This window comes from Stenotrophomonas sp. WHRI 8082, from assembly GCF_040223995.2.
In the GTDB taxonomy this organism is placed as follows: Bacteria; Pseudomonadota; Gammaproteobacteria; order Xanthomonadales; family Xanthomonadaceae; genus Stenotrophomonas.
This window is the reverse complement of the sequence record NZ_CP167826.1, coordinates 738879-795617: the sequence shown is the minus strand read 5'-3', so window position 1 is coordinate 795617 and position 56739 is coordinate 738879. Positions and strand designations below refer to the sequence as shown.

50 protein-coding genes and 1 riboswitch (2 of these 51 running past the window's edge) are annotated in these 56739 nt (G+C 66.3%); of the genes, 28 read left to right on the top strand and 22 right to left on the bottom strand.

Annotated features, from left to right (window positions below; translation table 11 throughout):
• Positions 1-1794: the 3' portion of a penicillin-binding protein 1C gene (gene pbpC, locus ABRP17_RS03555; protein ID WP_372486878.1), read on the top strand. The gene continues 624 nt to the left of window position 1, outside the view; the window shows 1794 of its 2418 coding nt (coding positions 625-2418); its start codon lies off the left edge, out of view; it ends in the stop codon at positions 1792-1794.
• A gap of 78 nt (positions 1795-1872) precedes the next feature.
• Here pbpC and ABRP17_RS03550 read toward each other — a convergent pair whose 3' ends face one another.
• Together ABRP17_RS03550 and ABRP17_RS03545 are read right to left on the bottom strand one after the other, a co-directional pair.
• Positions 1873-2442, bottom strand: a complete 570-nt coding sequence (locus tag ABRP17_RS03550) for a bacterioferritin (RefSeq protein WP_188324640.1) — start codon at positions 2440-2442, stop codon at positions 1873-1875.
• Positions 2443-2486: 44 nt separating this feature from the next.
• Positions 2487-2969: a peroxiredoxin gene (locus ABRP17_RS03545; protein ID WP_349986228.1), complete on the bottom strand. Its 483-nt coding sequence runs from the start codon at positions 2967-2969 to the stop codon at positions 2487-2489.
• Positions 2970-3164: 195 nt separating this feature from the next.
• On the opposite strand from ABRP17_RS03545, the gene ABRP17_RS03540 reads away from it, so the two are divergent.
• The gene (locus tag ABRP17_RS03540) at positions 3165-4061 is read left to right on the top strand and encodes a DnaJ C-terminal domain-containing protein (protein WP_192080251.1); all 897 of its coding nucleotides are present in this window, start codon (positions 3165-3167) and stop codon (positions 4059-4061) included.
• A gap of 447 nt (positions 4062-4508) precedes the next feature.
• Here the strand turns inward: ABRP17_RS03540 and pilH are convergent, their stop codons facing one another.
• The gene (pilH, locus tag ABRP17_RS03535; protein WP_349986393.1) at positions 4509-4880 is read right to left on the bottom strand and encodes a twitching motility response regulator PilH; all 372 of its coding nucleotides are present in this window, start codon (positions 4878-4880) and stop codon (positions 4509-4511) included.
• An 89-nt stretch (positions 4881-4969) separates the two neighbouring features.
• Entirely contained in the window at positions 4970-5965 is a 996-nt protein-coding gene (locus ABRP17_RS03530) for a YhdH/YhfP family quinone oxidoreductase (protein WP_349986394.1), read from the bottom strand.
• Positions 5966-6108: 143 nt separating this feature from the next.
• Between ABRP17_RS03530 and hflK the strand changes: the two genes are divergently transcribed.
• The 7 genes from hflK to ABRP17_RS03495 all read left to right on the top strand — a co-directional run bounded on the left by hflK (position 6109) and on the right by ABRP17_RS03495 (position 13649).
• The gene (hflK, locus tag ABRP17_RS03525) at positions 6109-7242 is read left to right on the top strand and encodes an FtsH protease activity modulator HflK (protein WP_188324635.1); all 1134 of its coding nucleotides are present in this window, start codon (positions 6109-6111) and stop codon (positions 7240-7242) included.
• Positions 7239-8102: a protease modulator HflC gene (gene hflC, locus ABRP17_RS03520; protein WP_188324634.1), complete on the top strand. Its 864-nt coding sequence runs from the start codon at positions 7239-7241 to the stop codon at positions 8100-8102. The genes hflK and hflC overlap by 4 nt, the downstream gene beginning before the upstream one ends.
• A 68-nt stretch (positions 8103-8170) precedes the next feature.
• A complete protein-coding gene (locus tag ABRP17_RS03515) occupies positions 8171-8356 on the top strand; it encodes a DUF2065 family protein (RefSeq protein WP_349986395.1) in 186 nt (61 codons plus the stop codon).
• A 224-nt stretch (positions 8357-8580) separates the two neighbouring features.
• Entirely contained in the window at positions 8581-10707 is a 2127-nt protein-coding gene (locus ABRP17_RS03510; protein WP_349986396.1) for a M13-type metalloendopeptidase, read from the top strand.
• Between the two features lie 207 nt (positions 10708-10914).
• Positions 10915-12207, top strand: coding sequence for an adenylosuccinate synthase (locus ABRP17_RS03505; protein WP_188324631.1), 1293 nt, complete (start codon positions 10915-10917; stop codon positions 12205-12207).
• A 432-nt stretch (positions 12208-12639) separates the two neighbouring features.
• On the top strand, positions 12640-12999 hold the full coding sequence (locus tag ABRP17_RS03500; RefSeq protein ID WP_349986397.1) for a hypothetical protein: 360 nt from the start codon (positions 12640-12642) through the stop codon (positions 12997-12999).
• Positions 13000-13214: 215 nt separating this feature from the next.
• Positions 13215-13649: a pyridoxamine 5'-phosphate oxidase family protein gene (locus tag ABRP17_RS03495; protein WP_349986398.1), complete on the top strand. Its 435-nt coding sequence runs from the start codon at positions 13215-13217 to the stop codon at positions 13647-13649.
• Between the two features lie 165 nt (positions 13650-13814).
• Here the strand turns inward: ABRP17_RS03495 and ABRP17_RS03490 are convergent, their stop codons facing one another.
• The 3 genes from ABRP17_RS03490 to ABRP17_RS03480 form a co-directional block, all read right to left on the bottom strand.
• Entirely contained in the window at positions 13815-14504 is a 690-nt protein-coding gene (locus tag ABRP17_RS03490) for a peptidoglycan DD-metalloendopeptidase family protein (protein ID WP_349986399.1), read from the bottom strand.
• 4 nt (positions 14505-14508) lie between these two features.
• Positions 14509-15480, bottom strand: a complete 972-nt coding sequence (locus tag ABRP17_RS03485) for a L,D-transpeptidase (RefSeq protein WP_349986418.1) — start codon at positions 15478-15480, stop codon at positions 14509-14511.
• Positions 15481-15710: 230 nt separating this feature from the next.
• Positions 15711-17819 carry a catalase gene (locus tag ABRP17_RS03480; RefSeq protein ID WP_349986400.1) on the bottom strand — a complete coding sequence of 703 codons (2109 nt, stop codon included), beginning with the start codon at positions 17817-17819 and terminating at the stop codon, positions 15711-15713.
• Positions 17820-17939: 120 nt separating this feature from the next.
• On the opposite strand from ABRP17_RS03480, the gene ABRP17_RS03475 reads away from it, so the two are divergent.
• Together ABRP17_RS03475 and ABRP17_RS03470 are read left to right on the top strand one after the other, a co-directional pair.
• Complete coding sequence (locus tag ABRP17_RS03475; RefSeq protein WP_188324625.1) at positions 17940-18650, top strand: AraC family transcriptional regulator; 711 nt, start codon at positions 17940-17942, stop codon at positions 18648-18650.
• A gap of 81 nt (positions 18651-18731) precedes the next feature.
• Entirely contained in the window at positions 18732-20117 is a 1386-nt protein-coding gene (locus ABRP17_RS03470) for an amino acid permease (protein WP_349986402.1), read from the top strand.
• 70 nt (positions 20118-20187) lie between these two features.
• On the opposite strand, the gene ABRP17_RS03465 is transcribed toward ABRP17_RS03470, so the two are convergent.
• The 3 genes from ABRP17_RS03465 to gcvP all read right to left on the bottom strand — a co-directional run bounded on the left by ABRP17_RS03465 (position 20188) and on the right by gcvP (position 24280).
• Positions 20188-20412: a hypothetical protein gene (locus ABRP17_RS03465; protein WP_349986403.1), complete on the bottom strand. Its 225-nt coding sequence runs from the start codon at positions 20410-20412 to the stop codon at positions 20188-20190.
• Between the two features lie 347 nt (positions 20413-20759).
• The gene (locus tag ABRP17_RS03460; protein WP_372486876.1) at positions 20760-21290 is read right to left on the bottom strand and encodes a hypothetical protein; all 531 of its coding nucleotides are present in this window, start codon (positions 21288-21290) and stop codon (positions 20760-20762) included.
• A 122-nt stretch (positions 21291-21412) separates the two neighbouring features.
• Complete coding sequence (gcvP, locus tag ABRP17_RS03455; RefSeq protein ID WP_349986405.1) at positions 21413-24280, bottom strand: aminomethyl-transferring glycine dehydrogenase; 2868 nt, start codon at positions 24278-24280, stop codon at positions 21413-21415.
• A gap of 60 nt (positions 24281-24340) precedes the next feature.
• A riboswitch (glycine riboswitch) is annotated at positions 24341-24443 on the bottom strand.
• 284 nt (positions 24444-24727) lie between these two features.
• Here gcvP and ABRP17_RS03450 point away from each other — a divergent pair.
• On the top strand, positions 24728-25948 hold the full coding sequence (locus ABRP17_RS03450; protein WP_349986406.1) for a multidrug effflux MFS transporter: 1221 nt from the start codon (positions 24728-24730) through the stop codon (positions 25946-25948).
• A 105-nt stretch (positions 25949-26053) separates the two neighbouring features.
• Positions 26054-26446 carry a hypothetical protein gene (locus ABRP17_RS03445; RefSeq protein ID WP_188324619.1) on the top strand — a complete coding sequence of 131 codons (393 nt, stop codon included), beginning with the start codon at positions 26054-26056 and terminating at the stop codon, positions 26444-26446.
• A gap of 93 nt (positions 26447-26539) precedes the next feature.
• Here ABRP17_RS03445 and ABRP17_RS03440 read toward each other — a convergent pair whose 3' ends face one another.
• Complete coding sequence (locus ABRP17_RS03440) at positions 26540-28552, bottom strand: M2 family metallopeptidase (protein WP_349986407.1); 2013 nt, start codon at positions 28550-28552, stop codon at positions 26540-26542.
• Positions 28553-28701: 149 nt separating this feature from the next.
• Here ABRP17_RS03440 and ABRP17_RS03435 point away from each other — a divergent pair, with 149 nt between their 5' ends.
• The 4 genes from ABRP17_RS03435 (at position 28702) to ABRP17_RS03420 (ending at position 32278) form a co-directional block, all read left to right on the top strand.
• Positions 28702-29400 (top strand): response regulator transcription factor, encoded by a 699-nt coding sequence (locus ABRP17_RS03435; RefSeq protein ID WP_349986408.1) that lies wholly within the window; start codon positions 28702-28704, stop codon positions 29398-29400.
• Positions 29390-30679, top strand: a complete 1290-nt coding sequence (locus tag ABRP17_RS03430) for a HAMP domain-containing sensor histidine kinase (protein ID WP_349986410.1) — start codon at positions 29390-29392, stop codon at positions 30677-30679. Before ABRP17_RS03435 ends, ABRP17_RS03430 begins: the two co-directional genes overlap by 11 nt.
• A 136-nt stretch (positions 30680-30815) precedes the next feature.
• On the top strand, positions 30816-32066 hold the full coding sequence (locus ABRP17_RS03425; RefSeq protein WP_188324615.1) for a DUF819 domain-containing protein: 1251 nt from the start codon (positions 30816-30818) through the stop codon (positions 32064-32066).
• Positions 32067-32128: 62 nt separating this feature from the next.
• Positions 32129-32278: a hypothetical protein gene (locus ABRP17_RS03420; RefSeq protein WP_349986411.1), complete on the top strand. Its 150-nt coding sequence runs from the start codon at positions 32129-32131 to the stop codon at positions 32276-32278.
• 137 nt (positions 32279-32415) lie between these two features.
• Here the strand turns inward: ABRP17_RS03420 and ABRP17_RS03415 are convergent, their stop codons facing one another.
• Together ABRP17_RS03415 and ABRP17_RS03410 are read right to left on the bottom strand one after the other, a co-directional pair.
• Positions 32416-32640: a CstA-like transporter-associated (seleno)protein gene (locus tag ABRP17_RS03415; RefSeq protein ID WP_349986413.1), complete on the bottom strand. Its 225-nt coding sequence runs from the start codon at positions 32638-32640 to the stop codon at positions 32416-32418.
• The gene (locus tag ABRP17_RS03410) at positions 32640-34721 is read right to left on the bottom strand and encodes a carbon starvation CstA family protein (RefSeq protein WP_188324611.1); all 2082 of its coding nucleotides are present in this window, start codon (positions 34719-34721) and stop codon (positions 32640-32642) included. The genes ABRP17_RS03415 and ABRP17_RS03410 overlap by 1 nt, the downstream gene beginning before the upstream one ends.
• A 271-nt stretch (positions 34722-34992) precedes the next feature.
• Here ABRP17_RS03410 and ABRP17_RS03405 point away from each other — a divergent pair, with 271 nt between their 5' ends.
• A complete protein-coding gene (locus ABRP17_RS03405) occupies positions 34993-35844 on the top strand; it encodes a pirin family protein (protein WP_188324610.1) in 852 nt (283 codons plus the stop codon).
• A gap of 56 nt (positions 35845-35900) precedes the next feature.
• Here the strand turns inward: ABRP17_RS03405 and ABRP17_RS03400 are convergent, their stop codons facing one another.
• From ABRP17_RS03400 to ABRP17_RS03380, 5 genes are all read right to left on the bottom strand, one after another.
• Positions 35901-36362 (bottom strand): hypothetical protein, encoded by a 462-nt coding sequence (locus ABRP17_RS03400; protein ID WP_249405035.1) that lies wholly within the window; start codon positions 36360-36362, stop codon positions 35901-35903.
• 176 nt (positions 36363-36538) lie between these two features.
• Entirely contained in the window at positions 36539-37399 is an 861-nt protein-coding gene (locus ABRP17_RS03395) for a pirin family protein (protein WP_349986416.1), read from the bottom strand.
• A 711-nt stretch (positions 37400-38110) separates the two neighbouring features.
• Positions 38111-39364, bottom strand: a complete 1254-nt coding sequence (locus ABRP17_RS03390) for an ectonucleotide pyrophosphatase/phosphodiesterase (protein ID WP_349986688.1) — start codon at positions 39362-39364, stop codon at positions 38111-38113.
• A gap of 46 nt (positions 39365-39410) precedes the next feature.
• The gene (locus ABRP17_RS03385; protein WP_349986690.1) at positions 39411-39908 is read right to left on the bottom strand and encodes a methylated-DNA--[protein]-cysteine S-methyltransferase; all 498 of its coding nucleotides are present in this window, start codon (positions 39906-39908) and stop codon (positions 39411-39413) included.
• Positions 39905-41380, bottom strand: a complete 1476-nt coding sequence (locus ABRP17_RS03380) for an AlkA N-terminal domain-containing protein (RefSeq protein WP_349986692.1) — start codon at positions 41378-41380, stop codon at positions 39905-39907. The genes ABRP17_RS03385 and ABRP17_RS03380 overlap by 4 nt, the downstream gene beginning before the upstream one ends.
• A gap of 156 nt (positions 41381-41536) precedes the next feature.
• Here ABRP17_RS03380 and ABRP17_RS03375 point away from each other — a divergent pair, with 156 nt between their 5' ends.
• The 4 genes from ABRP17_RS03375 (at position 41537) to ubiM (ending at position 44994) form a co-directional block, all read left to right on the top strand.
• Positions 41537-42697: a hypothetical protein gene (locus ABRP17_RS03375; RefSeq protein WP_349986694.1), complete on the top strand. Its 1161-nt coding sequence runs from the start codon at positions 41537-41539 to the stop codon at positions 42695-42697.
• 57 nt (positions 42698-42754) lie between these two features.
• On the top strand, positions 42755-43315 hold the full coding sequence (locus ABRP17_RS03370; protein WP_349986696.1) for a DUF4019 domain-containing protein: 561 nt from the start codon (positions 42755-42757) through the stop codon (positions 43313-43315).
• Between the two features lie 9 nt (positions 43316-43324).
• Positions 43325-43714: an MAPEG family protein gene (locus tag ABRP17_RS03365; protein WP_188327328.1), complete on the top strand. Its 390-nt coding sequence runs from the start codon at positions 43325-43327 to the stop codon at positions 43712-43714.
• Positions 43715-43803: 89 nt separating this feature from the next.
• Positions 43804-44994, top strand: coding sequence for a 5-demethoxyubiquinol-8 5-hydroxylase UbiM (gene ubiM / locus ABRP17_RS03360; protein WP_349986698.1), 1191 nt, complete (start codon positions 43804-43806; stop codon positions 44992-44994).
• A 7-nt stretch (positions 44995-45001) separates the two neighbouring features.
• Here the strand turns inward: ubiM and ABRP17_RS03355 are convergent, their stop codons facing one another.
• Complete coding sequence (locus tag ABRP17_RS03355) at positions 45002-45232, bottom strand: RNA-binding S4 domain-containing protein (RefSeq protein WP_188324602.1); 231 nt, start codon at positions 45230-45232, stop codon at positions 45002-45004.
• Positions 45233-45466: 234 nt separating this feature from the next.
• On the opposite strand from ABRP17_RS03355, the gene ABRP17_RS03350 reads away from it, so the two are divergent.
• From ABRP17_RS03350 to ABRP17_RS03330, 5 genes are all read left to right on the top strand, one after another.
• Positions 45467-47362, top strand: coding sequence for a DEAD/DEAH box helicase (locus ABRP17_RS03350; RefSeq protein WP_349986700.1), 1896 nt, complete (start codon positions 45467-45469; stop codon positions 47360-47362).
• Between the two features lie 163 nt (positions 47363-47525).
• The gene (locus tag ABRP17_RS03345; RefSeq protein ID WP_349986706.1) at positions 47526-49943 is read left to right on the top strand and encodes an EAL domain-containing protein; all 2418 of its coding nucleotides are present in this window, start codon (positions 47526-47528) and stop codon (positions 49941-49943) included.
• A 112-nt stretch (positions 49944-50055) separates the two neighbouring features.
• The gene (locus ABRP17_RS03340; protein WP_372486875.1) at positions 50056-51702 is read left to right on the top strand and encodes a GGDEF domain-containing protein; all 1647 of its coding nucleotides are present in this window, start codon (positions 50056-50058) and stop codon (positions 51700-51702) included.
• Positions 51703-51741: 39 nt separating this feature from the next.
• The gene (locus tag ABRP17_RS03335) at positions 51742-52464 is read left to right on the top strand and encodes a pseudouridine synthase (RefSeq protein ID WP_188324600.1); all 723 of its coding nucleotides are present in this window, start codon (positions 51742-51744) and stop codon (positions 52462-52464) included.
• An 87-nt stretch (positions 52465-52551) separates the two neighbouring features.
• Positions 52552-53622, top strand: coding sequence for a sensor domain-containing diguanylate cyclase (locus tag ABRP17_RS03330; RefSeq protein WP_349986704.1), 1071 nt, complete (start codon positions 52552-52554; stop codon positions 53620-53622).
• A gap of 81 nt (positions 53623-53703) precedes the next feature.
• Here the strand turns inward: ABRP17_RS03330 and ABRP17_RS03325 are convergent, their stop codons facing one another.
• The 3 genes from ABRP17_RS03325 to ABRP17_RS03315 are packed head-to-tail and all read right to left on the bottom strand — an operon-like array spanning position 53704 to position 55931.
• Positions 53704-54651, bottom strand: coding sequence for a DMT family transporter (locus ABRP17_RS03325; RefSeq protein ID WP_188324598.1), 948 nt, complete (start codon positions 54649-54651; stop codon positions 53704-53706).
• Between the two features lie 39 nt (positions 54652-54690).
• The gene (locus ABRP17_RS03320; protein WP_349986628.1) at positions 54691-55491 is read right to left on the bottom strand and encodes a DUF72 domain-containing protein; all 801 of its coding nucleotides are present in this window, start codon (positions 55489-55491) and stop codon (positions 54691-54693) included.
• Positions 55488-55931, bottom strand: coding sequence for a VOC family protein (locus ABRP17_RS03315; RefSeq protein WP_349986629.1), 444 nt, complete (start codon positions 55929-55931; stop codon positions 55488-55490). The genes ABRP17_RS03320 and ABRP17_RS03315 overlap by 4 nt, the downstream gene beginning before the upstream one ends.
• Positions 55932-56037: 106 nt before the next feature.
• On the opposite strand from ABRP17_RS03315, the gene ABRP17_RS03310 reads away from it, so the two are divergent.
• Positions 56038-56739, top strand: the 5' end (the start) of a protein-coding gene (locus ABRP17_RS03310; protein ID WP_349986630.1) for a serine hydrolase. The gene runs 858 nt beyond the window's last position; only the first 702 of its 1560 coding nucleotides appear in the window; it begins with the start codon at positions 56038-56040; its stop codon lies beyond the right edge, outside the window.

Here is a 56739-nt window from a genome sequence, read left to right as displayed (position 1 = left end):
CACCTGTCGCACGCCGAAGCGGCCTTGCTGGCCGTTCTGCCACAGGCGCCCAGCCGGCTGCGCCCCGACCGGCATCCGCAGGCAGCGCAGCGGGCACGGGACAAGGTGCTGGCGCGCATGCAATCGCTGCAGCAATGGCCCGCCGACGTGGTGGCCGATGCGCGCATGGAAACCGTGGTCGCCCGTTCCCTGCGGCCGCCCCTGCACGCGGCCCTGCTGGCCCAGCGGCTGCACGCAGCGCAGCCGGACCAGGCGCGCATCCAGAGCAGCATCGACATCGACCTGCAACGTACGCTGGAAGAACGCCTCGCCAGCTATTTTTCCACCCTGCCCGAACGGACTTCGGCAGCGCTGCTGGTCATCGACAACCAGACCCTGCAGGCGCGCGCTTATGTAGGCACCTTGAATTTCGGTGATCGGCAACGGCTGGGCCATGTGGACATGGTGCAGGCCTGGCGTTCGCCAGGCTCCACGCTGAAGCCGTTCCTGTACGCCATGGCGCTGGATGACGGACTCATCCATTCGGAGAGCCTGCTGGTGGATGCGCCGCAGAGCTTCGGCGGCTACCGGCCGGGCAACTTCGATGAGGCCTTCAATGGCCCGGTGAGCGCGGCCACGGCGTTGCGGCTATCGCTGAACGTGCCTGCCGTGGACTTGTTGGATCGTGTGGGGCCTGCGCGCTTTGCCGCACGTCTGTCGCATGCCGGCATCCAGTTGCGGTTTCCGCGCGGCAGTTCACCGAATCTTTCGTTGATCCTGGGCGGCACCGGCGCGCGCCTGGAAGACCTGGTGGGTGCCTTTTCCGCGTTGAACCGGGGCGGAATCGCCGGGCGCGTGCGCTACACCGATGAGGTGCCTCTGCAGGAGCGCAGGCTGGTGTCACCGGGCGCGGCATGGATCACCCGCGAGATGCTGGAGGCCAACCCGCGGCCGGGGCAGGGCACCGATACCTTCGACGTGGGAGGGCGCCCGCGGGTCGCGTGGAAGACCGGAACCAGCTATGGCTACCGCGATGCCTGGGCGATCGGCAGCACGCGCCAGTACACGGTGGGGGTATGGGTCGGACGGCCCGATGGCACACCACTGCCCGGGCAGTACGGCGCCGTCACGGCGCTGCCGCTGATGTTCGAAGTGGTGGACAGCCTGCCGCGCGGTGCAGGCGCGGGCCACGCCGTGCCGGCGCCCGTGGGCGTCAGCCAGGCCGACATCTGCTGGCCCGGTGGCGGGCTGGCGTCCGAGCTGCCGCCCGCTTTGTGCCAGCGACGCCTGAAGGCGTGGCTGCTGGACGGCAACGTGCCGCCGACCTTCGCCGAGCGCGATGCGCGCCGCTGGCAGCCCGGCAGGCAGCGCTACCAGGTAGACGCCGTCACGGGCCTGCGCCTTTCAGCCGACTGCAGCGCGGTGCACGATGAGGAAGAGCGCGAGATCGCGCGCTGGCCCGCGCTATTGTCACCGTGGCTGCCAGAGGCGGCGCGCAAGGCCTCGCAGCTGCCGGCACTGGCACCGGATTGTCGTGATGATGGGCGCCAGTCCAGCATCGCCCTGCACATCGACGGACTGAACGACGGCGCGACCTTGGCGCGTGCGCCCGGCAACACCCAGGGCGTCCGCCTGCAGCTTCGCGCCCTGGGCAGCGAGCACGAGATTGATTGGCTGATGGACGGGCGCTGGTTGGCACGCACCCGCGGTGCGCAGCCCTTCAATCCGGTGCTCGAGCAGACGGGCGCACACACGCTGACCGCGCTTGCCAACGACGGTGCATGGACCCAGGTGCGTTTTACAGTGGCGCGTTGATGCTGGACGGCAGGGCATCGGCCTGCGCAGTGGGTGACGACAGCCGGCCGTCACCCACTGCCCTGCTGCATGGGCGAATTACTTGCCGATCCAGCCATCCAGCAGGTCAGCGAACTCATCCGCGTGTTCCTCTTCCTGCGCGAGGATCTCCTCGAGGATGCGCTTGGTCGTGGTGTCCTTGTCACCGACGAAGTTGATCATCTCGCGATAGCTGTCGATCGCGATGCGTTCGGCAATGAGGTTCTCACGCACCATGTCACGCAGGTCGGTGCCTTCTTTGTATTCGGCATGCGACCGTGCGGTCAGCGTGTCGGGATTGAAATCCGGCTCGCCGCCCAACTGCACGATGCGCTCGGCCAGCTTGCCCGCGTGTGCCTGTTCCTGCTGCGCGTGTTCGAGGAATTCGGCCTTCACCGACTCGGCGAACATCCCCTTGGCGGTGAAGTAGTGGCGGTAGTACCGGAGCACGCACACGTATTCGGTGGCGAGGGCATCGTTGAGCAGTTTGATGACGGCCTTGCGGTCGGCACTGTAGGAATCGGTGATCGCCCCATCTTCCACATTGCGGCGCGCGTTCTCACGCAGTACCTGGCGGTCGCTGATGCCAGCGGGATGGGCGGGATGCGGTTGGTTGGCTGGCTTTGACATGGCTGGCCTTTTCTCCTTTCGGTGGGGGACGCGTGGTCGTCGACCTACGCGGGTAGCTGCTGCAGCACGTGGTCGGCGGAGGACACTTCGAACGCGCCCGGCGCATCGACCCATGCGCCACGGACGGTGCCGTCCTCCACGTAAAGGGCAAACCGGCGGGAGCGGGTACCCATGCCGGATGCACTCGCGTCCAGCTGCAGATCGAGGGCCCGGCTGAAATCGCCGTTGCCGTCGGACAACATCAACAGTCCGTCCGGCACGTTCTGGTCTTTTCCCCAGGCGTTCATCACGAAGGGGTCGTTTACCGCCATGCAGTACACCTCGATGCCACGCTGGCGGAACTCGGCAAAGCGCGTGACGAAGCCGGGCAGGTGCTGTGCCGAGCACGTCGGGGTGAAGGCACCCGGGACGGCAAACAACACGACCTTGCGGCCCTCGAACAGGGCACGGGTATCCAGTGTTTCGATGCCATCGCGGATACGCTTGAGTGTCACTTCCGGAATGCGGTCGCCGACGCGGATGCTCATGGGGTCTCCTTGCAGGCCTGCAGGGTAGGCAAGGCCGTGGAATGGCGGTGTCAACGGATTGAAAAACCGGCGTTGAGGCCCATCTGCCGAACCAGGCGCCGCGGGTGCAGCTGCTGACCGGCCCCGCACGCGGCTGCCGCTAGAATATGCATGGGTCGGCGCCCCCGGTGCCGACGGATCAATCGAGGTAGCACGATGGAATTCAAGGATTACTACGCCACCCTGGGTGTCGAGCCGACCGCAGGCGAGGCCGAGATCAAGACCGCCTACCGGCGGCTGGCACGCAAGTTCCACCCGGACGTCAGCAAGGAGGCCGGGGCGGAAGACACGTTCAAGGGCATCAACGAGGCGTACGAGGCCCTGCGGGATCCGCAGAAGCGCGCCGCCTACGATCAGTTGCGCGCGCAGGGCTACCGGCCTGGCGAAGAATTCAATGTGCCGCCGAACTACGGTGGTGGCGCAGGCTTCAATTTCGAAGAGGTATTCGGCGGTGGCGGCGCGGCCAACGGCGGCTTCAGCGACTTCTTCGAGAGCCTGTTCGCCCGCCAGCGCGGCGCCGGTGGCCGTGGGCCGGGCCCGGGGTTCAGCAGTGCCGGCCAGGCACCGCAGCGTGACACCCGGGCCAAGCTGTCGGTTCCGCTGGAGGCGGCCTACAACGGCGATACGCTGCGCATCACCGTCAACGGGCGGCAGCTGGACGTGCGTGTGCCCAAGGGCATCAAGCCGGGGCAGGTCATCCGGCTGGGCGGGCAGGGCACCGACGGCGGAAATCTCCTGCTCGAAGTGGAATACGCCGCGCACCCGCAGTTCGAGGTCGACGGGCGCAACATCCTGTACACCCTGCAGGTGACGCCCTGGCAGGCGGCGCTGGGCACCAGCATCAGCGTCCCGACGCTGGGCGGCGCGGTAGACCTGAAGATCGCGGCCGATTCCGATGCGGGCCGCAAGCTGCGCCTGCGCGGGCGCGGGCTGCCGGGTAATCCGGACGGCGACCAGATCGTGGAACTGGAGATTGTGGCCCCGGCGGCCACCGACGAGGCCCAGAAGAAAGCCTACCAGAACCTGGCGAAGGCGTTCGGCGAATCGGTGTAAGGGTGCGTGGGGGGCCACGTCATCGCATTCGCGCTGCCGCTCCCACGCTTTGCTGCGCAAACCGTGGGCCCCGCCTCACCATCACCCACACCCCGCCGCTTCGCGGCCGCCCCTGACTCAGGGGCTCCCTCCACCCGACGGATTATCGCTATCTGTAGCGCCGAGCCGTGCTCGGCGGAATGTGCCCGCCAACGGCCCGCTGCGCTCGCCGACCATGGGTCGGCGCTACCGCTTTTCTTTCTTTTCATACGCGGCGGGCGGCCACGGAACCTGTCAGGGGGCCGGGCGGTGGGGCTGGGCGGGGGCGTTGAGCGCCATGGATGGCGCGAAACGAGGCCCGCATGGATGCGGCTCTTGCCGTCCCCCGCCCAGCCCCACCGCCCGGCCCCAGCATGAGATTCGGCTCTTCAGCACACCGCGAGGGGGTCTCACCCGTTCGACCAGCCGTCAGGGCTGCCCGGCGAACACCCGCTCCAGCACCTCGGACAGCTCATCTTCCGAGAACGGCTTGGTGATGTACGCCTTCGCGCCTTGGCGCATGCCCCACATGCGGTCGGTGTCCTGATCCTTGGTCGTGACCAGGATCACCGGGATGTGCCGCGTGGATGCGTCGCGGGCCAGCGTGCGCGTTGCCTGGAACCCGTTGAGGTTGGGCATCACCACATCCATCAGGACCAGATCGGGCAGCGCGGCGCGTGCTGCTTCCACGCCTGCAGCACCGTCGGTGGCGGTCAAGATCTGGTGGCCGAGTTTTTCGACGATGCGCTGTATCCCCAACAGCTGCGACGGCGAATCGTCGACGATAAGGATGCGTGCCATGTTGTTCCCCAAGTGATGCCAGCAGTGTAGTGCGCTGCTCATGGCAGGGTGAAGCAAAGGCCGCACCGTCCGTCGCCCGCCTGCAACGTTCAGTCGATCCGCACGACCGTGCGCCCCGTCGATCCCCCGGCCAGCATTCCAGCGAAGACCTCGGGCAGGTCGGCGAGCACCACTTCCCGTGTGCAGATGGCATCGAGGTGTGCGGGCCGCCAGGCCGTGCCCAGCTGCGCCCAGACCTGTTCGCGGAGCGCGCGGGGTGCATTGGCCGAGGACACGCCAAGCAGTGACACCCCCCGCAGGATGAAGGGCATGACGGTCATCTCCAGCGATGGACCCGCGGCGAGACCGGCGCTGACCACGCTGCCGTAGGGTACTGTCTGGGCCAGCAGGCTGGTCAGCATCGTCCCGCCTGCACTGTCCAGGCCGCCGCCGAAACGCGCCGACTGCAGCGGCCCGGCATCCGCCAAGGCCTCACGCGGCAGCACCTCGGTGGCGCCCAGCGAGCGCAGCCAGTCGGCTTGGCCGGGCTTGCCACTGATCGCATGCACGGCATACCCCGCGCGGCTGAAGATATCCACGGCCAGGCAGCCAACGCCGCCGCTGGCACCGGTCACCGCCAAGGGACCATGAGCGGGGGTGAGCCGGTTGTCCTGCATGCGCAGCAGCGCCAGCGCGGCCGTGAATCCGGCGGTGCCGATGACCATCGCCTCGCGCGGGGACAGCCCGGACGGCTGGGCGATGACCGCGCTGGACTCCAGGCGCACGTACGGGCTGTAGCCCCCGTCGCGGGTCTCACTCAACCCACATCCGGTCGCCAGTACGGCATCGCCCTCACGCCAGGCCGGATCCGTGGAGGCCACTACCGTGCCGGCGACATCGATTCCTCCCACCAGCGGGAAGCGCCGCAGGATACGGCCCTTGCCCGTACCGGCCAGGGCGTCCTTGTAGTTAACCGAGGACCAGTGCGCCCGCACCAGCACCTGCCCGGCGGACAGGTCATCCAGGCCGATCGATTCCAGGCCGCTACGATGGCCGTGGTCGTCCTGGTGGATACGGAAGGCGGTGAAAGACGCGGGGAGGGACATTGCAACGCTCGCTGACGGGGAAATATCACCTTACCCCCTTCCAATCCTCCTGATCCGCCCCATCTTGTAGAATCAGGGAAACCGGTACAAGGCTGGTGTCACGGGAAGGGCCCGTGGCGCGGCCCAATACAGATGGAGCGTGCATGGCCTGGAATACACCCGGCGGCAACAGGGACGGACAACGTCCCGAAGACAACCGGCGGGGGCCTTCCAAGCCCCGCGGCGGCGGATTTGGTGGTGGCTGGGGTGGGTTCCCGGGGCCGTTGAAGGAAATGTTCGATGGAGGCATCGTCCGCTGGATCGCGATCGCGGCGGTCCTGCTGTTGCTGTTCTCCAGCTTCCAGCTGATAGGCGAACAACAGCGGGGCGTGGTCCTGCGATTCGGCCAGTTCTCGCGCATCCTGCAGCCCGGCCCGAACTTCAAGCTGCCGTGGCCGATCGAGTCGGTGACCAAGGTCAATGCCACGGAGATCAAGACGTTCTCGATCTCGGTGCCGGTGCTGACCCGCGACGAGAACATCGTCAACGTCTCGCTCAACGTGCAGTACCGCATCGACGACCCGCGCCTGTTCCTGTTCGGCACATTCGATGCCAACCAAGTACTGGAGCAGTCGTCGCAGAGTGCGGTGCGTGAAGAGGTCGGCCGTGCCGACCTGAACTCGGTGCTCAACAACCGTGGCCCGCTGGCGACGGCGGCCGAAACGCGCCTGCAGACCCTGCTGGCCGCGTACCGCACCGGTGTGACGGTGACCGGTCTGACCCTGCCTGACGCGCGTCCGCCGGAAGAAGTGAAGCCGGCCTTCGACGAGGTCAATGGTGCGCAGCAGGTCAAGGAGCGTCTGATCAACGAGGCGCAGGCCTATGCAGCGAAGGTGGTCCCGGAAGCGCGCGGCCAGTCCGCACGTACCCGCACCACGGCCGAAGGCTACAAGGCGGCGGTGGTCTCGCGTGCAGAGGGTGATGCCCAGCGCTTCACCCTGCTGCAGCAGCAGTACAAGAACTCGCCGGACGTGACCCGCAAGCGCCTGTGGCTGGAAACGGTGGAGCAGGTGCTGGCCGAAAACCGCAAGGTGATCGGTGGCGACAGCCGCCAGGTGCTGTACGTACCGTTCCCGGGTGAAACGCGCCCGACCGGTGCGGCGCAGCTGCCATTGACGAATCCGGATGTCGTGCTGCCTGCCGTGACCGGCAGTGCAACGACCGCTCCGCGTGATCCAGGTCGGCCGGTGGGCCGTCCGACGGGTCGACCGAACGGCCGTGAGGAGGGCAGCCAATGAGGAGTTCACTGTGGATCGGCCTGGTGGTCGTGATCCTGTTCGGCCTGCTGGGTTCGGTGTTCGTGGTCCGTGAGGACCAGACCGGCATGGTGCTGAATCTGGGCCGTGTGGTCCGTGCGGACATCAAGCCGGGCCTGCATTTCAAGGTGCCGCTGGTGGAGAGCGTGCGCGTGTTCGATCGCCGTTTCCAGGTGCTCGACACGGCACCGGCGCGGTATTTCACCGCCGAGCAGAAGGATGTCAGCGTTGACTTCTTCGCCATCGGGTACATCTCCAACGTGGGCGATTATTTCCGCGCCACCGGTGGCGATCCGCGCGTGGCCAATGCCCGCCTGGCACCGATTATCACCGACTCGCTGCGCAACCAGATCAACTCGCGTTCGTTGACCGAGCTGGTATCGGGTGACCGCAGCGAACTGATCGCCGATCAGCTGACCGGCATCAACGAGGCGGTGAAGGGCCTGGGCATGCAGATCATCGACCTGCGCATCAAGCAGATCGACCTGCCGACCGACAGCCAGGTGATCAATGATGTGTACGAGCGCATGCGTGCACAGCGCAAGCAGGAAGCCGCGAAGCTGCGGGCGGAAGGCGAGGAACAGGCGCTGACCATCCGTGCCCAGGCCGATCGTGAGGCCACGGTGCTGGTGGCCGTTGCCGAGCGTGATGCCCAACGGATGCGAGGCGAGGGCGATGCCGATGCCACGCGCATCTACGGGCAGGCGGGTTCGGCCGATCCCTCGTTCTACGCGTTCACGCGCAGCCTTGAGGCATACCGCAACTCGTTGACCGATGGTAATGGCGTGATCGTGCTGGACAAGAATGATCCGTTCCTGCAGTACCTGAAGAGCGACAAGTAAGTTCTGTAGTTGCTTCGTACGGGGCCCGGCATGTCCGGGCCTCGTGCTTTTCGTGGAGTTCAAACCGGATGAAAGACCTGTTCGCCGCGCTGTGCCTGGTGGCAGTGCTGGAAGGTCTGCTGCTGTTCGCCGCGCCGCTGGCGTGGAAGCGCATGGCCGAGCGCCTGCTGGACCTGCCCGGTCCGGCGCTGCGCAGTTTTGGCGGACTGGTGTTGCTGGCGGGCTTGAGCCTGCTGTGGTGGGTGCGGCACTGACACGCACCCTACTGACACGCACCCCACTGCCAGTTCCCGCTCATTGACGCATGCGTCCCTATGACGCCTGACGCACCTTCACTAGGGTTGGAGCTTCCTGGTCAGGAGGTGGAACGATGCCGATTGCAGTGGGGGATGTTCGCGCACGTCAGGGGAACAACGAGGTCGCGAGGGAAGCGCACCGCCAGCCCGTTTCAGGGCGTGCAGGCCGCACGCCGAAACGAGTGCCCGGCCTTGGCTTTGTCGGCAACCGGTCCTGGGATCTGCGCAGCGCGCTGACGCTGGGCACGGTCGTGTTGCTGGCAGGGCAGCAGGCGGCGTCACTGGGGGCGCGGGCCGGCATGCGGCGAGACGATACGGCCCTGCCACCGAGGCCCCCACCGGCGGGGTCATCCCTGCTGGCCGCCGTGCGCCCGCACTCCGTGCGCTGCGTGCCTGCCGCTGCACCGACACCTGCCGCACCACTTCCGCAGGCCTTCCACCCGGATCTGTTCAACCCGTTGGTGCAGCCGCTGGAAATGCTGGCCAATGCCGAAGCGCTCGCGGTGGCCGAAGAGAGCGGCGGCGCCGGCAGTTCACTGCTGTGGCAAGGCATCGCCGCGTGGTTTGCCACCCCCTGCGGCCAGCTCGACAGCTACGTCAACGGCTTCTGGAAACTGCAGCACCCACCGGGCCGTGAGATCCCGACCCGCTTCGCGGAAATGCGTCATCACGCCAGCGAGTCGTTGCTGCCGCTGGCGCAGCAGGCATCCACTGCAGCGGGGGGCGCCGAGGCCGCACTTGCCGCGACCTGGGCCGCCGCCGCCGATCCGGCGGGCCGGGGATGGTCGCATTTCCGGCCACAGCGCGATGCCATTGCCGCGCTCGCCAGCCGAGCCGACATCGAGCACCACATATGCCAGGGCATGCTGCGAGGGCAGGAGTCGGTGCTCGGCCTGCAGCGCTTCTTTCTCAACGGCGTGCTGGCCGCAGGTTTCGCGCTTGGCAGCCCGGATGGTGCGGTGTACGGCCTGCCCCCTGCGCATCCCGATGTGCTGGCGTACCGTGATCGCATTGCCGACCTGCTGCGCACGTCCGGCATGGCGCCCACCGACGCGGCTGCGGCCGCAGACACGGTGCTCGAGATGGAGCGCACGCTTGCCCAAGCCCCTGTGCAGGTGAATTCCTACACGCTTTCCCAAGCCGAGGCGGCGCTGCCGGGTTTTGCCTGGCAGACCGTCTGGCAAACGCTGGGCCTGGATCCGATGACGTCGCTGTACATCACCATGGAGAGTTGCAGGAAGCTTGACGTGATGCTGCAACGGCGCCCGCTTGCCGATTGGCGGGCATTCCTGCAGTACCACCAGGCGCGTCGCGCACAGGGGTATCTGCTGGGGAGTGTCGAACCGCCAGCGCGGCTGAAACAACTGGATGAAAGCCGCGGCGGCAGGTTGCTGCTCAGTGCGTGGTACGGCCAGCGCATGGCACCGGCGCTGACCGCGCCGGCGTTGGCGATGTTCGATGCGATCCGCCAAGTGTTCATCGACGACCTGGCGATGTCCGCGTTGCCCGATGGGGACCGCGCCTCGCTGCACGCCGCGCTCGAAGCCGTCCAGTTGGTATTCGACGACGCAGGCCAGCAGGTGCCCTGGGACGGATTCATCGCCTCGGCCTCGCACCTTGCCAATATGCAGGCGCTGGACGCGCTCGCGACGCGCAACGATCTGGCCATCATTGAAGGCCCCGCCGATTCCCTCATTACAGGACCTGCGCATCATCTCTCGCTCGGGACGAACGTGATCGACGAACGGGTCATGCTCTCGCCGGCGCTGCTGGACAGCCTTGAGCGCCTTGGCTCATCACGGGAGGAGCGCTGGGGCACGCTGGGTTTCATGCTGGGGCATGAGGTCGCGCATCTGTTGGGCGAAGCGCGCGACCTGAGCCCCGAGGCGGAAGCGCTGATGGCACGCGAAGACACTGCCATCCGACAACGTATCGGGGACATGTGGATAGACCAGACGCATCTGAACGCCACGCGCGTGCAGGAAGAAGCCGCGTGTGACCTGCGCGGTATAAGTGCGGCGCGACGCGCCGGGCAGGCCGAGGCCGAGGCGGCAGGGGAGTTGTTCGATTTACAGCGCTTTTTTCTTGCCGCCGCAGGCCTGCACGCCGCCAATCCCACCGAGCGCCAACTGCGGCGGCAAGTTGCCGAAGATGACCACCCGCCGGGCCCGTTCCGCGCGGGGTTGGCCCGATTCGTGCAGGGCTTCGACGGCGCCTTCGGTTGCACGCCGCGCCCCGCCCAGCCCTTCGAGTATCTATTCCCCGTGCGCGACGCCGCCGCCGGTACGACCGACCCCAACCGTGGCTGACCCGGACCCCGGCCGGGGTGGCACCTGCCCCCTGAAACCCGGATAATGCACAAAAGCCGGACGGGCCCTCCCGTTCGGCTTTTTCTGTGTCCGGGACCTTCCTTCGCCGGCGCCTCCCCGTTGGAGCCGCCATCCCGCGCTGGCCTGTCCTGCCACGGTTTACCCGTCAGCGGCCCCGATGGCCGCACACAATTCGAGGAGCCCGTCATGGGTCAGTCTGTCGTAGTGCTTGGTGCCCAGTGGGGCGATGAAGGCAAGGGCAAGATCGTCGATCTGCTCACCGAGGAAATCGGTGCCGTAGTACGTTTCCAGGGCGGCCACAATGCCGGCCACACGCTGGTCATCAACGGCAAGAAGACCGTCCTGCACCTGATCCCGTCGGGCATCCTGCGTCCTGATGCGCTGTGCCTGATCGGCAATGGCGTGGTGATCTCCCCGGCCGCGCTGCAGAAAGAAATCGCCGAGCTGGAAACCTCCGGCGTGGAAGTGCGCTCGCGCCTGAAGATCTCCCCGGCGGCACCGCTGATCATGCCGTACCACATCGCCCTGGACCAGGCGCGCGAACGCGCTGCCGGTGGCAAGGCGATCGGCACCACCGGCCGTGGCATCGGCCCGGCGTACGAAGACAAGGTGGCGCGTCGCGGCATCCGCATCGCCGACCTGCATTACCCGGCGCAGCTGGAAGAGCTGCTGCGGACCGCGCTGGATTACCACAACTTCGTGCTGACCAAGTACCTGGGCACCGATGCCGTCGATTTCCAGCAGACCTTCGATGAAGCGCTGGCCTTCGGCGAATACGTGCAGCCGATGAAGTCCGACGTGGCCGGCATCCTGCATGACCTGCGCAAGCAGGGTAAGCGGGTGCTGTTCGAGGGTGCGCAGGGCGCGCTGCTGGACATCGACCACGGCACCTATCCGTACGTCACCAGCTCCAACACCACCGTCGGTGGTGCACTGGCCGGTGCCGGCGTCGGCGCTGATTCCATCGATTACGTGCTGGGCATCGCCAAGGCCTACGCAACGCGCGTGGGCGGTGGCCCGTTCCCGACCGAACTGGACGACGAAATCGGCCAAGGCATCCGTGACCGCGGCGCGGAGTACGGTGCGTCCACCGGCCGCCCGCGTCGTTGCGGCTGGATGGACATCGTGGCGCTGAAGCGCGCGGTCGCCATCAACGGCATCAGCGGCCTGTGCATCACCAAGCTGGACGTGCTGGATGGCATGGAAAAGCTGAAGATCTGCATCGCTTACGAATACCGTGGCAAGCGTACCGAGTACGCGCCGCTGGACGGGCAGGGCTGGGAAGAGTGCACGCCGGTGTACCTGGAGTTCCCGGGCTGGACCGAGAACACCCACGGCATCACCACCTGGGACGACCTGCCGCCGGCCGCACGCGCCTACCTGCGTTCGCTGGAAGAGCTGGCCGGTTGCCCGATCAGCATCGTGTCCACCGGCCCGGACCGCGACCACACGATGGTGCTGCAGGACCCGTTCGCCTGATCCCAGGCAATGACGCGGTAGCGCCGAGCCCTGCTCGGCGGGCTTCACACGGAGGGCGTGGCGACCAGCGGTCGTCACGCCCTCTGCCGTTTTACACATCCGCCCATATCCCCGTCGGGCCATCGCATCGACGATGCAGAGGCTGGAATCAACAGTTCCAGCCGGGATTGGCATCTCGCTAGCTTTTCATTCAATCAACTCTGTTGCTGCCCCTCGGGGACGGCGGAGAATGCATCGTCCTGCCGTCTTACGGCGGACGGTGCGTGGGGATCTACCCGATCCGCCGGTTTTGATGATTGTGAAAAGCTCCGGTATGCCAACCCGCACCGTCCGCCACCCCGCATCCTGCGGGTGGCCACAGCGAAGGACAGGCATTCCATAGGTGAATTCTCTCCCCCCGGCGCACGGCTCCATGCCCTCATCGGCGATGCCGTGCTCGATATCCCGCGCCACTTGGCCGAGCGTCTGGAAACAACCCTCAAAGCGCAGGGCATGGGCGATCCCACCCCCGCGCTGGTGGCCCATCTCTCCCTGATGCATCACGGCGAAAGTGCGGACGGTACGCTGTGGGAAGAGGACGGCCTGGGGCTGGGACGCTGCGGTGATCTGGCGTTAGCCAGTCGCAGCCTGCAGGGGCTGCACGGCATCCTGCAGATTCTGCACGCTGCCCATCTGACCCGGCAGCACGCCGGGCCGGAGCAGCAGCTTGGCGATCATCTGCAGGGCGCGCTGCTGCAGGCCGGACGGCAGTTGGCCCAGACGGCCTCCGACGCCGTGCATGGGCGGCGTTGAGTGCGCGGGCCCCGCCGAAGAGGTTGTACCCCAGGGTGCTTCGAAATGGTTGCTGTGGTCTTGGCGTCGGTGGCCGTCGTGGCGTCGTTGTTCGGTATCGGGGTGCTTTACGGGGTGATCGGGTGATCCTGCGCACGCCGCCGTCGCTGTTCGTGCACGGGCGGTTTACAGCGAACTGTCCACCCTCGGCCCAACCACCGATGCGAGACCGCCCCATGAGCACGAAGACGCTGCAGGACCTGGCCAAGAAGATGGCCGACATCGATTTCGTCATGCTGCAGACGATCACCGACGGCGGTGAACTGGCGGCCCGCCCGATGAGCAACAACGGCGACGTGGACTACGACGGTGACAGCTGGTTCTTCACCTATGAAAACACGCGCATGGTCGCCGACATCCGGCGCGACCCGAAGGTCGGGTTGTCGTTCACCGGCGCGAAGTCGCTGTTGGGCAAGCCGCCGATCTTCATTGCCCTGCAAGGGCACTGCCATCTGCATACCGACAAGGCCACCTTTGCCGAGCATTGGGTGGACGACCTTGAGCGCTGGTTCGAGCAGGGTATCGATACCCCGGGCATCGTGTTGCTGCACGTCCGCGCCGCTCGCCTCACGTGGTGGGACGGCGAAGAAAACGGCGAAATCACTATCTGACACTGGTAGCGCCGACCCACGGTCGGCGAGCGCAGCGGGCCTTGAGCGGGACCCGTCCGCCGAGCACGGCTCGGCGCCTTCAAATAACGACCTGGTAGCGCCGACCCACGGTCGGCGAGCGCAGCGGGCCTTGAGCGGGACCCGTCCGCCGAGCACGGCTCGGGGTTAACGGGCGGTCAGCAGCGGATACGGATTGATCGACTCGCCCTTCCACCACTGCTTTTCAGGCCCCAACAGGTGGATCTCGAAGTGCAGGTGGGGCGCGTCTTTGTTCGCGTTGCCGGTGCTGCCGACATACCCGATCACCTCGCCCCGCTTGATCTGCTTCTTCTCCGCCAAGCCATCCGCATACCGCTGCAGATGCGCGTAGTAATAGCAATGCACACCGTCGGGGTCGAACTGATACATCGTCAGCCCGCCTTTATCGCTGTCGAACAGCTTTTCGACCTGGCCATCGGCCACCGCCAGCACCGGCGTGCCTTCCGCCGCCATGATGTCGATCGCATCATGCACCCGGCCTTCGCTCCGGGCGTCGGTAAACGTGTCCTGCAACTGCGATGGCTGGATACCTTGGACCGGCAGCAGCAGGCCACTGCCCGACGCCACCGACGCAGGCGGCGGCATGGCAGACGCGCTCGCCACGGGCGGGGCAGTAACCGGCGGTGTGCCTGCCACGGGGACCGCCTCGGGCGCGACCGCGCCCGGTACGCGGGCAGCCGCCGTCTCGGGGTCGGCGATCACGGTCGCCGGATCCACGGGCGCGATGTCCACCGCATCGCCCCGCGTGTCGAACAGCCACCAGCCCACGCCGATGCCTACCACCAGCCCCACTGCAATCAACGGCATCACGCGCATGCGGTCACTCCTGCATCACGACAGTCAACGACGGTCCCACGGCATCGGCAACGCGCATCGCATCCCAGTTCGTCATGCGTACGCAGCCGTGCGATTCCGTTTTGCCGACGTGGCCCGGCTCGGGGGTACCGTGCAGCCCGTAATGCGGCTTGGAGATGTCAATCCAGACCACGCCCACCGGATTGTTCGGGCCCGGCGGCAGCGTCTGCTTGGTATCGCCCTTTTTTGCGTCCCAGAACAGCTTCGGGTTGTAGTGGAAGGTGGGGTCACGCGCTACGCCAAGAATCTTCCATTCACCGATCGGCAGCGGATCGTGCTGGCTGCCGGAAGACACCGGAACCTGCGCCAGTACCTTCCCTTGGTCGTCAAGCAACTGCAGGGTGGAGTCCGATTTGTCGATCAGTACCTTCGCTGCCTTGGGCAGCGCGCCGCTGCCGATATTCGGTACCTGGATCGTGGCGCCCGCCTGGCCGAGGTTGATGCCGGGGTTGAGCGCTTTCAGCAGCGCCGGCGATGCGTGGAAGCGCTCACCCAGTGCCTCTTCCACCGTGCCGAAGCCCAGGGCCTTCAATTCCGCCTGTGCGGCAGGGCCCTTCGGGGTGGGCTGGAACGGCCCGGCCACATCTTCTGCGGTCAGCGTGTAGCGCGTGAGCATGTTGGTGCTGTCGGCCTGCAGGGCCGTCCACGTTTCATCGTCCAGCTCACCGGTGACCTTCAGCCCATGGGCGGCCTGGAAACCCGACGCTGCGCGACGCTGGTTGGATCCGACCTCGCCATCGATCTGACCGGGCGAGAAGTTGGCGCGGTCCAGCAGCACCTGCGCGTGCAGCGGCGAGCGTGGCTCGATGTTCACCGGTTCGCTGGCCGGCGCTTGGGAGGGGGCGGCTCCGGCGGGCGCCTGGGCCATGGCGAACGGCGCGGCGGTCAGGCCCATGCAGGCGGCGAGCAGGCAGGTGAGGCGGAGGCGCTTGGGCATCATGGATGTTTTCCTTCATCGAATACGCCCACCATGCCCGTTATGCATGCGCAGCCGCCGTGAAAACCATGAGGCATCCCTGAGTACACCGATGCGCTTGTCTGCCAGACGCTGAAACGGCGGTGGCATCGCTGCCACCGCCGTCGAGTCAACGCAGGTCTCGAATCCGCAATCGGGTCACGCCGTCATCCGATGAACGGCGGGGCCTGGATCGTGCTGCTCTGAGGGGGTCAGGCCAGCAGCCGCAGCTTGGGCTCGCGCGCCCACTGGCGGGTGGATGCAGCGGCGACGAACGCCTCCGCGTCTGCTGCATTGACGATGCCCGGATCAGTGCCCACGCGGGCCGCCTTCAACAGCGCGGTGCCACCTTCGTCGCTCGCAATTGCTTTCAGGTGGCCCCAGGCATTGCTGACGAAATCGATGGCAGCCGATTCCTTCGACAACGCCCGGCCTGCATCGGCCGTCAGCACGACCGCTACCGCATCGAACACGACCGATGGCGTACCGGCGAGCTGTCCATCGGCCGCTTGGCGCTTGCCATCGCTGAGCACCCCGCCGCCGACTTTCGGCGCTACCAGTTTCACGTCGGCGCCGGCCTTCTGTGCCGCCTTCCGGAGCGCGGCAATGGTGCCCGCATCGGATCCCTGATCGAACAGGATGCCGATGCAGCGGCCCTGCAGGCTCTCCTTGCCGCGACCGATGGTGCGCACTTCCGGTGCCTTCGGCATGTCCTGCGCCGGAATGGCGGTGGGGGCGGCGTCGGGCAGGTCGTCCATGCCCAGCCCATCGGCAACGCGCTTGGCCAGCGACTCATCGATGTTCAGCACGTGGCTGACGACGCGCTCGCGGATGTAGCCGGTCTCCACCTTGGACAGCTCGAAGACCAGCGCGGAGGCGAGATGTGCCTGCTCCGGTTTTTCCAGACTGCGGAAGAACATGCGGGCCTGGCTGTAGTGGTCGGCAAAGCTGTCCGCGCGGGTCCGGCCCTTGCGCCCGTCATCGGGCGTTGCATGGCTACGGAAGCCAGCCGGGGTCTGCCGCGGGCTGTCGCCTTCCAGCGAGCTCGGATCGTAGGCGACGCGGCCTTTGGGAATCTGCATCTGCATGTGGCCATCGCGCTGGTGGTTGGCGAAGGGGCATTTCGGCGCATTGACCGGGATCTGGTGGAAGTTCGGCCCGCCCAGGCGAATCAGCTGGGTATCCAGATACGAGAACAGACGGCCCTGCAGCAGCGGGTCGTTGCTGAAATCGATGCCAGGCGGCACGTTCGCCGGGCAGTAAGCCACCTGCTCGGTTTCGGCGAAGAAGTTGTCCGGCCAGCGATCCAGCACCATGCGCCCGATCACCTGCAACGGCACCAGCGACTCGGGAATGATCTTGGTGGAATCCAGATGGTCGAACGGGAACGCATCGGCCTCTTCTTCAGTGAACAGCTGAACGGCCAGTTCCCATTCTGGGAAGTCGCCACGCTGGATCGCTTCGAACAGATCGCGGCGCTGGAAGTCATTGTCAGCGCCCTGCAGCTTCAGCGCTTCGTCCCATACCGTCGACTGCAGGCCGAGTTTGGGGCGCCAGTGGAACTTCACGAACGTGGAGTTGCCGGCCTCGTCGAGCAGGCGGAAGCTGTGGATGCCGAACCCTTCGATCATCCGCAGCGAACGCGGAATGGTGCGGTCGCTCATCGCCCACATGATCATGTGCATGGATTCGGGCATCAGCGAAACGAAGTCCCAGAACGTGTCGTGGGCGCTGGCCGCCTGCGGAAAGGCACGGTCCGGCTCCATCTTCACCGCGTGGATCAGGTCGGGGAACTTCAGCGCATCCTGGATGAAGAATACCGGGATGTTGTTGCCCACCAGGTCCCAGTTGCCTTCGGTGGTGTAGAACTTGACCGCGAATCCGCGCACGTCACGCGGCGTATCGACCGACCCGGCGCCGCCGGCCACCGTGGAGAAGCGCGTGAACACCGGCGTCTTCACGCCGACTTCGGTCAGGATCTTGGCGCGGGTGAACTTGTCCAAGGAACGGGTCAGCTCGAAGTACCCGTGGGCGGCGCTACCGCGCGCATGGACGATGCGCTCCGGGATGCGCTCATGATCGAAGTGGGTGATCTTCTCGCGCAGCAGGAAATCTTCCAGCAAGGTCGGGCCCCGCGGGCCTTGGCGCAGCGAGTTCTGGTTGTCCGCGATGGGAATGCCCTGGTTGCTGGTCAGCACTGGATGCGAGCCGCCTGCCAGCTGGTGCAGCTCATCACCGGTACCGCGCTCTTCACGGGGGGCGTCTTCGGATGGGGCGGTCGAGGCGGATGCGCGCTTGCCGGATGGCTTGCTGGCGGCCATGGGAGGTCTCCTGGAGGGTGGGCGGGGCTTTTTCCCTTCGACCATGGCCCGACGGGTGTTAATCCACGGTCCCGTGCGGGTGAACGCGCAGGGAAAATGGGGCTCGGTTATGCTGTGCGCATGCGTGTTGAACCCGCCGAAATCGAAGCCCTCTTTGACGCCATTCCCGATGTGCTCTTCTTCATGAAGGACTGCGACGGGCGTTATACGCACATCAACCAGACCATGCTGCGGCGGCTGGGATTGAAGTCGCGCAAGGAGGTCATCGGCCGCACCGCGGCGGAAATCTACCCGACAGGCCTGAGCGCGGACTACGCCGACCAGGACACCCGGGTGCTGGGCGGGGCGGTGATCGAAAACCTGATGGAACTGCATCTGTTCGCCAACCGCGAGCCGGGTTGGTGCCTGACCTGCAAGCGGCCCCTGGTGGTGGACGGGCGCATCCAGGGCCTGATCGGCATTTCCCGCGATCTGGGGCAGAAGCACAGCCTGGGAGCGCAGTACGAGCACCTGCGCCTGGCACTGGCCCATCTCAACGCGCACTACGCTGAAAACGTGCGCATGCAGACGCTTCTGGACATCACCGGGTTCTCGTTGTCCAAGCTGGAGCGCAGCTTCCGCAAGGTCTTCCAGATGACGCCGCAGCAGGTGCTGACCCGGCTGCGGATCCAGATGGCCATGCACCTGCTGCATGGAAATGACAGCATCGCCAGTATCGGCCAAGCCTGTGGCTTCAGTGACCAAAGCGCCTTCACCCGCAAGTTCAAGGCCGAAACGGGTGTCTCGCCGCGTGCCTATCGGGCCCGGATCGCCGAACTGGCCGGCGGCTGAGCAGGCAGGCCATCCGGCCTATCCCGTCCGCGCGCTGGACAGGGTAATGTGACGGCCTTGTTGCCGCACACGTGCCCTTCGATGCCTGACAACCCGACCCCCGCTTCCACAGCCTCGACCACCACGCGCCTTGGCCATGCGCTCAAGCCCCGCCAACTGATCATGATGGGACTGGGCAGCGCCATCGGCGCGGGCCTGTTCCTCGGCTCCGGGGTCGGCGTGCAGCTGGCAGGCCCGGCCGTGCTGTTGTCGTATCTGGTCGCCGGCGCGCTGGTGATCATCGTGATGAACGCGCTGGGCGAGATGGCGGCGAACAAGCCGACCAGCGGCGCGTTTTCGGTGTATGCCACCGATGCGCTGGGTGTGACCGCGGGCGCCACGGTGGGCTGGCTGTGGTGGGTCCAGCTGGTGATCGTGATCGCGGCCGAAGCGGTAGGCGCGGCCGGTCTGCTGGCAACGGTATGGCCCGGTCTCTCCGTACCGATGGCAGCCCTTGCCTTCATGGTGTTCTTCACCGCGATCAACCTGCTGGGCGTGAAGAACTTCGGCGAGTTCGAGTTCTGGTTCGCGATCCTCAAGGTGGCCGCGATCCTCGGCTTCATCGCCATCGGTGCGGCCCTGCTGCTGGGCTGGCTGCCGAACGCGGCCTCGCCGGGCCTGTCCAACTTCACCGCCAATGGCGGGTTCGCGCCTACCGGTCTGGCGGGTGTGGGTGCGGCATTGCTCGTGGTGATCTTCGCCTTCGGCGGGACCGAGATCGTAGCGGTGGCTGCGGCCGAGACCGAAGACCCCGAGCGCAGCATCGCGCGCGCCATCCGTACGGTGGCGTGGCGGATCCTGGTGTTCTACATCGGCTCGCTGAGCGTCATCATCGCGGTGGTGCCGTGGACCAGCGAGGCGTTGAAGTCGCCGTTTGCCGCCGTGTTGGAAGCGGCCAATATTCCGGGCGCCGGTACCGCCATCACCCTGGTCGCGGTGATCGCCCTGCTGTCAGCGCTCAATGCCAATCTGTACGGGGCATCGCGGATGATCTTCTCGCTGGCGCAGCGCCGTGAAGCGCCCGCCGCGCTGGGGCGTGCAGACCGCCGCCAGGTGCCGATACTCGCTGTGCTTGCCAGCGTCCTGTTCGGCTTCGCCGCTACGGTCATGGAGCTGTTGTTCCCGACCAGAGTGCTGCCGGTGCTGTTGAACATCGTCGGATCGACCTGCCTGCTGGTGTGGACGATTTCGCTGGCATCGCAGCTGGTGCTGCGTCGACGTGCGGATCGGGCGGGGCTGTCATTGCCGTTCCGCATGGCGGCCTTCCCGTGGTTGACGGGGCTGGCGTTGGCGATCCTGGCACTGATCTTCGCTTTGCTGTTGTATGGCGAACAGACGCGCCTGCAATTCCTGTCCATGGTGGTGCTGACTGCCTTCATTGCCAGCTGCAGTGCGCTTGCCCGACGCATCCGGGCCGGACGTCGCTGATCTCGACGCAGCAACCATTCTGCAATCCGCGTCGGCGCGATCGGTGCACCGGTCGCGCCTGTGGGGACGCTCAATCCGCCTGCGGTCGGGTCGCGACCGCCCTTGTGTCGGGCGTGTCGATACACCGTTTGTAAGCAACCCCGCAGATCAGCCAGTTGCCCGTGGCTGCGACGCATTCTACGAACTTGGCGCCGCAGGTCAGCGGATTTCCGGTTGGAAGGACCTGTGCTTGAGCGTTGGGAACGGTGATGGCGCTAACCAGCAACAAAGTGCTGGCGAGAACTTGGATGTTCATGGATTTTCCTCTTGGTTGAGCATCGCCTCAAGGGACTTAGGGGTCTCGTGAAACCGGGAGCGCGACAGGGCTGCCCCTGGCAAGGCATTTGCGCAGTTCAAGCGTGCAGCTGATGAGGTCGCGTCCTGTGACGTAATAGCATTGGAAGAACGCCTTGGCGCAATCGATCGAGCCAGCACGTGGCTCAGCAGACTGGGCCAGTGCAGGTAGCGATACGGCAAAGGTCATGGCGACAGCCAGAGCGGCGCTTCTTATGACGGACATGTCAGATCCCGTTTGAAGTGGGTCGGATGGGGGCCGCGTTGCTGAAGAGAGCACGGGAGCATTCGCGCCCGTGCTCTTGGGCCTCAGTGCTCGCGGCGATCGACGATTGAAGTCGAGGCATCGCCTGAGGTCAGGCACTGCACGAACTCGATGGCGCAGCTCATTGCACCGCCACCCGTCGCAAGGCACGTGGCCAGCTTCACGGCGCAATCCGCCACGCCACGGTCCTGTGCAGGCTGCGCATTTGCAGCGGGAATGGCGAAGGTGAAGGCGAGGGCAGCGGCGGCGACGAGGGTCTTCAGATGGTTCATGATGATTCTCCGTTTGACAGGTTTCGCCGACCAGAATGGGCGGCGGTGTCGATCCCGTTCGCGATCCGGGATCCGCTCTGGCTGGCCGGCGTCAGAACGTGGAGTCATCGTGCGTCGATACCATCGCGACAGGAGCGTTGGAATGTGACGCGCCCAGCATAAAAATCCGCGTTTCTTACGTCTGCGACACAGTTCCGTTTTCGATGAGCGGTGGGTGGTTGTTGAATGCGACGCGGCGTCAATCGCGAACGTGATGTCGCGCAGAGCGGTGTAGGGAGTCACGGAGTAGTCGTTGTTGGCCATGTCAAATACGACACGACACGACACGCGGCGTGGCGTCCTGGATATTGTTGCTTGGGCACAAAAAAAACGGCCCGCTTGCGCGGGCCGTGATGCATTGAACCGGTCAGATCGTGCTGATGGCGTCAGGCGTCGACTTCGTCGTCCTTGTACGCATCCACCGGGATGCAGGCGCACATCACGTTCTTGTCGCCATAGACGTTGTCCACGCGGGCCACGGGCGGCCAGTACTTGGACTGCCGCAGGCTGTCCAGCGGGAACGCCGCGAGCTCGCGCGGATAAGCGTGGGTCCATTCGCTGGCCGTCACGGCGGTGGCGGTGTGCGGTGCGTTCTTCAAAGGGTTGTCTTCGCGCTCCAGACGACCATCTTCGATCGCCGCGATCTCTTCGCGGATCTGGATCATCGCGTCGATGAAGCGGTCCAGCTCATGCTGGGATTCGCTCTCGGTAGGCTCGACCATCAACGTGCCGGCCACCGGGAAGCTGAGGGTGGGGGCGTGGAAGCCGAAGTCGATCAGCCGCTTGGCGATGTCCTCTGCGCCGATGCCGCTGGTCTTTTCCAGCGGACGGATATCCAGGATGCACTCGTGCGCGACCAGCCCATTGCGGCCGGTGTACAGGGTCTTGAAGTGCGGGGCCAGCCGCTTTGCAATGTAATTGGCATTGAGCAGCGCGACCTGCGTGGCCTTGCGCAGACCCTCGGTCCCCATCAGCGTGATGTACATCCAGCTGATCGGCAGGATCGAGGCGCTGCCGAACGTGGCGGCCGAGACCATCCCGACATCCCCGTCGCCACCAAGCGCGCGCGGCAGGAACGGGGCCAGGTGGGATTTGACCGCACACGGTCCCACGCCGGGACCACCGCCGCCGTGCGGGATGCAGAAGGTCTTGTGCAGGTTCAAGTGGGAAACGTCCGAGCCCCACTTGCCGGGCTTGGCCACGCCGACCAAGGCATTCATGTTGGCGCCATCGGTGTACACCTGGCCACCGTGCTGGTGGATGATCTCGCAGATGTCGACGATCTCTTCCTCGAACACGCCGTGCGTGGACGGGTAGGTGACCATCAGCGCGGCGAGTCGGTCGCTGTACTTTTCTGCGTTGCGGCGGATGTCATCGACGTCGACATTGCCGTTGGCGTCTGTCTTGGTGACCACGACCTTCATCCCGCACATCTGCGCCGAGGCCGGGTTGGTGCCGTGAGCGGAGTCGGGAATGAGGCAGATATCGCGGTGATCGTCGCCGCGCGAGCGGTGGTAAGCACGGATGGCCAACAGGCCGGCATATTCGCCCTGCGCGCCGGAGTTGGGCTGCAGGCTCACAGCGTCGTAACCGGTGCATTCCACCAGCATCGCTTCAAGGCCCTCGATGAGTGACTTGTAGCCAACGGCCTGTTCCGCCGGAACCAGCGGATGGATGTTGCCGAACTCCGGCCAGGTGACCGGAATCATTTCGGCGGTGGCATTGAGCTTCATCGTGCACGAACCCAGCGGGATCATCGTGCGATCCATCGCCAGATCCTTGTCGGCCAACGAGCGCAGGTAACGCAGCAGTTCGTGTTCGCTGTGGTGGGTATTGAAGACCGGGTGGGTCAGGAATGCGCTGCTGCGCACCAGGCCGGCCGGAATGGCATCGGCCGTGCGCGCATCGAGTGCTTCCACATCCGCGTGTGCACCGAATACCTGGGCCAGCGCGACGATGTCTTCGCGGGTGGCGGTTTCATCCAGACTGATGCCCACAGAACTGCTGTCGATCGCGCGCAGGTTGTAGCCGGCTGCGCGGGCCTTGGCATGCACGGCGTCGGCGTCGATGCCGGTGACATGCAGCGTGTCGAAGAACGTATCGCCAACGGCCACCGCGTTGCTGCGCAGGGCAGCCGCCAGGATCGCCGCCAGGCGATGGGTGCGGCGGGCAATGCGGGTCAGGCCTTCCGGGCCGTGGTACACCGCATACATCGACGCCATCACCGCCAGCAGTACCTGCGCGGTACAGATGTTGGAGGTGGCCTTCTCGCGGCGGATGTGCTGCTCGCGGGTCTGCAGGGTCAGGCGGTAGGCCGGGTTGCCCTGCGCATCGATCGATACGCCGATCAGGCGGCCGGGCATCGAGCGCTTGTAGGCATCACGGCAGGCCATGAAGGCGGCATGCGGGCCACCGAAACCGAACGGCACGCCGAAACGCTGGCTGTTGCCGACCACGATGTCCGCGCCCCATTCGCCCGGTGCCACCAGCAGGGTCAGTGCGAGCAGGTCGGTGGCCACGGCCACCAGGCCGCCGCGCGCATGCACGGCATCTACCAGCGCCTTGTAGTCGCCGACCTGGCCGAAGGTGTCCGGGTACTGCAGCAGCAGGCCGAACGCTTCCGCTTCCAGTGCTTCGGCCGGGGTGCCCACGCGCAGTACGATGCCCAGCGGCTCGGCGCGGGTGCGCAGCAGTTCCAGCGTCTGCGGATGCACCGCATCGTGCACGAAGAAGGTGTCCGACTTCGACTTCGCCGAACGCTTTGCCAGGGTCATCGCTTCGGCGGCCGCCGTGGCTTCGTCCAGCAGCGAGGCATTGGCGATTTCCATGCCGGTCAAGTCCGCGCACAGCGTCTGGAAGTTGATCAACGCTTCCATGCGGCCCTGCGAGATCTCGGCCTGGTACGGCGTGTAGGCCGTGTACCACGCGGGGTTCTCCAGGATGTTGCGCAGGATGACGTTCGGCGTGTGGGTACCGTAATAGCCTTGGCCGATGAAGCTGCGCAGCACCGTGTTCTGGTCAGCGATTGCACGGATCTTCGCCAGCGCCTCGACTTCGGTCACCGATTCGGGCAACGCCAGCGGTGCCGGCGACTTGATGCGCGCAGGCACGATGGCGTCGGTCAGCGCATCCAGCGAGACGTGGCCGACCACGCCGAGCATCTGCGCGATTTCGGCATCGTTGGGGCCGATATGGCGTTCGACGAACGCGTTGTGGTGTTCGAGCTCGCGCAGCGAAGGGGTGTTCTGGGGCATGGCGAAGGATCCGTCGGGAAAGGGCACGCACGTGGGCAGGCCGCCATTCGGCAGCCTGCGGGGCGCCCCTCTGTCCTTTTGCCTGAGAGTTTGGAAGCGCGCATGTGCGCGGCTTCGTGCCCCTTCGGCGCCGGATCGAACCGGTCTCTCCAGAGTTTTGATGCGGGTGGTCACGAGCCTGAGCGATTACGGGCGTTTGCGCCTTCGGCAGCGGTGTCCTGCTTCTCCCACCTTGTTGCCCGTTGATTATAGCGGTCGGCCCTGCTGCATGCGCGGCTGAATGGGGTCAGGGACCAGACGTTTTCCGATCGGACCGAATGGTAAAGGGGACCGGTACGGCCTATCATGACGCACCACTCGTATTCATCCGGCGCCGCCTTCCTGTCTTTTCCGGACACGGGCTGGCGCCTGCCGCGCATGGCCTGCGCGGCTCCTCCGGACACCTCCATGACTGCCGCCTCGCCCTCGACCCGCCGTCTGGCTCTGCTGCTCGCAGGTCTGGCGATGTTTGGTCCGTTCTCGATCGACACGATCTTTCCTGCCTTTCCGCAACTGGCGCAGCGCTTGGGCGTGGACGAGGTCGCGGTGCAGCAGACCATCAGCGTGTACCTGCTGTTCTACGGGCTGATGAGCTTGGCCCACGGGCCGCTTTCGGATGCGCTGGGTCGCAAGCGGGTAATCCTGGGGGGGCTGGTGATCTTTGTCGGCGCCTCGGTAGGCTGCGCGCTGTCAACCGATCTGACCACGCTGCTGGTGTTCCGCGCGCTGCAGGGCCTGTCAGCGGGCGTGGGCATGATCGTCGGCCGTGCGGTGATCCGCGATCTGTACCACGGCCATGATGCCCAGCGGCTGATGAGTCAGGTCTCGATGATCTTCGGCATCGCCCCCGCGATCGCGCCGATCATCGGCGGCTGGATCCTGCTCAGTGGCGCCGGTTGGCCGCTGATCTTCTGGTTCCTGGTGGTGTTTTCGTTGCTGTTGCTGGTGGCCACGGCGCGGTTCCTGCCCGAGACACATCCGGTCGAAGCACGTACGTCGCTGTCGCCGCGCGGATTGCTGCGCGACTACCTGCGGATGGGCTCCAACCCACGCCTGTTGCGCCTTGCGCTGGCCAGTGCGCTGAACTTTTCCAGCGTGTTCCTGTACATCTCCTCGGCCCCGGTGTTCGTCATGCAGCACCTGAAACTGGGTGAGGGCGGTTTTGCCTGGCTGTTCGTGCCGACCATCGGAGGGATGACGCTGGGGGCGTTCCTGTCCGGGCAGATGGCCGGACGTGTGCTTCCACAGCGGCAGATCGGCATTGGCTTCGGTCTGTGTGGATTGTCGGCGGTGATCAACATCGGCTACGTGCTGTCGGTGCCAGAAATCGCCTTGCCCTGGGCAGTCGTTCCAATATTCATGGGGGGCACCGGACTGGCGATGATCTTCCCGATCCTGGCGCTGGGCGTGCTGGATCTGTACCCGCACCAGCGAGGACTCGCCTCCTCGATGCAGATGTTCATCCAGATGATGATCAATACCTTCGTCGCGGGCGTCCTGTCGCCCCTGCTGAGCAGCAACCCGGTGCATCTCGCCTTTGGCTACGCCGGTTTCTTCGTGCTCGGGGCGTCGGTGTGGTACTGGGAAAGCGCCTGGGCTCGGCGCAACCCGCACGCCCATGCACGCTGAGCGCCAGCCGGCAGAGCTGCTGCGCCGTGCGCGGGCCGTGGGGGTGAAGCCGACGCGGGACGCCGCTGGGGTATCCTTGCGCACCCGGATGACTGTAAGCCCCTGATGTCGACCACTTCCAAACTGCGCCGCGATATCCGCCGGCGCCGCGAAACCCAGACCGCCAACCGGGACGCTGCCAACGCCTCGCCCGTCGAGCCGCACGCCGAACTGCGCGATCAGCAGCGGACGCTGCTGGCCGGCATTGTCCGCCGCGATGGCGAATGGGTGCTGGGCATGGACGGTCGCATTGCCGGCCAGAGCGAGAGTGCTGCCCAGGTGCTGTCCCTGATCATGCAGGCGGGTGAACTGCACGAGCGCAATGGCACGCCGGTGCGCCTGGTGTATTCCGATGCGCTGCGTGACGCCGCGCAGGCGGAGGCCAATGCGCAAGGGGTCAGTTTCGATGAGTTCAAGGATGCGCTTGCCGCGAAGATGACAGCAGGCAAGGCCAACTGATCAGCCGTGACGGCGCCGGGCGATGCCCGGCGTCGCATGAAGTCCGAAGGTAGCGCCGAGCAGGGCGCGGCGCTACCGGATCACGGGGCGCGGTCAGCGCTGTGCGGGCGCTACCGGTGCTGCCGGCGCTGCCGGCGCTGCCGGTGCAGCAGGCGCCGCGGCACTGGCCTGCCAACCGCACACCTGGCCCTGGTTCTGCTCCTTCAGCCACGCGTTGACCGGGCTGAAGTACTCGATCATCGGGCCGGCATCCAGCTTTTCACCACCGGTGAGTTCCTTCAGGGTGGCCTGCCACGGCTGGCTGGCACCCTTGCTCAGCATGGCCCAGAACTTCTGCCCCGCTTCCTTGTTGCCGTAGAAGCTGCACTCATGCAGCGGGCCCTTGTAGCCGGAGGCATCGCACAGGCCCTTGTAGAACTGGAACTGCAGGATGCGGGCCAGGAAGTAGCGCGTATAAGGCGTATTGCCCGGCACGTGGTACTTCGCGCCCGGATCGAAGAACTCCTCGCCGCGCGTGGTGGCCGGTGCCACGCCCTGGTAACGCGCCTTCAGGTCCCACCAGGCCTTGTTGTAATTGTCCGGGGTGATCGAGCCGTCGAACACGCCCCAGCGCCAGCGGTCGATCATCAGGCCGAAGGGCAGGAAGGCCACGCCGGACAGTGCCATCCGCATCTGGTTGTTGATCACCGCTTCGCGGCTTTCTTCCGGCTTGTCCACCAGACCGATCGAATTGAGGTACTTGGGCGTCATCGCAAGCACGATGGTGTCGCCGATTGCTTCATGGAAGCCGTCGTTCGCACCGCCCTGGAACAGCGGCGGCAGCGGGTTGTAGGCCAGGTCGTAATAGATGTGGCCCAGCTCGTGGTAGATCGTGGTGAAGTTCTCTTCGTTGGGCTTGATGCACATCTTGGTGCGCACATCGCCTTCCATGTTCATGTCCCACGCGCTGGCATGGCACACCACGTCGCGGTCCTGCGGTTTGATGAACTGGGTCTTGTCCCAATAGGACTTCGGCAACGACGGCATGCCCAGTGACACGTAGAAATCCTGGGCGCGTTCGGTCATCTGCCGCGCAGTGCGCAGTTCGGCCTCACGCTGCGCCTTGTACAGGCCTTCCACGTTGGCGTTGCTGCCTGCCTTGGCCAGTGCGCCGCTCAGGTTGCCCTGATACTGCTTTTCCAGCGCAGCCGTGATGTCCAGGCTGCCCGCACCCGGGTACGGCTGCAGCTGGTCCCACAGGTTGGACCAGTCCTGCTGCCACATGTTGCCGGTCAGATGGGCAGCGATCAGGCCATTGCCCACTTCGGCCTTGTCCTTGCCGTAGGTGGCGTCCAGCTTGCCGCGCGCGTAGCAGTGCAACTGCTCGTACATCGGCTTGACCTGTTCCCACAACCGGTCGGTCTCCGGACCGATCTGCTCCGGCGGCATGTCGTAACCGCTGCGCCACATCTGTCCGGCATCAGCGAAACCCAGGCCCTTGGCGCCTTCGTTGACCAGGCTCACGAACTGCTGGTAATCACCGCGCATGTCTTTGGTGGTGCCGTGCCAGCCCTGCCAGGCATCCAGCTGCTGGTCGTAGTCACGGCTGCTGGACAGCACCTGCTCCAGATCGCCCAGTTGGCGGCAGGAAGTGGGATCGTTGGCATCGGTGCAGTACTTGCCTGCACCGTAGCTGCCTTCCATGCGTGTGGCGATCTGGGTCAGCTGGGCCAGCTTGGCCGGGTCGCGCGGGGCCGGCATCGACGACATCAGCTTGAGCAGGTGCAGGGCGCGCTTGCTGTCGTCGGACATCGGCTGCCCCTCGAACTTCGCGGCCTGTTCGATCCAGCTGTTGAGCTGGGTCAGCGAGCGTTCGTTGGCCTTGGCCGCCACACGCTCGGAATCGCTGTTGATGTAGGTGGAAGACAGCCACTGTGCCGAGGTCATCTCCGGGTACGCAGCCTTGTACTCCGCATTGATCCGGGCCACGAACTGGTCAGCGGTTTCGCCGGCCGGTGCCGTGGTCGTCGCGGTGTCGGCTTCCGGCGAAGGTTCCTTCTTGCAGGCGGCCAGCGACAACGTGGCGGCGGCGATCGCCGAGGCCAGCAGGAGATGACGGTGTTTCACGGGCGATCCTTGGGTGATGAACGACCGCCGAAGGCTAGTGGGCGCGGCGGGTTGCCGCAAGTGGCATCCGTGCTGGCGGCGAGGGCGGGGGGACGTGATTCCGACACGGGCAGCGGTACCATGCAGCCACACACAGGGTGGGAAAGCGCATGCGGCTTCTGGTGATCGAGGACAACCGGCAACTGGTCGCCAACCTGTTCGACTACTTCGAATCGCGCGGGCACGTGCTGGACGTCGCGCCGGACGGCATCACCGGGCTGCACCTGGCGACCACGCAGACCTATGACGTGGTGATCCTGGACTGGATGCTGCCGCGCATGGAAGGGCCTGAAGTGCTGCGCCGCTTGCGGTCGGACCACGCCTCTGAAGTGCCGGTCATCATGCTCACCGCACGCGACGACCTGCCTGACAAGATCGCCGGGTTCCGGGCGGGGGCGGACGACTACCTGACCAAGCCGTTCGCACTGCCCGAGCTGGAGGTCCGTCTGGATGCACTGCGAGTGCGCGCGCAGGGCCGTAATCCGCGCAAACGGCTGCAGGTGGGCGATCTGGTGCTTGACCTGGCAACGCTGGAAGCCCAGCGCGCGGGCCAGACGCTGCACCTCTACCCCGCCTGCCGCAAGTTACTGGAGGTGCTGATGCGCGCAAGCCCCGCAGCGGTGACGCGCCAGCAGCTGGAGTTCGCCCTGTGGGGCGACGAGCCGCCTGACGGTGACCTGCTGCGCTCGCATGTCTACGAACTGCGTCGCAGCGTGGACGGCCCCTTCGCGCGCAAGCTGCTGCACACGCTGCCGCGCGTCGGCTACCGCCTGGCCGCGCAGGACGCGGAGGCCACCGATGGCGGCTAGGCCTGCTCCGTTGTACCGGCGGGTACTGGGATGGCTGCTGACCTACCTGGCCTTGATCTCACTGGCCGTGTTCGGGGTTGGCAACAACGTGCATGAGCACGCCGAACATGCGGCCTGGCGGGCGCTGTTGAACTCCGAGCTGGACAGCATTCTCGCGCACAGTGCGCGCGACCCGCAGTACCGCTGGCAGGATTCGGACACGCTCAGTCTGTTCCGGCTGGACCAGCCGGGAACGCCGGCCAGCGTGCGTGATCTCCATCCCGGGCTGCACGATGGCGTGCCCATCGGGGAGCGGCAGGCGGCGGTGATGGTGCGGCAGACCCAGACGATGGGGCGCGTGGCGTTGGCGTTGGATATTTCGGATTTCGAGGCGCTGGAGCAGTTCGCTACCCGCTGGGTGCTGCTGGCTGGCCTGGTGATGGTGATCGTGACCGTGGTGATGGCGCGGCTGGGCATGCAGCGGGTAGTGCGTCCGTTGAGCCTGTTGGCGCGTGACATTGCCGCGTTGAAGCCCGGCGCGCCGGGCCAGCATATCCAGGTGGATGCACGTGGCAGCGCCGAGCTGCATACCATTGCCAATGCGCTCAACGACTACCTGGCGCGCAACGAGCAGTTCGTCGAGCGCGAGCGGGTGTTCATCAGCACGGCCAGCCATGAGCTGCGCACGCCGGTAGCGGTGATCACCGGTGCGGCCGAACTGGCGTTGGAACAACCGGGGCTGCCGGAGCGTGCACGCCAGCAGATGCTGCGCGTACAGCGCACGGCGGCGGACGTTGAAGAACTGATCGAACTGCTGCTGGTGCTGGCCCGCGACCCGGCCCGACTTGCCGCGCGTGCCGAGCGCGTCGCCCTGGACCAGTTGCTGCCGCAGATCATCGAAGACCATCGCCACCTGCTGGGAGACAAGGACCTGACCGTGGCCCTGCGCGCCGCGCCGGTGGATATCGTGGCGCCGCTGGCCGTCGTGCAGGCGGCGATCGGCAACCTGCTGCGCAACGCGATCGAGAACAGCGGTCGCGGCGCGATCCAGCTCGATCTTTCGTCCGCCGGCGTGCTGACCCTGCGCGATCCGGGACACGGCATGAGCCCGGAGGAGATCGCGGCCATCCATGCACGGATGGCGCGCGGGCTCCGCAACGAACACGGCGGCATCGGCCTGGAGCTGGTGGCACGGCTGTGCGAGCACCTGGGCTGGACCTTGCGGTTCGACCCGGTGCAGCCACGCGGCACGCGGGCGACACTGGATGTCAGCGCGTCGGGCGTACCTTTCCCTGGGTAGAGTGCGTGCCGGCTGAAGTCGGCACGCTCGGCAGCGGCTCTTTTCAAGCGCGGTGGTGATGGCGATGTTAAGCTCGAAGGGTGCCGCGTCCTGCGGCATTTTTTTCGCCCACCATTTTCGATCGACAGAGGACGCCATGCCGACCGAACCTGCAACTGCCCTGATTTCCAGCGACATCGTCGGCCTGGGACTCATCGCTGCCACGCTCGCCCTGATCTTCTGGGCTGCCAGTGGTCCCACGCCACTGCTGAAAAAGATCTTCGCCTGGGTGCCGGCGTTGCTGCTGTGCTACTTCATCCCGGCCATCTACAACACGGCCGGGCTGATCGACGGCCATGGCACCGCGCTGTACAACCCGGTGGCGCGCGACGTGCTGCTGCCGGCCGCGCTCATCCTGCTCACCCTGTCCATCGACCTGAAGGGCATCGCCAAGCTGGGGCCGAAACTGCTGGTGGTGTTCTGTGCCGGCACCGCAGGCATCATGCTGGGGGCGATCGTTTCGTTCCAGGTGATGAAGCTGATCCATCCGGAAACGGTGGCTGGTGATACCTGGGCGGGCATGGCGGCACTGGCCGGCAGCTGGATCGGCGGCGGCGCGAACATGGTGGCGATGCGCGAGATCTTCGGCACCGACGCCACCACGTTCGGGCAGTTCGCGGTGGTGGACGTGGCCTGCGCCAGCCTGTGGATGGCGATCCTGCTGTTCCTGGCCAACCGTTCGCAGCAGATCGATGCGCGCAATGGCGCGGATACGCGGGCCATCGATGAGATGAAGGCCCGCATCAGCGCTTACGAGGCGCAGAACTCGCGCATCCCCACGCTGACCGATCTGATGGTCATTGTCGGCGTAGCGCTCGGCGGCGTCGGCCTGGCGCACGCCATCGCGGCACCGCTGGCCGCGTGGTTCAAGGCCAACGTGGGCTGGTCCAGCCAGTTCAGCCTGGACAGCCAGTTCGTCTGGGTCGTGTTGTTCTCCACTGGCCTCGGCCTGGCGCTCAGCTTCACCCGCGCAAGGCGGCTGGAGTCGGCCGGCGCGTCGAAACTGGGTACCGTGTTTCTGTACTTCCTGATCGCCTGCATCGGCATGCAGATGGATCTGCTGTCGCTGCTTGATCGGCCGTGGCTGTTCGCGCTGGGCCTGATCTGGATGGCCACCCACGTGCTGGTGCTGTGGATCGTGGCGAAGCTGTTGCGCGCGCCGCTGTTCTTCTTCGGCGTCGGCTCGATGGGCAACATCGGCGCAGCCGCATCGGCACCGGTGGTGGCCGCGGCCTTCCACCCGAGCCTGGCGCCGGTCGGTGTGCTGTTGGGCACGGTGGGGTATGCGACGGGAACCGGACTGGCGTACGTTACCGGCCTGATCCTGAAGGCGATGGCCGGCGCCTAGTGCCGGCCGTCAGAAAACCATAGGTCCAGCGCGCGAGCCGGCCTTCGCGCCGGCTCGTGACGATGCTCTCGGCACTCATCAAGGTGGTCGGGGTCACGATCGGTCCGATCCAGCCGTCCGTAGGTCTGGTCAGCGTGATCGCCGATGCGGTGCTGACGGTAATGCCTGACGCCTGGTTCGTTGATGAGCACGACTATGTCGACAGTTTCTAGCTGCTGCAACGTGGCCAGGCGTACAAAAGCCGGCCGGGTGCTGGCGCCAACGCGACTGTGGACCTGACGCCCATCACCCTGGGTAAGTGATCGCCCGCAGGCGACTGCGCTCATCGCGCAGCCGCCTGGACGATCACTCAGCAGCAACGGCCTCCATTGCGCCCGCCGTAGCGCGCTTCCTGTCGCTCGCGGAAAAACGTCTTGTAGTCCATCGGGGTACGGTCCGGATGGTTTTCCAACACGTGCCGCACGTAGTTGCCGTAATCCGGGATCCCGCAGCACAGCCGCGCGGTCTGGACCAGCCGCCGCCAGAGACGGCGGTGGGCCTGATGCTGACCGACCGGTACCAGTTGTGTACTCATTACAGGTCCGCCATCTGGTGCGGCAGCAGCTTCACGTACTCGGTCTCGCGATCGGTACGTTGCGGGGTGCGGCGTGCGATGAAGATGGTCTTCAGCGCGTAGAACAGGATCGAGAAGACCACCAGCAGGAACAGCACCGTCAGGCTCGTATTGACGTACGCATTGACCACGATCTGCTGCATCTGGCCGACGGTCTTGGCCGGTGCGGTGATGGTGCCGCTGGCGATGGCGTCCTGGTACTTGTGAGCCTGTGCCAGGAAGCCCTGCGCCGGGTTGCTGTCGAAGATCTTGATCAGCCCCGCATACGTGGTGCAGATCAACAGCCATACCGCCGGCACAGCAGTGACCCAGGCGTAGCGGTCACGCTTCATCTTGAACAGCACCACGGTGCCGAGCATCAACGCGATGCCTGCCAGCATCTGGTTGGAGATACCGAACAGCGGCCACAGGGTCTGGATGCCACCGAAGGGATCGACCACGCCGGAGTAGAGCAGGTAGCCCCACAGTGCGACACAGCCAGCCGTCGCCAGGATGTTGGCGGACCAGGATTCGGTCTTCTTCAGCGCCGGGATGAAGTTCCCCAGCAGATCCTGCAGCATGAAGCGACCGGCGCGGGTACCTGCATCGACCGCGGTCAGGATGAACAGTGCTTCGAACAGGATGGCGAAGTGGTACCAGAACGCCATCATCGCGTCGCCGGCACTCGGGATCGCTTCGTGCAGGATCATCGCGATGCCTACCGCCAGCGTCGGTGCACCACCGGCGCGATGCAGGATGGTCGGCTCGCCGATGGCAACGGCCGTGGCTTCCAGCTGCTCCGGGGTGATGGTGAAGCCCCAGTTGGTGGTGATGTAGTGCGCGGCGGAAACTGCATCGGCACCGATCACCGAGGCGGGACTGTTCATGGCGAAGTAGATGCCCGGCTCGATGATCGAGGCGGCGACCAGCGCCATCACGGCAACGAACGATTCCATCAGCATGCCGCCGTAACCGATGTAGCGCGCATGCGATTCATTGGCCAGCAGCTTGGGCGTGGTGCCCGACGCGATCAGCGCATGGAAGCCGGAGACCGCACCACAGGCGATGGTGATGAACAGGAACGGGAACATCCCGCCCTTCCATACCGGACCGTCGCCGCTGGCGGCGAACTGGGTCAGCGCCGGCATTTTCAGCTCGGGCATGACGATCAGGATGCCGACGGCCAAGGCGATGATGGTGCCGATCTTGAGGAACGTGGACAGGTAGTCGCGTGGTGCCAGCAGCAGCCAGACCGGCAGCACCGAAGCCACGAAGCCATAACCGATCAACATCCAGGTGATCTGCTTGGCGGTGAAGGTGAAGGCGGGACCCCAGACCGGGTCTGCGGCGACGATACCGCCGAACCAGATCGAGCCGAGCAGCAGGATCAACCCGACCACCGAGATCTCACCGATCTTGCCGGGGCGGATGTAGCGCATGTACACGCCCATGAAAAGCGCGATGGGCATCGTGGCGATGACCGTGAACATGCCCCACGGGCTTTCCGCCAGCGCCTTCACCACCACCATCGCCAGCACCGCGAGGATGATGATCATGATCAGGAAGGCACCGAACAGCGCGATGGTGCCGGGAACGGGCCCCATTTCTTCGCGCACCAGGTCACCCAGCGAGCGGCCGTTGCGGCGGCTGGACAGCACCAGGATCATGAAATCCTGCACTGCGCCGGCCAGGACCACGCCGACCACCAGCCACAGCAGTCCGGGCAGGTAGCCCATCTGTGCGGCCAGCACCGGGCCGACCAGGGGACCGGCACCGGCAATGGCAGCAAAGTGATGGCCGAACAGCACGTGCTTGTTGGTCGGCACGTAGTCCAGGCCATCGTTGTTCAGCACGGCGGGCGTGGCCCGCGTCGGGTCCAACTGCAGCACCTTGCTGGCGACGAACAGACCGTAGAAACGGTAGGCGATCAGGTAGATGGAGACCGCAGCCACTACGATCCACAGGGCGTTGATCGGTTCACCGCGGCGCAGCGCCACGGTGCCCAGACAGAATGCGCCGAGCAATGCGAGCAGTGCCCAGCCCAGCTTTGAGAAGCCTTTCATGAGGTGAACTCTCCCGGAGGTACGTCGTAAGGGTCCGCTTTGGCCTTTGCAGGGTCAATGCAGACAGGGTGTTTCAGGGCTAGTACTTTGGTCGTAACCCGCCAGTGCCTCCCGGCGGTCCATTTCGGCGCACCCGGTCCAACGTCACGTGCCGTCGGCGGCGGACACCGAGGCGTGTCACGCCAGCATTGGAACAATGGGTTGCGGGGGGCGTGCTTGGTCCTGATCGCGACAGCGCCCATCTTTGTCGTAGTCATTCACTGGAGTTCCCATGAGCACCCACGCACCGGTCCGCGTTCTGCGTACGATCCGCGGCATGCCCACGTCTGACGGGGCGGGCGTGCGCCTGACCCGTGTCATCGGCGGCTCTTCGCTGCCGGACCTCGATCCGTTCCTGCTGCTGGACGAGTTCGGGACGGAGAAGGCCGAGGACTACATCGCCGGCTTTCCCAGCCACCCGCATCGGGGGTTCGAAACGGTCACCTACATGCTGGATGGCCGCATGCGGCATAAGGACAACCACGGCAACGAGGGCCTGCTGACGCCGGGCAGCGTCCAGTGGATGACGGCCGGCCGCGGTCTGGTCCATTCGGAGATGCCCGAACAGGAAAGTGGGCGCATGCGCGGTTTCCAGCTGTGGGTGAACCTGCCGGCGCGGGACAAGATGACCGCGCCGAAATACCAGGAGTTCGCGCCGGAGGCGATTCCCCAGCTGACGCCGGCCGCGGGCGTGCGGGTCAAGGTCATCGCAGGAGAGGTCGACGGGACGGCGGGCCCGATCGTGCAGCCGGCAACCGACCCGGTTTACCTGGATATCGGCCTTGAGGCCGGGGCGACGTGGGACTACCGGCTGCCCGAAGGCCATCACGCGTTCGCCTACGTGTTCGAAGGCGATGCGGTGATCGGCCTCGGCGAAGATGCGCGTCCGCTGGCGAGCCAGGAGATGGCCGTGCTGGGCGGCGGCGATGCGCTGCACCTCGTCGGTGGCACGCGCGATGCGCGCCTCATCCTGGTCGCAGGCCGGCCGCTGCGCGAGCCGGTCGCACGCCATGGGCCGTTCGTGATGAACACGCGGCAGGAACTGATGCAGGCATTCGTCGATTTCCAGGAAGGTCGTTTCTGAGCATGCGGCAAGCGGGGCCGGTCGTTGCATCGGCCCCACCGGCATGGCCTGCATGATCAGCGGCCGTCTGCCACGGCGGCCGGGGTCAGGTTCATGCCGCGGATCATCTGCTGCAGGCTGGCCCGCTCTTCGCTGTTGCTGGGATACAGGGCCATCTGCGCGTAGCGGTTCTTATCGATCTTGACCACGCTCACCCGCCGGTCAGCGAATCCCGGCGGCTCCTGCCCGCCCAGGTCGGGTTGGTACCAGTACAGTTCTTCGCCGGCGAAGCTGTCCTTTTCATGGCGCAGGGCGCGCGGCAAGCGAAGCCCCGGATCATTGCCGGTCAGCATCAGGCTCAGCACCTCGCGGCCGTCCCCTGTGGTGGCACGACACACCAGGAAATCCCCTGTGGCCTGCTCCTGCCACTGCAGGTTGCTGCTGGTGGGCAAGGACGGGCACTGCGGCGTGGTCTGCGCTGAAGCACTGATGGCGAGCGACATCAGGCACAGCAGTGCGGCGGTAGTCAGGCGGTTCATAGGTATCCCCAAGGCAGCAAGTCGACGGCACCGCCAGCGGCAGGCGGGCGCGGTCGCCGTTGCGACCTGGCCCCCATCCCCGGACGCCAACCCTGCCTGCCAGCCACGCTGGCGGGAGTTGGGATGACCTTAACGGAACGTGAGCGAGCGCACAAACCCTGTTACATCGGTAACCATCAGGCGGGCAGGGGAATGAACTCCTGATCGTCGCCCGGAATGGTGCCGAAGCGCCCGTTTTCCCAATCGAGCTTGGCCTGCTCGATGCGCTCCTTCGAACTGGAGACAAAGTTCCACCACAGATGGCGGTGGCCATCCAGCGGCTCGCCGCCCATCAGCATGGCCTTGACCGGCGTTTTCGCGCGCAGCCGTCCGCGCGCCCCGTCAGCTGGCAGGATCAGGTGCTGCGCAGGCACGTCCACGCCATCCAACTGCGCCTGGCCGTCAAGGATGTAGAGCGATCGCTCGCGGTGACCGGTGTCCAGATCGATCTCCGCATCCGGCTGCAGATCGATGGCGACGTTGAGGGTATCGGCGAATACCTTCACCGGCGATTCCTCACCGTAGGCTCGGCCTGCGATCACCCGAAGCCACGCGCCATTGCGGTGTTGCTGGGGCAGCGTCGCGGCGGCGTGGTGGTGGAACGCCGGCTCCACTTCCTCGAAACCCTTCGGCAGCGCGATCCAGGTCTGCATGCCATGCAGCGGATGGCCGTGTTCGCGCTCCGGCGGCGGCGTGCGTTCGGAATGGGAAATGCCGCGGCCGGCGGTCATCCAGTTCACATCGCCAGGACGGATCACCTGGTCCGAGCCCAGGCTGTCCCGGTGGCCGATCGCACCGGACCAGAGGAAGGTCACGGTGGCCAGACCGATGTGGGGATGCGGGCGCACGTCGATGCCGGTGCCGGGATCAAGCACGGCCGGGCCCATCTGATCGATGAACACGAAGGGTCCGACACTGCGCGCCTGCAGGGTGGGTACGGCGCGGCGGACTTCCAGCCCGCCGATGTCGTGCACGCGCGGGGCGATGATGGTGGTCATGACGGGCGTTCTCGCTGGCAGGGGCAGGGGCGCAGGATCGCATGCGATGTGGGGCGGGGGATCCCCCGAATGGGCAACAGGCTGTTGCGCGGTGCGAACGGGCGGGACCCCCTCGCGGGTGGCTCGACAGCCGCAGCAGGAGAATGGGCCGGGCGGTGGGGCTGTGCGGGGGACGGCAAAAACCGCATCCATGCGGGCCTCGTTTCGCGCCATCCATGGCGGGGTCCACGTCATCGCATTCGCGCTGCCGCTCCCACGCTTTGCTTCGCAAACCGTGGGCCCCGTCTCACCAGCACCCATACCCCGCCGCTTCGCGGCCGCCCCTGACTCAGGGGCTCCCTCCACCAGACGTTTCAACGAGATCTGCGGTAGCGCCGACCCATGGTCGGCGGAATGTTCCCGCCAACAGCCCGCTGCGCTCGCCGACCATGGGTCGGCGCTACCGATGCCCGCAGGTCCCATGGCCACCATGGACCTGTCGAAGGTGGGGCGGGGTGGGTTGGCGGGGGCGTTGAGCGCCATGGATGGCGCGAAACGAGGCCCGCAGGGATGCGGCTCTTGCCGTCCCCCGCCAACTCACCCCGCTCCACCCACCCACGGCCCTGCAGCCGGTGCCGTTGCTGTTGCTGTTGCCATTGCCGTTGCTGTTGCTGTTGCTGTTGCTGCTCGCTTCTGCGGGCGCCGGGCGCAGCCCGGCCGGCACCCCACCCGCTAGCGCAAGGTCTTCAGCAACGTCTGCGGATCACCGTCGTTCGGCGCGGCCGGCACCTGCAGCAGGCGCGCCAGCAGGGGGTACAGGTCGACATTGTCGAAGTCATCGATCACCACGCCCCGCTTGAACGACGGCCCACGCGCAATGAACACCGCGCGCATCGACGGCAACGCGTTGTCATAGCCATGCGATCCACGGTCCTGCTGGGGACGCTTGGCGATCGTCGCACGGGCCAGCGCATCCCAGCCCTCATCCATCTGGCACACGATGGCAGGGATGCGTGGGTTGCTGCCGTAGTGCCATCGGGCAGGCAGGTCGCCCTTCTTCCAGCACGTGTACTGCGTGTGGCGCCCCAGCAGCACGCGTTCGGCCGCGGCGCGCTGGCCCGGCATGGGCTCGAAGCCGACCGACTGGCCCACGCTGATGTTGCGCGCGATTACCGGATCCGCCATGTCTTCGGTAGCGATGACGTGACCCTCCGGCACCGACGCCATACCGTGGTCGGACACCAGCACCACGTTGGTGGTGGCGTCGAGACCGCCCCGCTGCAGTCCATCCAGTACCTGGCCGATCACCGCATCCGCGCGCTGGATGGCCGCGGTGTACTCGTCCGACTGTGGACCATCGTGGTGCCCGGCCTTGTCCACGCCTTCCAGATACAGCGTGACCAGTCGTGGCGCATCGGAACCGGCCTGCTGCAGCCACGCCAGCACATCGGAAGCGCGGCGTTCAAACGGGACACGCTCGTCATACTGGCGCCACTGGCTGGGACGCACGCCCTTTACCTCGGCTTCGCTGCCCGGCCACGACCACGTTGCGGTGCGCACGCCGGCCTGTTCGGCACTGACCCAGATCGGCTCGCCACCCCACCATGCCGGCTTGATGACCGTGTCGCGGTCGCTCAGTTTGAAAGGGCCCAGTTGCCCATCGTCCATGCTGTTGTGGATGATGCCGTGCTTGTCCGGGCGCAGGCCGGTGACCAGTGTGTAATGGTTGGGAAAGGTCAGCGACGGATACGATGGATTCATCCATTTCGCGCGCACGCCGTTGTCGATGATGCGCTGCAGGTTCGGCGTGATGCCACGGTCCAGCGCATCGGCGCGCAGACCGTCGATGGAGATCAGCAGCAGCTTGGGTGCAGGCGCGGCGACAGGCGCGGCGGCGACGCCGGAACCGGGGCGGGCAACTGGGGTGGTGCAGGCAGCCAGCGGCAGGATCGCGGCCAGCGCCCAGGCAAGGCGTCGATAGGTCATCGCGCCATTGTAGGCAGCCGCAATGACGTACCCAAGACACCAAAGGTCATGGGGGGTCGAACAACGCGCCTGCCCCTTGTTCCAGCCGCAGCAGCGCGGCCTTGGTCTGCAGTCCACCGGCGAACCCGGTCAATGAGCCGTCGCGGCCGATCACCCGATGGCAGGGCAGCACGATCGGCAGCGGATTGCGGCCGTTCGCCGCGCCCACGGCGCGCGTTGCAGTGGGCTGGCCCAGCGCGGTCGCCAGTTGCAGGTAGCTCCAGGTCTGCCCGAACGGAATCGTCGCCAATGCGTGCCACACGCGCAGTTGGAACGGCGTGCCGCGGGGGGCCAGTGGCAAGGTAAAGGCCGAGCGCTCGCCCTGCAGGTACTGGAGCAGCTGCATGCGCGCCTCGCGCACCGTCGCTGGCTGGTACTGCCAGTGCTCGCGGCCCTTCGGCGGATGGCGGTTCTCAGGGAAAAGAACATGGGCGATGCCGTGCGCGTCGCCGGCCACGGTGAGCTCACCGATCGGCGAATCGAAGCGATCGTAATGAAGGGTCATGACGGAGCTCCACGGAAAGGAGGAGAGAGGTGCCAGAGGTGCAGCACGGCATAGGCGCGCCAGGGCCGCCACGGCTGCGACCGTTGCTCGGTCTGGTGTTCGGTCAGGCGCTTTTCGGGCGTGCCCAGCATCTGCTGCAGCACCAGGTCACCGGCGGGAAACGCATCAGGCTGGCCCAGCGCGCGCAGCGCAATGTACTGCGCCGTCCACGGACCGATGCCGGGCAGGGCGATGCAACGCTGGACGAAATCCTCAAGCCGTTGCCCTGCACCGAAGTCGAGCCGACCCTCGGCGCAGGCACGGGCCAGCGAACGCAGTGTCGATGCACGGGTACGTGGCAGGCCGATGGCCTCCAGCGGCGCATCGGCCAGTCGTGCGGGTTCTGGAAACAAGCGATCCAATCCGTCGGGCATGCCGTCCAGCGGGTGCCCATGGGCGTGCACCAGCCGACGCGCCAGCGTGGTTGCCGCGGCGACGCTGACCTGCTGGCCGAGCACCGCGCGCACCGCCACTTCAAACCCTTCCCAGCCGCCGGGAACGCGCAACCCCGGGCGCTGTGCGATGCCCCGTGCAAGCAGGGGCTCTGCCTGCAGCGCCGCGTGGACCTGATGCAGGTCGGCATCCAGGTCGAACATATGGCGTACGCGGCGGACCACGGCCGGAATCTGTCGCGGATCGATGCGCTCAAGCCGCAGCACGAGTTCGTTGCGCCCGGGCGACGCGCTGACCTGCAGCAGGGCAGGGCGCTGCGCAGGGCCGATCACCCGCTGGTAGCCGTCGTCGTCGATGCGTTCAATCCCGGGAATCATCCGGCGCTGCAGGAACTGCAGCATCAGGCCGAAATCCAATGGAGGCCGGTATCCCAGGCGCAGTTGCACGGCGTCGCCCGCACTGGAAGCCCGGGAAGGCAGGCGGCGGATGGCGGTGGGCGGCATGCCACAGCCGCCTAGAAACGCATCATTGAACCGCCGCAGGCTGTTGAACCCGGCGGCCAACGCCACATCGGTTACCGGCAGGCGCGTCTCGGTCAGCAGCTGCTTGGCCTGCAGCAGGCGCTGGTTGGCATGCAGTTGCTGCGGCGTCACGCCCAACGCAGCGACGAACAGCCGCTGCAACTGCCGCGCGCTGACACCCACCCGCGCGGACAGCGCGGCCACCGTCGCGCCCTGCAGGAAGCCGTCATGGATCAGATCGAGCGCCCGCCGCACGGCGTCCTCGTCGATCCGCTGCTGCGCCGCGGGTGACAGCTCCGGCCGGCAGCGCAGGCAGGGCCGATAGCCGGCCGCAGCGGCAGCGGCCGCGTTGGCGTAGTAGGTCACGTTGGACGGCTTCGGCGCCGGCGCCGGGCACACCGGGCGGCAATAGATGCCGGTGCTGCGGACGGCCGTGAAAAACAGCCCGTCGAAACGCGCATCGCGGGCCAGTCGCGCACGTTCGCAGCTTGCAGTGTCCAGGGCGGCAGAGGATGTCATGCGATCAGTCTAGGCCGGCCGGCGTGTCCGGGCTCGCCATTTTCGGACACCAATGCATCGGCCCCCTGACGCAGCCGGTCAGGTTCAGCGGCGGTTGCAGCCATCTGCTGTGCAGGCCCTAGACTGGGCGTGTGTTTCCGACCGGTTCGATGGTACATGTTGCTCAAATGGTGGTCGCCCCTGCTGTGCCTGGCCTTGGCCTCGTGCAGCCAGCTTGAGAATCCCGGCAACGTGACGGCCAACGAGGCCGCCACGCGTGCTCCCAGCGCCGACGGCGACCACATGGTGTCCATCAACGTGGCCGATGCGCCGCCACCCGCGTCGCCGCCTGTTGGCCGCGCCGATCGCCCGTGGCCGGCGGCAGCGCTGGAAAACGGCAGGGCATGGATCAGCTGCACGACCGACTACGCGGCCGAGCCCGGGGATGGCGAGGAGCTGGCGGGCCTGGAGCGTGTGCAGATCGAGCAGGCACTGCAGCCGTGCGCCGAGCGCGGCCTGGCGCGTGTGCGATACAGCGGCAAGATCAATCCGGGCTTTGCAGAGCTGGTCTGGCGGCTGGCCGTGGTGGCCGACGGGCTGGGCATCCACAAGCGCATCCTCGACCTGGACTCCAGTGGTGGACAGGTTGAATCGGCCATCGTCGCCGGTGACAGCATCGGCGAGTCGAACTGGACCATCTGGGTGCGTGAGGCCTCCATCTGCCACAGCGCCTGCGTGTTCGTCCTGGCGGCGGGCGACAATCGTTTGGTGCTGGGCAAGGTGGGCATCCATCGCATGATGCGGATCAGCTCGAAGGCCACGTCGCGTGCGGAACTCAACCGCGAGCTGCATGAGGTCTATGACAACGTCAAGGATTACCTGCAGCGCAACGGCGTTGCGGTGGGCGTGGCCGACCTGATGATGACGGTGCCCAACCGCAGCCTGCGGGTGCTGACGTCGGACGAGCTGCGGCAATATGGCCTGGACGGCACCAACGCGGTGCAGGACGATCTGGAGCGCATCAAGCAGATGCGCGCCTGCGGCGATGATTTCGTGCGCCGCAAGGATGCGTTCCTGGTGGCCTTCGACCAGCAGTGCAAACGCGAAGGCGCCGAGTTGGAAGCCGTCAATGCCTGCGGGCAGTCGCTGAAGAAAGACTACGGATTCCCCGATGAGGTATGCCCCTCGGACAGCCCGCTGTCGGAAATAGACGTGGCCACCCTGCCGCCCGCACCGGGTGTCTCGCCGTCGCAGCAGGGAGCTGCGGATGATGGACGAGACGAGGCGGCGCCGACCGCCGAGCAGATGCCGGCCGAACCGGCCGAACCGTCGGCTTGAAGCGCGGGGCGGTGGGTGGCGTAGACTGCGGGCATCTACCCTGAACCGGCGGTTCCGATGAAGCGATCGTTGATTTTTCTGTCCTTGCTGCTGCCCGTCGCGGCGGTCGCTCAGCAGCCCCAGGCTGCCCAGCCGTCCACCGCACGGCCTGCCGCAGCCCCGGCTGCAACGGGCGCGCGCCCGGCCGCCGTCCCGGCGCCGGCTGCACCGGCCCAGCAGCTCACGCCGGCCCAGCAGGCGCAGCTTGAAAAGCAGAATGCCGAGATGAGTGCGGCGGCGCTGCAGGCGGCCCGGCTTGTGGACGGCGGCCAGACGGCGCAGCTGTGGGACGGCGCATCGGCCGTAGCACGCAAGGCGGTTACGCGTGATGCGTTCACCAAACAGGTCAGCGCGGATCGCGCTCGACTGGGCGCCCTGGTGGGTCGTGGCCAGCCGAGCATCAGCCGGGTGCGGTTCAACGCAGGGGCGGCCGTTCCCGAAGGCCTGTACCTCAACGTGACCTACCCGACGCGCTTCGCCAACAGTCCGCAGCCGGTGCGTGAGCTGGTCAGCTTCCGCCTTGATGAAGACAAGGTCTGGCGCCTGGCCGGTTACAGCGTCCGTTCGCCGGGAACCTGAGCCATGCCCCTGTCCATTGAGCTGCAGATGCTGGCCTGGTCCGGCCTGCTGGGTATCGGTTACGTGCTGCTCGCCGTCGCAGCGGTCACGCGGGAACGGGGGCAGAAGTGGAACGCCTCCGCGCGCGATGGTGCGCCACCACCGCCGGGTCTCGTGGCGGGTCGCCTGCAACGCGCGCAGGCCAACTTCTTCGAGACCTTCCCGATCTTCGCTGCCGCTGCGTTGGCGGTCGTAGTGGCCGGCCGGCAGGACGGCAGCACGGCGCTCGCGGTGCAGCTGTATTTCTGGGCGCGATTGGTCTACCTGCCGCTGTATGCAGCAGGCGTGCCCTATGTGCGCAGTCTGGCGTGGGTGGTCTCCATGGCCGGCGTGTTCATGCTGCTCAAGGCGTTGCTGTGAATCCGCGCTGCCCGGCCTGATCCAGATCAAGGGCCGCGCCGGGCAGTCGCCGCTATGCTGGGGCCGACAAACAGCCGGGAAGCACAGCGATGCAGGTGACCGATGTGGTGGTGGTGGGGGCGGGCCCTGCCGGATTGTGTTTCGCACGGTCTCTGGCTGGCAGCGGCCTGCGGGTCGCATTGGTGGAGCCGCAATCCCGGCAGCAGTTGGCCGATGCGCCGTTCGACGGGCGCGAAATCGCGCTTACCCACGCATCCCGGCAGATCCTGCAACGCCTGCAGGTGTGGGAGCGGCTGCCTCCCGCCGAAATTTCCGAGCTGCACGATGCCCGCGTCATGGACGGGGTGTCCCCTTTTGCGCTCACGTTCGCGCGTGACCGGCCGGCCGATGGCCCGCTGGGCTGGCTGGTGCCCAATCATCTGATCCGCCGTGCCGCCTGGAATGCCGTGCAAGGGCAGCCCGGCCTGCAGCTGCTGGACGGCCGCCGGGTCCAGGGCGTGCAGAATGACGACGCAGGCCATGTGGTGCAGCTTGACGATGGCAGCTGCCTGCACGCGCGACTGCTGGTTGCCGCCGACAGCCGCTTTTCCTCTACCCGCCGACTGCTCGGCATCGGTGCCCGCGTGCGCGACTTCGGCAAATCGATGCTGGTGTGCCGGGTGCAGCTCGAGCGCGATCACCGGCAGACGGCGTGGGAATGGTTCGGTTATGGGCGCACCCTGGCCTTGTTGCCGCTCAACGACGGACTGGCCTCGGCGGTGATCACGCTGCCGCCCCAGCAGGTAGAAGGGCTGCTCGCATTGCACGAGGATGCACTGGGCGATGCGATCAGCCGTTTCTTCGCGCATCGCCTGGGCCGCATGCAGCCCGTGGCGACGCCGCAGGCATACCCTTTGGTGGGCGTCTACGCCGAGCGGTTCGTCGCTCCAGGCGCGGCGTTGATCGGCGATGCGGCGGTGGGCATGCACCCGGTCACCGCGCACGGATTCAACCTGGGGCTGGCCAGCCAACAGCGGTTGGCCGACCTGATCTCGCATCAGCATGCGCGCGGTGCCGACATTGCCGATGCGGGGAGCCTGGCCCGCTACCAGCGCGGACACCGACGCGCCTCGCGGCCGCTGTACGAAGCCACCAATGCGATTGCCAGCGTGTACACCGATGATCGCGCGCCGGCGCGTCTGCTGCGGGCGGCCGGTCTGCGGCTTGCGCAGGGTGTACGCCCCTTCCGCCAGCTCATCGCCAGCCACCTCACCCAGCCAGTGGCCGGGCAGGGGGCCTAGCGCGGTCTCAGTCTTCTTCCGGCAGGGCCAGCACCCGGATCACGGTGTCATCGAAATCGACCTGCTGGCCCGCGCGGATCTTGCAGGCCTTGCGCAGCTCGACTTCGCCGTCTACCAGTACGCGGCCCTCGCTGATGGCCATCTTGGCTTCGCCGCCGCTGCTGACCAGGTCGGTCAGCTTGAGCAGCTGTTTCAGCTCGACGTACTCACCGTCAAGGTCGAACTCTAGGGTCTGCATGGGGGGCTTCCGTGTAAGATGATGCGCATTGTGCGGTGATCAGCAGGGACGGTCCATGACCCCTTGCGGTTGCGCCAGCCTCGGATGAATGGCGGCAATCCCCCGGTTCATCCAGCGTGCTGTATCCTATGCACTCGAAAAAGCGCCGGGGCACGCGTCAGAAGGGCGCCCTAAGCGCACAATACCCCCCTTTTTTCGCCTGCCACGTTCGTGGCAGTGCCTTCGGAGTTCCCCATGTCCCAAGATACCCAAGCGCCGATGCAGTTCGCGCAGCTCGGCCTTTCCGAGCCCGTGATGCAGGCGGTTGCCGCCGTCGGTTACGAAACTCCCTCGCCGATCCAGGCTGCCACCATTCCGGCCATGCTGGAAGGCCGCGATGTGCTCGGCCAGGCCCAGACCGGTACCGGTAAGACCGCAGCGTTCGCGCTGCCGGTGCTGTCCAACATCGACCTGCAGCAGACCAAGCCGCAGGCACTGGTGCTGGCGCCGACCCGCGAGCTGGCCATCCAGGTCGCCGAGGCGTTCCAGACCTATTCCTCGAAGATCCCCGGTTTCCGCGTGCTGCCGGTCTACGGCGGCCAGCCGTATGCCACCCAGCTGTCGGCGCTGCGCCGTGGCGTACATATCGTGGTGGGTACCCCCGGCCGCGTCATCGACCATCTGAACCGCGGCACGCTGGACCTGTCCGAGCTGAAGACGCTGGTACTGGACGAAGCCGATGAGATGCTGCGCATGGGCTTCATCGACGATGTCGAAGCCGTGCTCAAGAAGCTGCCGGAAAAGCGCCAGGTCGCGCTGTTCTCGGCCACCATGCCGCCGGCCATCCGTCGCATCGCCCAGACCTACCTGAAAGACCCGGCCGAAGTCACCATCGTCAACAAGACGACCACGTCGGCGAACATCCGCCAGCGTTACTGGTGGGTGAGTGGCATGCACAAGCTGGATGCACTGACCCGCATCCTGGAAGTCGAGCCGTTCGACGCGATGATCGTCTTCGCCCGTACCAAGGCCGGCACCGAAGAACTGGCCACCAAGCTGCAGGCCCGTGGCCTGGCCGCTGCCGCCATCAACGGCGACATGCAGCAGGCCCAGCGTGAGCGCACCATCGCCATGCTGAAAGAAGGCAAGCTGGACATCCTGGTCGCTACCGACGTTGCCGCGCGCGGCCTGGACGTCGAGCGCATCAGCCACGTGCTGAACTACGACATTCCGTACGACACCGAAAGCTACGTGCACCGCATCGGCCGTACCGGCCGTGCCGGTCGCAGCGGTGAGGCGATCCTGTTCGCCACCCCGCGCGAGAAGGGCATGCTGCGCCAGATCGAGCGCGCAACGCGCCAGCCGATCGAAGAAATGCAGCTGCCGAGCGTGGAAGCCGTCAACGACAACCGCGTCAGCAAGTTCACCGCGCGCATCAGCGAAACGCTGGCCCAGGGCGGTCTGGACTTCTATCGCCAGCTGCTGGAGCGCTTCCAGGGCGAGAACGAAGTGCCGGCGATCGACGTCGCCGCCGCGCTGGCCAAGATGATGCAGGGCGATACGCCGTTCCTGCTGCAGCCGCCGGTGCGTGCGCCCCGCGAAGAGCGTGCCCCGCGTGAACGCACGGACCGTCCGGAGCGGAACGAACGCTTCGACCGCGGTGACCGTCCCAAGTTCGACCGCGCGCCGCGCGCCGAAGGCGAAGGGTTCCCGGATCGTCCGCGCCGTGAAATGCCGCCGCGTGGCGCGCCGGAGCAGGGTATGGAAACCTTCCGCATCGAGGTGGGTCACCAGCATGGCGTCAAGCCGGCCAACATCGTCGGCGCCATCGCCAACGAGGCGGGTCTGGAAAGCCGCTTCATCGGCCGCATCGACATCCATGACGGCTTCTCCGTACTGGACCTGCCGACCGACATGCCGCAGGACGTGCTCACCCATCTGAAGAAAGTGTGGGTATCGGGCCAGCAGCTCAACATGCGTCGCGTTGAGCCGGGCGAGGACATCAGCCAGGCACCGCGGGCTGCGGCCAAGCCGCGCTTCGACAAGGGCGGTCCGCGCCGTAGTGGTCCGGGTGGTCCCGGTGGTCCGGGTGGCAATGATCGCCCGCCACGCCGCGAGGGATTCAAGCCGCGCGGTCCGCGCAGCGTCTGATCCCACGCCTGCCATGACATCGAAACGCCAGCCCTCGGGTTGGCGTTTTTTTTTGTCCCGGGACAGCGCGCGGAGGCTTCGCGCCGTGCAGACAGGGCCGCCGCTAGCGTGCATGATGCGCTGAATGCAGTCAGGATCAACCACGGATTGGGGGGCTCCACGAATGGGCGAGGCCGGTGCGAGGATGCGGCAGCTTGCGAGGACGCGCGGCTTGACCCTGCGCTTTGCCTTGCTGACCGGTATGGCCGTGGGCCTGGTAGGCATCTCCGCGCTGATCCAGGAACTGCAGGCTGCATCCACGGCCTGGATCGTAGGCCAGAGCCACTGGTCGCGCAGCCAGCAGCAGACCGTTGCCGCGCTGGATAATTATCTCGACAGCGGCGTGGACACCGACCTGCACGAGGCGCGCACCGCGCTGGCGGTGCCGCTGGCGGACCTGGAGGCGCGCCTGGCGTTGGAGCAGGATGTGCCGGACGTCGATACCGCGCGCGCTGCCTTCCTGCGCGGCGGGAACGCCCTTGGCGATGTCAATCGGTTGATCCTGTCGTACCGCTATGGCCGTGACTTTGCTTATTTCCGCGAAGCGTCCCAGTTGTGGCGGCAGACCGATGCGCCGTTGCAGGAGCTTGCGCGCATCGGCGACCAGTTGGAACAGCGTTTCCAGTCCGGCACGGTCAGTGAGCAGGATGCGGTGCACTATCACCGTCGCCTGAGCGAACTCGATGCGGGGCTGCAGGAGACCGCACGCCATTTCTCTCTCGCGCTGGTGAACATGTCCGCCCTGGTGCGGATGATCACCCTCGCCGTGGGTGCGCTGTCGGTGGTGGCCATCGCCGTGGTCGCGCTGCTGTTGGCCCGTCGCGTGCGCACCGATCTGATGGAGCAGGAAAGCCGCTTCCGTGCGGCTTTCTACCAGGCCAGCGTGGGCATGCTGAAGATCGACGGGGAAGGGGGCATCATGGAGGTCAACCAGGCGCTGGCCGACCTGCTTGGCCGCCATCCCGAGCAGCTGCAGCACATGCACCTGCGTGAGCTGCTGGCAGAGGGCGAGCTGGTGCTCGATGGCGGGGGGCGCATTGACTGGCCCCGCCAGCTGCGTGCCGGTGAACTGCGCTTCCTGCGGGCCGACGGCAGCCTGATGTGGGGGCGCTGGAGCGGCACCGCTGTGTCACGCGGCAAGCAGGGCATTTCGATTTTCGCGATCGTCGAAGATGTCACCCAGAACCATGTGCTGGCGCGCGAGGTGCAGCACCACGCCAGCCATGATGTGTTGACGGGCCTGATCAACCGGCGCGAGATCGAGCGGCTGCTGGACCAGGCCGTGCAGCAGGTGCGCAACGATGGCGGTGTCCACGCGCTGTGCTATCTGAACCTCGACCATTTCAAGCTGGTCAACGATACGGTGGGCCACGCGGCAGGAGACCAGATGCTGCGCACCTTCGCGGAGCACCTGGAGGACGCCGTGCGTGACGGCGACTGGGTAGGGCGGCTGGGCGCGGACGAGTTCGCACTGTTCCTGCAGGGGGCTACGCAGGATGCAGCCAAGCAGATTCTGCACCGGTTGATCCGCACGCTGGGACAAGCGAGCGTGCAGTTCGGCGAGGACACACTGAAGATCAGCTGCAGCGTGGGCGTGGTGGAAATGGGCGCCGATACACCGGATGTGAACTGGCTGATGGGAGCTGCCGACAGCGCCTGCTACGCAGCCAAGCAGGCAGGACGCAACCGCATCCACTGCTTCAACGAAGACCGCATGGCGCTTGAGGAACGGCGCGGTGAAGCGGATCGGCTGCGGCGCGTCAGCCGCGCCATCGCCGAAAACCGCATGGTGCTGTACGCGCAGCGCATCGCCAATGTCGAAGACCCCGGTCACCTGCATTACGAGGTGCTGGTGCGGATGCGCGATGAGCAGGGCGTGCTGCACGGGCCGGGTGAGTTCATTGCCGCGGTCGAGCGCTATGGCATGGGCATGTCGCTGGACCGGTGCGTGCTGTCGATGCTGTTCCGCCACCTGCAGGTATGCCCCGCGCACGTGGCGCGGCTGGGCATGTGCAATGTGAATGTGTCGGCGCAGTCGATCACCGAGCCCAGCTTCCTGGCCTTCGTCACCGATCTGCTCGAGCGTAACCGCTCGCTTGCGCCGCGGTTGTGCTTCGAAATCACGGAAACGGCGGTCATCAGCAACCTCGGTCAGGCGCGCGAGTTCATCGATGCGGTCAAGGCGCGTGGATGCCGTATCGCACTGGATGATTTCGGATCGGGGTCGTCCTCGTTCGGCTACCTTCGCCATCTGCCCGCCGATCAACTGAAGATCGATGGCACGTTCGTGCGTGACATGCAGACCGATCCGATCAGTCGCGCGACGGTGCGCGCGATCGCCGCGCTGGGCCGCGAACTGCAGCTGGACGTGGTGGCCGAATGGGTGGAGACCGACGAGCAGGCAATGCAGCTGGTGGAGATGGGCGTGCACAGCCTGCAGGGCTATGCCATCGAGCGCCCACAGCCGTTGGAGCGCATCACGCAGACCGCGCTGCACCCGCACCGCCAGCAACAGACGCCGACGTGGATGGCGCAGCGCTAGGCAATTGGTCGCAGTCTGCGTGAAAACCGTGCGGCTGCGATAATCTGGCCGCACGGACGGCGCGCAGTCTGCGCGCACGCAAGCAGGCGGGTGGGGCGTGGGGAGCACAGGAGTGCAGTGGCAAGGCTGGGTGGTGATCGTGGCGCTGTTGTGCGCCGTCCTGCTGCCGTCGGAGGCCGCGGCGACGCCACAGCCTGTGCGCGATTATCTGCTGCTCGGCGGCGCCACCGACGAACCCACACCGCATCGCAGTTGCACGCCGAAGATGCTCCACGGCCCGCGCCAGACGTTGGAGATTCCCGCCCCGGCCGGTGGCTGGTCCGGTCAACCGCAGGCGCTGGATGTGTTCAACGTCTTCGCCGGCGAGGTGATGATCCGCCACGCGGCGCGGGAGATATGCGGCAACATGGGGGATGCGCGGACGCGGGATTCACGCTTCCGCGCGGGCATCGGCATCGTCATCGTCCCGCCTGCGGGCAGCGCCGAGCCCATCGTCGTTTCCTGGGCGACGCCCCTGAAGGAACGCTGGGGACCCACGCTGCGGCTTGGCGCGCCCAGTCCGGTACAGCAGCGTGACACGGCCCGCCTGCTGGTACGCGCTGCCTGCCTGGCGGTGGCGTTGGCGTTGGCGCTGTCGGCATTGATGGGCTTTTTCAGCGCGCGCGATCGCCTGTTCCTGATCTACGTCGGCGTCTGCGCGGTGTTCATGGTCTGGCAATCGGTGTTGAGCGGCCTGAGCGGGTATCCAGAGCCCTGGTTTCCGGTGGACGTGGACAGTGCATGGTGGCTGGTGGGATTGACCGCCTGCGCGCAGGCGGTCCTGCTGCCGGTGTTGTGGCGGCTCAACGTGGGCGACCGCCACTGGCCACGCTGGCGGCGCACCTGGGCCATGCTGAGTTGTGGACTGGTGCTGGCGGCCCTCCTGGTGCCCTGGATGGATTGGACGATGCTGGGCTGGACAGCCGACATCCTGCAGGCGGCGCACATCACCGGTTGCGTGGCCGCGTTGCTGGCCGGCGTGTGGGCCTGGTCGCGCGGCGAGCGCTGGGCAGCCATCGGGCTGATTGCCGTGGCGCCGTTCCTGCTGATGATCGTGGCCGATCTCGCGCGCGCCCAGTGGTTGTTGGCGCATCGCGTGGAATCGCTGCAGTTGTCCACGACCTGGTTGTTGATGATGGCCGCCTACGCGCTCAACCAGCGGCTGGGCAAGCTGCGTGAGCAGCGTGACGAGATGCGCCAGCTGGCCGATACGGACTCGCTTACCGGGCTGCCCAATCGCCGTGCCGGGCTGCGCCAGCTGGGTGCGCAGATCGCCCGCGCGACGGACGAAGGCACAGCACTGGTCATCGGCTTCCTCGACATCGACCTGTTCAAGGAAATCAATGATCACCACGGACATGAAACCGGTGACGCGGTGCTGGTCGCGGTGGCAGCCGCGTTGCGCGGTTCGGTGCGCAGCCGCGAAGAAGTCTTCCGCATGGGCGGCGAAGAGTTCCTGCTGCTGTTGCCCGGCGCCAGCCGTGCGGTCGCAGCCGGGCGCCTGGAGCAGATCCGACGGAAGATCAGCGAAGCCGGCACCGCGCTGCAGGTACCGGGATTGCAGGTAACGGTGAGCATCGGCCTGGCGCAATGGCGGCCAGATCAGGACGATCTGGCAGGGCTGCTGCGCCGTGCCGATCATGCGATGTACGGCGCAAAGCGCGCCGGCCGCGACCGGGTGATGGACGGGGACCAGCTGGATGCGGGCAGCGCCGCCTGAATCCATGCCGCGGAGCCCACAATGCCCGATAATGGGGGCATGACCATCCGCCTGAACAAACATATCGCCGAAACCGGCTTCTGCTCCCGCCGCGAGGCCGACCGGCTGCTCAGCGAGCGCCGCGTTACTGTCAATGGCCACGTTGCCGGTACGGGCGCGGTGGTTGGCGAAGAGGACAAGATACTCATCGACGGGCAGCCGCTTCGCGTGCGCCAGGCCAGCAAGCCCGGCGGCCGTCGCCATGTCTACATCGTGCTGAACAAGCCGGTCGGCATCACCTGCACCACCGAAAGCTCGGTAAAGGGCAACATCGTCGAGTTCGTCGGCCACGAACAGCGGATCTTCCCGATCGGGCGCCTGGACAAGGATTCCGAAGGGCTGATCCTGATGACCAGCAACGGTGACATCGTCAACCAGATCCTGCGCGCCGAGAATGGCCACCAGAAGGAATACCTGGTGGCCGTCAACAAGCCGGTCACCGACGAGTTCCTGCGCGGGATGGCCCGCGGTGTGCGGCTGCATGACCAGACCACGTTGCCCTGCCGGACCTCAAAGCTGGCCAAGTTCGGTTTCCGCATCACCCTGCAGCAGGGGCTCAACCGACAGATCCGGCTGATGTCCGCGCACTTTGGCTTCCGCGTCACGCAGCTGCGGCGCGTACGCATCGACAACATCAAGATCGGTGCGCTCAAGCCCGGCCAATGGCGCAACCTCAGCGAGCAGGAACTGCGCGGCCTGCTGCCCGGCCAGCAGGACTGGTAAACGCCGCGAAGCACGCCGCGAAGCAGCGGGTCCATGGCCTGCTGCTTTCCTCTAGACTTGATCCCGGTCCCATCCCCCGAGCGCTGGATGATCAAGCCCGCCAAGCCTGCCAACGAAGCGCAGCGTCTCGATGCGCTGCAACGCTATCGCATCCTCGACTCGGAAAAAGAAAAGTCCTTCGAAGACCTGGTCACCATCGCCCGTGCGGTGGCAGGCACGTCGATGGCGGCCGTGACCCTCATCGATGCCGAGCGGCAGTGGTTCAAGTCGATCCAGGGCACCCAAGTGTCCGAGCTGTCGCGTGACGAGTCCATGTGCGGGCACGCCATCCTGAGGCCGCAGGAAATCATGGTGGTCGAAGACGCGCGGCTTGACGCGCGCTTTCATGACAACCCGATCGTGACGGGTGATCCTCGCGTACGGTTCTACGCCGGCGCGCCACTGGTCAGCAACGATGGCCAGCCGCTGGGTACGCTGTGCGTCTTCGATCCGCAACCGCACCGGCTCGACGCCGACAAGGCCGAGGCCCTGTCCGCCTTGTCACGCCAGGTGATGGTGGTCATGGAGCTGCGTCGCTTCGCGCTGGATATCCAGCAGCACATGCTGGAGCGGGATGATTACGAGAAACTGCTCAGCGACTACCACGACGTACTGCTGGCGCAGAACGCGGACCTGGCCGAACAGAGCCACACCGACGCCTTGACGGGCCTGCCGAACCGGCGTGCGATGGCACTGGCGTTGGACGCGGCGGTGACCACCCGCGATGGCCAGCCGCGGCAGACCTGCGTGGCCCTGCTCGACATCGATCACTTCAAGCGCATCAACGATTTCCAGGGGCATGCCACCGGCGATCGCGTGCTGTCCGAACTGGGTGCGCTGCTGCGTTCCCACTTCGCCGGGGCAGGCCTGGCAGCCCGCTACGGCGGCGAGGAATTCGTCGTGCTGCTGCCGGACACCGACCTGCGCACGGCCGAAGTGCAGTGCGAGTTCCTGCGCACGGCAGTGGCCGACCTGCCATTGGGCTTCCCCGTCACGGTCAGCATCGGCGTAGCGGCACACCGCAGCGGCGACAGCACCGACCACACGGTCGAGCGTGCCGACGCCGCCCTGTACCGGGCCAAGGCCGCCGGCCGCAACCGGGTGGAGACCGCCCCGTAAAAAAGGGGACGGAGGGGATTAAGTCGTTTTTGACCCCTTTGTGGTCGAAAACGACTTAATCCCCTCCGTCCCCTTTTTTCCTCAGTCCGCGATGTTGCGGGCTTCTGCGGTACCGAGGATCTCGGGGTGCTGGACGGGGCGGCGACGGTTGAGCAGGGGATGCAGGAACACCGCGCCGATGATCACCGCGACGCCGACGTAGAACCAGCCGGCGACTTCGTGTTGTTCGCGTAGCAGGACCACGGCGAGGATCACCGCGTAGACCGGCTCCAGGTTGGTCACCAGCTGTACGGTGTACGCACTGAGGTGACGCAGCGCCACCAGGGCCAGGGCGAACGGCAACAGCGTGCAGACGCCCGCCAGCAGCAGCAGCAACAGGCCGTCATGCAGGTCTGGCATTACCCACAGCGGGCTGGCCAAGGCAGGCAGCAGGTAGGGCATCAGCGGGGCCAGCAGGGTCAGGGTCAGCGTGCCCGCACCCAGCTCCAGTGCAGTGACGGTAAGCGGGTCGGCATGGCTGACCATGCGCTTGTTGAGCGAACCGAACACGGCGACCAGTACCGCCGACATCGCCCCGACCAGTACCCCCACCCGCATGCCCTCCGGCACGCCGCCGACCACCAGTGCCACGCCGGGCAGCACCGCGATGCCGAAAACGAGTTCGCGGACCTGGAACGGGCGTTTGGCCACCCAGGGTTCGATGATGGAGGTGAACACCGGCGCCAGTGCGATGCAGGTAGCGGCAACGGACGCGTTGGCCAGCTTCACCGCCCCGTAGAACGTCAGCCAGTGCAGCGCGACCAGCGCGCCGATGCCCGAATAGGCTGCCACGACCCGCCATGGCAGGGTGCGTAGCCCGCGCCATACCCGCGGCAGCAGCGCCAGCATCGCCACCACCAGCAGCATGCGCCACCACACCAGCGGCAGGGCCGGCAGGGTGATCAGCTTGCCGAGGATGGCCGTGATTCCCCACAGCAGTACACAGAAATGAATCTGGAAAAGGGCTTTGCGGGTGTCAGGGCTGCTCATCGCGATATTGTGCGGCAAGCAGGGCCCTGCGGCGATGGGTCAGCGTGCGTCGCAGCGCTGTTGCAGGGCCATCGCGGCGGCAGGATTGCGTGCCTTCGCCGCGCCGATGCACAGCAGATAGACCTCGCGCGGTGCTTGAGCGGCTGCGTCGGCAATCAACGGCAGGTCATCCACGGGCCGTCCAGTTGCCCAGGCCTGCGCCCTTGCGACCCAGCGCTGCTGTGCCGGCGCGGGAAGGCCGGCCTTCAGGCGGGCCTGGCTGCGTTTGATGCGGACATAGGCGAAGTCGGCGGTCAGGTCACCGTGCAGCGGGACGTCATCGCTGTCTTCGATGACCAACGCGATATCGTGCCGGCGTGCCGCGGTGATCAGCGCGGCATCCACTGCAGCGGGGTTGCGCACTTCCAGGGCGTGCTGCAGCTTCACACCCTGCAACGAGGCGGGCAGCGTGGCAACGAACGCCGCAAGCGCATCGGCGTCAGCGGAATGATCCGGGGCGAACTGCCACAGCAGCGGGCCCAGCCGGTCACCCAGGGCGAGTGCGGCCTGCAGGAAGGGCTGCGCGGCATCGGCCACGCCGGACAGGTCCCGCCGCTGCACCAGATAACGCGGTGCCTTCATTGAAAAGCGGAAGCCCTCCGGCGTCTGCGCCGCCCATTGCGCGCATTGGGCAGGGCTGGGCGTGCGGTAGAACGTGCCGTTGATTTCGATGCAGCGCAGGGCCTGGCTGGCGAAGGCCAGCTCTTCGCGCTGCACCAGGCCTTCGGGATAGAACATCCCGCCGCGCCATTCCGGGAACACCCAGCCGCCGATGCCACAGCGTATCGGTGCGGCGCTCACTGCGATGCATCCGTGTGCCAGGGGTCATAGCTGCCAAACCACCACAGGTAGCCTTCCGGATCGGCACAGGCATAGCCACGCCCGCCGTAGGGTTGGTTCGCCAGATCCATGACGATCCGCGCACCTGCGGCGACCGCATGGGTGAAGTGCGCATCGACGTCGCTGACGATCACGCAGGCACTCTGGGTCTGACGGCCGCCGAGGTCGGCTGGATGCACGTCTTGACGCGACCACTCCCCCTCATTGCCGGCCGAGGCCAGCATGAGCATGCCCCCGCCGTAGACCAGCTGCGCGTGGTGCACCGTAGCGCCGTCGGCGAAGACGGCCTGTGCCTGGAAACCGAACGCGCGCTGCAGCCAGGCGATGGCTGCCGGCGCATCGCGGTAGCGCAGGCAGGGAATGATGGTCGAACCGGCAGTGGCCTGTGCATGGTCTGGCATGGCACCCTCCTTTGGCACAGGAAGGCTGCGCTGTGCGCCGTTACCATCCTGAGAAATCCCGGCGGCCCTGCACGGTGCCGCCACTCCCGTCTGGAGACTGTGCGTGATGATGCGTTTGATTGGAGGCGTGATGCTGATGGCGTGTGCGACGTTGGCAGGTGCGGCAAGTCCGCCGCCCCTGCAGGACCTGGATGCCATCGTGGAGCGCGTACGCGAGCGCTTCGACGTGCCGGGCATTGCCGTGGCCGTGGTGAAGGACGGGAAGATCGTCCTGGAGCGTGGTTGGGGCGTGCGCGAGCAGGGCCGCCCTGAGCCGGTGCAGGCCGACACGCTGTTCGCCATCGCGTCCAACACCAAGGCGTTCACCGCGCTCTCGCTGAACCTGCTGGCCGAAGAGGGCAAGCTGAAGATGGACGACAAGGTGACCGAGCACCTGCCGGCCTTCCGTATGTCCGATCCCTTCGTGACCAGCCAGATGACCGTGCGCGATCTGTTGTCGCACCGCAGCGGGCTGAGCCTGGGCGCGGGGGACCTGCTGTTCTGGCCGACTACCACGTACCGCAATGCCGACGTCGTGGAACGCCTGGGCAAGGTGCCGTTGAAGGGAGGCTTCCGTGAGCGCTATGCCTACGACAACATCCTCTACGCAGTGGCGCAGCAGGTGATTGAAAAAGTATCCGGCCAGTCTTACCAGGCCTTCCTGCAGCAGCGTATTTTCGACAAGGTCGGCATGGCCGGCACGCGGTACAACGCGGACCACCTGCACGCGGGGGACCAGGCTGCGGTGGGCCACGCAAAGTTCGACTTC

What these genes read in the sequence shown, in the direction of transcription:
- ABRP17_RS03405 (WP_188324610.1), top strand. Translation starts at nt 34,993, where the DNA reads ATGAGCACCCACGCACCGGTCCGCGTTCTGCGTACGATCCGCGGCATG.
- ABRP17_RS03490 (WP_349986399.1), bottom strand. Translation starts at nt 14,504, where the DNA reads ATGCGCGTGATGCCGTTGATTGCAGTGGGGCTGGTGGTAGGCATCGGC.
- ABRP17_RS03425 (WP_188324615.1), top strand. Translation starts at nt 30,816, where the DNA reads ATGCCGACCGAACCTGCAACTGCCCTGATTTCCAGCGACATCGTCGGC.
- ABRP17_RS03420 (WP_349986411.1), top strand. Translation starts at nt 32,129, where the DNA reads ATGCTCTCGGCACTCATCAAGGTGGTCGGGGTCACGATCGGTCCGATC.
- ABRP17_RS03545 (WP_349986228.1), bottom strand. Translation starts at nt 2,969, where the DNA reads ATGAGCATCCGCGTCGGCGACCGCATTCCGGAAGTGACACTCAAGCGT.
- ABRP17_RS03335 (WP_188324600.1), top strand. Translation starts at nt 51,742, where the DNA reads ATGACCATCCGCCTGAACAAACATATCGCCGAAACCGGCTTCTGCTCC.
- ubiM (WP_349986698.1), top strand. Translation starts at nt 43,804, where the DNA reads ATGCAGGTGACCGATGTGGTGGTGGTGGGGGCGGGCCCTGCCGGATTG.
- ABRP17_RS03355 (WP_188324602.1), bottom strand. Translation starts at nt 45,232, where the DNA reads ATGCAGACCCTAGAGTTCGACCTTGACGGTGAGTACGTCGAGCTGAAA.
- ABRP17_RS03505 (WP_188324631.1), top strand. Translation starts at nt 10,915, where the DNA reads ATGGGTCAGTCTGTCGTAGTGCTTGGTGCCCAGTGGGGCGATGAAGGC.
- ABRP17_RS03375 (WP_349986694.1), top strand. Translation starts at nt 41,537, where the DNA reads ATGTTGCTCAAATGGTGGTCGCCCCTGCTGTGCCTGGCCTTGGCCTCG.
- ABRP17_RS03465 (WP_349986403.1), bottom strand. Translation starts at nt 20,412, where the DNA reads ATGAACATCCAAGTTCTCGCCAGCACTTTGTTGCTGGTTAGCGCCATC.
- ABRP17_RS03415 (WP_349986413.1), bottom strand. Translation starts at nt 32,640, where the DNA reads ATGAGTACACAACTGGTACCGGTCGGTCAGCATCAGGCCCACCGCCGT.
- ABRP17_RS03460 (WP_372486876.1), bottom strand. Translation starts at nt 21,290, where the DNA reads ATGGCCAACAACGACTACTCCGTGACTCCCTACACCGCTCTGCGCGAC.
- ABRP17_RS03410 (WP_188324611.1), bottom strand. Translation starts at nt 34,721, where the DNA reads ATGAAAGGCTTCTCAAAGCTGGGCTGGGCACTGCTCGCATTGCTCGGC.
- ABRP17_RS03475 (WP_188324625.1), top strand. Translation starts at nt 17,940, where the DNA reads ATGCGTGTTGAACCCGCCGAAATCGAAGCCCTCTTTGACGCCATTCCC.
- hflC (WP_188324634.1), top strand. Translation starts at nt 7,239, where the DNA reads ATGAGGAGTTCACTGTGGATCGGCCTGGTGGTCGTGATCCTGTTCGGC.
- ABRP17_RS03325 (WP_188324598.1), bottom strand. Translation starts at nt 54,651, where the DNA reads ATGAGCAGCCCTGACACCCGCAAAGCCCTTTTCCAGATTCATTTCTGT.
- ABRP17_RS03430 (WP_349986410.1), top strand. Translation starts at nt 29,390, where the DNA reads ATGGCGGCTAGGCCTGCTCCGTTGTACCGGCGGGTACTGGGATGGCTG.
- ABRP17_RS03550 (WP_188324640.1), bottom strand. Translation starts at nt 2,442, where the DNA reads ATGTCAAAGCCAGCCAACCAACCGCATCCCGCCCATCCCGCTGGCATC.
- ABRP17_RS03395 (WP_349986416.1), bottom strand. Translation starts at nt 37,399, where the DNA reads ATGACCACCATCATCGCCCCGCGCGTGCACGACATCGGCGGGCTGGAA.
- ABRP17_RS03345 (WP_349986706.1), top strand. Translation starts at nt 47,526, where the DNA reads ATGGGCGAGGCCGGTGCGAGGATGCGGCAGCTTGCGAGGACGCGCGGC.
- ABRP17_RS03515 (WP_349986395.1), top strand. Translation starts at nt 8,171, where the DNA reads ATGAAAGACCTGTTCGCCGCGCTGTGCCTGGTGGCAGTGCTGGAAGGT.
- gcvP (WP_349986405.1), bottom strand. Translation starts at nt 24,280, where the DNA reads ATGCCCCAGAACACCCCTTCGCTGCGCGAGCTCGAACACCACAACGCG.
- ABRP17_RS03435 (WP_349986408.1), top strand. Translation starts at nt 28,702, where the DNA reads ATGCGGCTTCTGGTGATCGAGGACAACCGGCAACTGGTCGCCAACCTG.
- hflK (WP_188324635.1), top strand. Translation starts at nt 6,109, where the DNA reads ATGGCCTGGAATACACCCGGCGGCAACAGGGACGGACAACGTCCCGAA.
- ABRP17_RS03495 (WP_349986398.1), top strand. Translation starts at nt 13,215, where the DNA reads ATGAGCACGAAGACGCTGCAGGACCTGGCCAAGAAGATGGCCGACATC.
- ABRP17_RS03445 (WP_188324619.1), top strand. Translation starts at nt 26,054, where the DNA reads ATGTCGACCACTTCCAAACTGCGCCGCGATATCCGCCGGCGCCGCGAA.
- ABRP17_RS03380 (WP_349986692.1), bottom strand. Translation starts at nt 41,380, where the DNA reads ATGACATCCTCTGCCGCCCTGGACACTGCAAGCTGCGAACGTGCGCGA.
- ABRP17_RS03450 (WP_349986406.1), top strand. Translation starts at nt 24,728, where the DNA reads ATGACTGCCGCCTCGCCCTCGACCCGCCGTCTGGCTCTGCTGCTCGCA.
- ABRP17_RS03385 (WP_349986690.1), bottom strand. Translation starts at nt 39,908, where the DNA reads ATGACCCTTCATTACGATCGCTTCGATTCGCCGATCGGTGAGCTCACC.
- ABRP17_RS03330 (WP_349986704.1), top strand. Translation starts at nt 52,552, where the DNA reads ATGATCAAGCCCGCCAAGCCTGCCAACGAAGCGCAGCGTCTCGATGCG.
- ABRP17_RS03390 (WP_349986688.1), bottom strand. Translation starts at nt 39,364, where the DNA reads ATGACCTATCGACGCCTTGCCTGGGCGCTGGCCGCGATCCTGCCGCTG.
- ABRP17_RS03315 (WP_349986629.1), bottom strand. Translation starts at nt 55,931, where the DNA reads ATGCCAGACCATGCACAGGCCACTGCCGGTTCGACCATCATTCCCTGC.
- ABRP17_RS03400 (WP_249405035.1), bottom strand. Translation starts at nt 36,362, where the DNA reads ATGAACCGCCTGACTACCGCCGCACTGCTGTGCCTGATGTCGCTCGCC.
- ABRP17_RS03350 (WP_349986700.1), top strand. Translation starts at nt 45,467, where the DNA reads ATGTCCCAAGATACCCAAGCGCCGATGCAGTTCGCGCAGCTCGGCCTT.
- ABRP17_RS03485 (WP_349986418.1), bottom strand. Translation starts at nt 15,480, where the DNA reads ATGCCCAAGCGCCTCCGCCTCACCTGCCTGCTCGCCGCCTGCATGGGC.
- ABRP17_RS03480 (WP_349986400.1), bottom strand. Translation starts at nt 17,819, where the DNA reads ATGGCCGCCAGCAAGCCATCCGGCAAGCGCGCATCCGCCTCGACCGCC.
- ABRP17_RS03540 (WP_192080251.1), top strand. Translation starts at nt 3,165, where the DNA reads ATGGAATTCAAGGATTACTACGCCACCCTGGGTGTCGAGCCGACCGCA.
- pilH (WP_349986393.1), bottom strand. Translation starts at nt 4,880, where the DNA reads ATGGCACGCATCCTTATCGTCGACGATTCGCCGTCGCAGCTGTTGGGG.
- ABRP17_RS03470 (WP_349986402.1), top strand. Translation starts at nt 18,732, where the DNA reads ATGCCTGACAACCCGACCCCCGCTTCCACAGCCTCGACCACCACGCGC.
- ABRP17_RS03530 (WP_349986394.1), bottom strand. Translation starts at nt 5,965, where the DNA reads ATGTCCCTCCCCGCGTCTTTCACCGCCTTCCGTATCCACCAGGACGAC.
- ABRP17_RS03370 (WP_349986696.1), top strand. Translation starts at nt 42,755, where the DNA reads ATGAAGCGATCGTTGATTTTTCTGTCCTTGCTGCTGCCCGTCGCGGCG.